This window comes from Pseudomonas izuensis (assembly GCF_009861505.1).
Taxonomy (GTDB): domain Bacteria; phylum Pseudomonadota; class Gammaproteobacteria; order Pseudomonadales; family Pseudomonadaceae; genus Aquipseudomonas; species Aquipseudomonas izuensis.
Map to the genome: position 1 here is coordinate 1 of NZ_WTFT01000010.1, position 57,671 is coordinate 57,671.

The 57,671-nt window shown below is 61.7% G+C and carries 42 protein-coding genes (1 of these 42 running past the window's edge); 18 read left to right on the plus strand and 24 right to left on the minus strand.

Annotated elements, in window-relative coordinates; all coding sequences use genetic code 11:
- Positions 1-90: 90 nt before the first annotated feature.
- On the minus strand, positions 91-594 hold the full coding sequence (locus tag GPL81_RS10220; RefSeq protein ID WP_096511153.1) for an MgtC/SapB family protein: 504 nt from the start codon (positions 592-594) through the stop codon (positions 91-93).
- Positions 595-713: 119 nt separating this feature from the next.
- Here GPL81_RS10220 and GPL81_RS10225 point away from each other — a divergent pair, with 119 nt between their 5' ends.
- From GPL81_RS10225 to mapR, 3 genes are all read left to right on the plus strand, one after another.
- Positions 714-947 (plus strand): DUF3203 family protein, encoded by a 234-nt coding sequence (locus tag GPL81_RS10225; RefSeq protein ID WP_160106631.1) that lies wholly within the window; start codon positions 714-716, stop codon positions 945-947.
- Between the two features lie 195 nt (positions 948-1,142).
- The gene (ccoG, locus tag GPL81_RS10230; protein WP_160106632.1) at positions 1,143-2,558 is read left to right on the plus strand and encodes a cytochrome c oxidase accessory protein CcoG; all 1,416 of its coding nucleotides are present in this window, start codon (positions 1,143-1,145) and stop codon (positions 2,556-2,558) included.
- A 153-nt stretch (positions 2,559-2,711) separates the two neighbouring features.
- On the plus strand, positions 2,712-4,121 hold the full coding sequence (gene mapR / locus GPL81_RS10235; RefSeq protein ID WP_160106633.1) for a GntR family transcriptional regulator MpaR: 1,410 nt from the start codon (positions 2,712-2,714) through the stop codon (positions 4,119-4,121).
- 123 nt (positions 4,122-4,244) lie between these two features.
- Here the strand turns inward: mapR and GPL81_RS10240 are convergent, their stop codons facing one another.
- The 8 genes from GPL81_RS10240 to GPL81_RS10275 form a co-directional block, all read right to left on the minus strand.
- On the minus strand, positions 4,245-4,991 hold the full coding sequence (locus GPL81_RS10240; RefSeq protein ID WP_160106634.1) for an SDR family oxidoreductase: 747 nt from the start codon (positions 4,989-4,991) through the stop codon (positions 4,245-4,247).
- Positions 4,992-5,213: 222 nt separating this feature from the next.
- The gene (locus GPL81_RS10245; RefSeq protein ID WP_160106635.1) at positions 5,214-7,295 is read right to left on the minus strand and encodes a putative bifunctional diguanylate cyclase/phosphodiesterase; all 2,082 of its coding nucleotides are present in this window, start codon (positions 7,293-7,295) and stop codon (positions 5,214-5,216) included.
- 269 nt (positions 7,296-7,564) lie between these two features.
- Positions 7,565-9,055, minus strand: a complete 1,491-nt coding sequence (locus GPL81_RS10250) for an efflux transporter outer membrane subunit (RefSeq protein WP_160106636.1) — start codon at positions 9,053-9,055, stop codon at positions 7,565-7,567.
- The gene (locus tag GPL81_RS10255; RefSeq protein ID WP_160106637.1) at positions 9,052-12,159 is read right to left on the minus strand and encodes an efflux RND transporter permease subunit; all 3,108 of its coding nucleotides are present in this window, start codon (positions 12,157-12,159) and stop codon (positions 9,052-9,054) included. Before GPL81_RS10255 ends, GPL81_RS10250 begins: the two co-directional genes overlap by 4 nt.
- 136 nt (positions 12,160-12,295) lie before the next feature.
- Complete coding sequence (locus tag GPL81_RS10260; RefSeq protein WP_160106638.1) at positions 12,296-15,391, minus strand: MdtB/MuxB family multidrug efflux RND transporter permease subunit; 3,096 nt, start codon at positions 15,389-15,391, stop codon at positions 12,296-12,298.
- Complete coding sequence (locus GPL81_RS10265) at positions 15,388-16,704, minus strand: MdtA/MuxA family multidrug efflux RND transporter periplasmic adaptor subunit (RefSeq protein WP_160106639.1); 1,317 nt, start codon at positions 16,702-16,704, stop codon at positions 15,388-15,390. The genes GPL81_RS10260 and GPL81_RS10265 overlap by 4 nt, the downstream gene beginning before the upstream one ends.
- 178 nt (positions 16,705-16,882) lie before the next feature.
- On the minus strand, positions 16,883-17,383 hold the full coding sequence (tpx, locus tag GPL81_RS10270) for a thiol peroxidase (RefSeq protein WP_160106640.1): 501 nt from the start codon (positions 17,381-17,383) through the stop codon (positions 16,883-16,885).
- A 216-nt stretch (positions 17,384-17,599) separates the two neighbouring features.
- On the minus strand, positions 17,600-18,043 hold the full coding sequence (locus GPL81_RS10275) for an SRPBCC family protein (RefSeq protein WP_160106641.1): 444 nt from the start codon (positions 18,041-18,043) through the stop codon (positions 17,600-17,602).
- Positions 18,044-18,282: 239 nt separating this feature from the next.
- On the opposite strand from GPL81_RS10275, the gene GPL81_RS10280 reads away from it, so the two are divergent.
- The 13 genes from GPL81_RS10280 to GPL81_RS10340 all read left to right on the plus strand — a co-directional run bounded on the left by GPL81_RS10280 (position 18,283) and on the right by GPL81_RS10340 (position 35,881).
- A complete protein-coding gene (locus GPL81_RS10280) occupies positions 18,283-18,702 on the plus strand; it encodes a YciI family protein (RefSeq protein ID WP_160106642.1) in 420 nt (139 codons plus the stop codon).
- A gap of 405 nt (positions 18,703-19,107) precedes the next feature.
- Positions 19,108-19,899, plus strand: a complete 792-nt coding sequence (locus GPL81_RS10285; RefSeq protein WP_160106643.1) for a hypothetical protein — start codon at positions 19,108-19,110, stop codon at positions 19,897-19,899.
- Between the two features lie 10 nt (positions 19,900-19,909).
- Positions 19,910-21,313: a DUF1254 domain-containing protein gene (locus GPL81_RS10290; protein ID WP_160106644.1), complete on the plus strand. Its 1,404-nt coding sequence runs from the start codon at positions 19,910-19,912 to the stop codon at positions 21,311-21,313.
- Positions 21,314-21,397: 84 nt separating this feature from the next.
- Positions 21,398-22,378 (plus strand): AAA family ATPase, encoded by a 981-nt coding sequence (locus GPL81_RS10295; protein WP_160106645.1) that lies wholly within the window; start codon positions 21,398-21,400, stop codon positions 22,376-22,378.
- Positions 22,378-23,322 (plus strand): DUF58 domain-containing protein, encoded by a 945-nt coding sequence (locus tag GPL81_RS10300; RefSeq protein WP_160106646.1) that lies wholly within the window; start codon positions 22,378-22,380, stop codon positions 23,320-23,322. Before GPL81_RS10295 ends, GPL81_RS10300 begins: the two co-directional genes overlap by 1 nt.
- Positions 23,319-23,900, plus strand: a complete 582-nt coding sequence (locus tag GPL81_RS10305; RefSeq protein ID WP_160106647.1) for a DUF4381 domain-containing protein — start codon at positions 23,319-23,321, stop codon at positions 23,898-23,900. The genes GPL81_RS10300 and GPL81_RS10305 overlap by 4 nt, the downstream gene beginning before the upstream one ends.
- Positions 23,887-24,879, plus strand: a complete 993-nt coding sequence (locus GPL81_RS10310) for a vWA domain-containing protein (protein ID WP_160106648.1) — start codon at positions 23,887-23,889, stop codon at positions 24,877-24,879. The genes GPL81_RS10305 and GPL81_RS10310 overlap by 14 nt, the downstream gene beginning before the upstream one ends.
- Before the next feature lies 1 nt (position 24,880).
- Positions 24,881-26,461, plus strand: a complete 1,581-nt coding sequence (locus GPL81_RS10315) for a VWA domain-containing protein (protein ID WP_160106649.1) — start codon at positions 24,881-24,883, stop codon at positions 26,459-26,461.
- Complete coding sequence (locus GPL81_RS10320) at positions 26,458-27,882, plus strand: BatD family protein (protein WP_160106650.1); 1,425 nt, start codon at positions 26,458-26,460, stop codon at positions 27,880-27,882. The genes GPL81_RS10315 and GPL81_RS10320 overlap by 4 nt, the downstream gene beginning before the upstream one ends.
- Entirely contained in the window at positions 27,879-28,907 is a 1,029-nt protein-coding gene (locus GPL81_RS10325; protein ID WP_160106651.1) for an HAD family hydrolase, read from the plus strand. The genes GPL81_RS10320 and GPL81_RS10325 overlap by 4 nt, the downstream gene beginning before the upstream one ends.
- 69 nt (positions 28,908-28,976) lie before the next feature.
- A complete protein-coding gene (locus tag GPL81_RS10330; protein WP_160106652.1) occupies positions 28,977-30,563 on the plus strand; it encodes an arylsulfatase in 1,587 nt (528 codons plus the stop codon).
- A 197-nt stretch (positions 30,564-30,760) separates the two neighbouring features.
- Positions 30,761-33,274: a fused MFS/spermidine synthase gene (locus GPL81_RS10335; protein ID WP_160106653.1), complete on the plus strand. Its 2,514-nt coding sequence runs from the start codon at positions 30,761-30,763 to the stop codon at positions 33,272-33,274.
- Between the two features lie 222 nt (positions 33,275-33,496).
- A complete protein-coding gene (locus tag GPL81_RS10340) occupies positions 33,497-35,881 on the plus strand; it encodes a tetratricopeptide repeat protein (protein ID WP_160106654.1) in 2,385 nt (794 codons plus the stop codon).
- A 136-nt stretch (positions 35,882-36,017) separates the two neighbouring features.
- On the opposite strand, the gene GPL81_RS10345 is transcribed toward GPL81_RS10340, so the two are convergent.
- The 3 genes from GPL81_RS10345 to GPL81_RS10355 all read right to left on the minus strand — a co-directional run bounded on the left by GPL81_RS10345 (position 36,018) and on the right by GPL81_RS10355 (position 38,533).
- Complete coding sequence (locus tag GPL81_RS10345; protein WP_160106655.1) at positions 36,018-36,497, minus strand: DUF934 domain-containing protein; 480 nt, start codon at positions 36,495-36,497, stop codon at positions 36,018-36,020.
- A complete protein-coding gene (locus GPL81_RS10350) occupies positions 36,494-38,167 on the minus strand; it encodes a nitrite/sulfite reductase (protein ID WP_160106656.1) in 1,674 nt (557 codons plus the stop codon). The genes GPL81_RS10345 and GPL81_RS10350 overlap by 4 nt, the downstream gene beginning before the upstream one ends.
- 204 nt (positions 38,168-38,371) lie before the next feature.
- The gene (locus GPL81_RS10355) at positions 38,372-38,533 is read right to left on the minus strand and encodes a hypothetical protein (protein WP_160106657.1); all 162 of its coding nucleotides are present in this window, start codon (positions 38,531-38,533) and stop codon (positions 38,372-38,374) included.
- Here GPL81_RS10355 and ccoN point away from each other — a divergent pair.
- The gene (gene ccoN, locus GPL81_RS10360; protein WP_160106658.1) at positions 38,532-39,959 is read left to right on the plus strand and encodes a cytochrome-c oxidase, cbb3-type subunit I; all 1,428 of its coding nucleotides are present in this window, start codon (positions 38,532-38,534) and stop codon (positions 39,957-39,959) included. The two genes, GPL81_RS10355 and ccoN, sit on opposite strands and share 2 nt — an antisense overlap.
- Positions 39,959-40,180 carry a cbb3-type cytochrome c oxidase subunit 3 gene (locus GPL81_RS10365; protein ID WP_160106659.1) on the plus strand — a complete coding sequence of 74 codons (222 nt, stop codon included), beginning with the start codon at positions 39,959-39,961 and terminating at the stop codon, positions 40,178-40,180. Before ccoN ends, GPL81_RS10365 begins: the two co-directional genes overlap by 1 nt.
- A 134-nt stretch (positions 40,181-40,314) precedes the next feature.
- Here GPL81_RS10365 and GPL81_RS10370 read toward each other — a convergent pair whose 3' ends face one another.
- From GPL81_RS10370 to GPL81_RS10425, 12 genes are all read right to left on the minus strand, one after another.
- Positions 40,315-40,809, minus strand: coding sequence for a hypothetical protein (locus GPL81_RS10370; protein WP_160106660.1), 495 nt, complete (start codon positions 40,807-40,809; stop codon positions 40,315-40,317).
- 70 nt (positions 40,810-40,879) lie between these two features.
- Complete coding sequence (locus tag GPL81_RS10375; RefSeq protein ID WP_160106661.1) at positions 40,880-41,413, minus strand: GNAT family N-acetyltransferase; 534 nt, start codon at positions 41,411-41,413, stop codon at positions 40,880-40,882.
- 179 nt (positions 41,414-41,592) lie between these two features.
- On the minus strand, positions 41,593-42,573 hold the full coding sequence (locus GPL81_RS10380) for a LysR family transcriptional regulator (protein ID WP_160106662.1): 981 nt from the start codon (positions 42,571-42,573) through the stop codon (positions 41,593-41,595).
- A gap of 154 nt (positions 42,574-42,727) precedes the next feature.
- Complete coding sequence (locus tag GPL81_RS10385; RefSeq protein ID WP_160106663.1) at positions 42,728-43,675, minus strand: peptidylprolyl isomerase; 948 nt, start codon at positions 43,673-43,675, stop codon at positions 42,728-42,730.
- Complete coding sequence (locus GPL81_RS10390) at positions 43,672-44,151, minus strand: YbjN domain-containing protein (protein WP_160106664.1); 480 nt, start codon at positions 44,149-44,151, stop codon at positions 43,672-43,674. The genes GPL81_RS10385 and GPL81_RS10390 overlap by 4 nt, the downstream gene beginning before the upstream one ends.
- Before the next feature lie 20 nt (positions 44,152-44,171).
- Positions 44,172-44,813, minus strand: a complete 642-nt coding sequence (locus tag GPL81_RS10395) for a DNA repair protein (RefSeq protein WP_160106665.1) — start codon at positions 44,811-44,813, stop codon at positions 44,172-44,174.
- Between the two features lie 17 nt (positions 44,814-44,830).
- Positions 44,831-46,540 carry a putative porin gene (locus GPL81_RS10400; protein WP_160106666.1) on the minus strand — a complete coding sequence of 570 codons (1,710 nt, stop codon included), beginning with the start codon at positions 46,538-46,540 and terminating at the stop codon, positions 44,831-44,833.
- A 38-nt stretch (positions 46,541-46,578) separates the two neighbouring features.
- Entirely contained in the window at positions 46,579-47,283 is a 705-nt protein-coding gene (locus tag GPL81_RS10405) for an energy transducer TonB family protein (RefSeq protein WP_160106667.1), read from the minus strand.
- 2 nt (positions 47,284-47,285) lie between these two features.
- Complete coding sequence (locus GPL81_RS10410; protein ID WP_160106668.1) at positions 47,286-47,711, minus strand: ExbD/TolR family protein; 426 nt, start codon at positions 47,709-47,711, stop codon at positions 47,286-47,288.
- A gap of 11 nt (positions 47,712-47,722) precedes the next feature.
- A complete protein-coding gene (locus GPL81_RS10415) occupies positions 47,723-49,522 on the minus strand; it encodes a DUF2341 domain-containing protein (protein ID WP_160106669.1) in 1,800 nt (599 codons plus the stop codon).
- 18 nt (positions 49,523-49,540) lie between these two features.
- Positions 49,541-51,139, minus strand: a complete 1,599-nt coding sequence (locus GPL81_RS10420) for a ShlB/FhaC/HecB family hemolysin secretion/activation protein (protein ID WP_160106670.1) — start codon at positions 51,137-51,139, stop codon at positions 49,541-49,543.
- Between the two features lie 340 nt (positions 51,140-51,479).
- A protein-coding gene (locus GPL81_RS10425) for a filamentous haemagglutinin family protein (RefSeq protein ID WP_425502555.1) crosses the window boundary here: on the minus strand, positions 51,480-57,671 show its 3' portion. 2,421 nt of this gene lie beyond the right edge of the window; only the last 6,192 of its 8,613 coding nucleotides appear in the window; its start codon lies off the right edge, out of view; it ends in the stop codon at positions 51,480-51,482.

Sequence of the window (57,671 nt, forward strand, 5' to 3'; positions counted from 1 at the left end):
AGCATGGCTTGCCCGCGATGGACGTCAACGATAACGCGCCCAGTCTGAATGACCGCGTTGTCCGAAGGTTTTTCGCTGGCAAGCCAGCTCCTACGAGGGGTCGTGGTCTTTTTCGAGCATTTTTACGATTTTTGGCATGACGCTGAAAATCGCCAACGCCAGAAACGTGCTGAACACCGCCGTCGCCTCCCTGCCCAACCCGGCCGAAACGCCGATGGCGGCGGTCATCCACAGGCCGGCGGCGGTGGTCAGGCCTTTGACGTGGCCTTCGTCGCCCTCGTGGTTTTTCAGTATGGTGCCGGCCCCGAGAAAACCGATCCCGGCGATCACGCCCTGCACCACCCGGCTCATGGCATCGGCCTGGGAGCCGGACATTTGTGGTACCAGCACAAACAGCGCTGCACCCAGCGCGACCAGCATGTGGGTACGAACCCCTGCTGCCTTGCCCTGGTGTTCGCGTTCGAAACCGAGAATGCCGCCCAGCACCGCCGCCATCAGCAGGCGCACGGTGATACGGGTCAGTTGCGAGGCATCGCCGATGTCGGCGAATTCGGCTTGCAGGGTCTCCCAGACTTCATGCCACCAGGCGTTCATGGTGCTGTCCTTGTGAAGGGCCATGGAGGATGGACCGCGCCGACCATTAATCGGTTGCACAGAACGATGGCCAGTGCTGCCCGCCTAATGTTTATCCCGTCGCAAAAAAGGCTCACGTCATGTCCGTACGCATCGAGAACCAGACATGCTTCTTTATCACCGAAAATGGCGAGGAAATTCGCCTGTGCCCCGATGTGACCATCATCACTGACGAGGCCAAGGCCATGTCAGCGGTAGACCTTAACGGCCAGCGCATCTACATCACCGAAGCAGAAGCGGACGCATTGACCGTAGCAGGCGCGGTGGACGGTCGCCGGCATTTGAAGGCCACGAGCAGTGATTCGGTGATTTGACTGATCCGGATCAACAACGCCCGCAAGCGCCTGAGATAGGCATTTGCGTCCCGCCGCGACAGGTGCTTCAACTTGTCGCATGCCGGGCTGCTACAACCATCTGATCCGGTTTTTATTGCAATACCTGAGTCTGTTATGCAATCAGATCGGCGCTCATAGTGCTCATGCCTGATGGAGGCTGATGAGCGAAAGACCATGAGCGAGAGAATCCCCGTCCGAACCGTAGAAACCTTTGAACCTTCACGCCCGAAGAAGATGAAGGTCAAAACCAGCGACAACCTGATCCACACCCGCAGCTTCACCGGCCTGTTTCGTACCCTGCGTATGAGCGGCGCCGGTTTCCTGTTCCTGCTGTTCTTCGGCACCGTATGGTTGAACTGGGGTGGCCGCCAGGCGGTGCTCTGGGACCTCTCCGAAAGCAAATTCCACATCTTTGGCGCGACCTTCTGGCCGCAGGATTTCATCCTGCTCTCAGCATTGCTGATCATTGCCGCCTTCGGTCTGTTTGCGATCACCGTGTTCGCGGGACGCGTGTGGTGCGGCTACACCTGCCCGCAGAGTTCCTGGACCTGGATCTTCATGTGGTGCGAGAAAATCACCGAAGGCGAACGCAACCAGCGCATCAAGTTGCAAGCCGCCCCCTGGGGCCTGAACAAGTTGATGCGCCGCTCGGCCAAGCACACCTTGTGGCTGGCGATCAGCCTGCTGACCGGCCTGACCTTCGTCGGTTACTTCACGCCGATCCGCCCACTGGCCCAAGAGCTGCTGACCTTGCAGATGAGCGGCATCAGCCTGTTCTGGGTGCTGTTCTTCACCGGCGCCACCTACATCAACGCCGGCTGGCTGCGCGAAGCGGTGTGCATGCACATGTGCCCCTATGCACGGTTCCAGAGCGTGATGTTCGACAAGGACACCCTGACCATTTCCTACGATGTAGCGCGGGGCGAAAACCGTGGCCCGCGCAAACGCGAGGTCAAACCGGCCGAGGCCGGGCTGGGTGATTGCATCGACTGCCAGTTGTGCGTGCAGGTCTGCCCCACCGGTATCGACATCCGCGACGGCCTGCAGATGGAATGCATCGGTTGTGCGGCGTGTATCGACGCCTGTGATTCGATCATGGACAAGATGGGCTACGAGCGCGGGTTGATCAGCTACACCTCGGAGCATCAGTTGCAGGGCGGCAAGACGCACCTGTTGCGGCCACGCCTGATCGGCTACACCGCCGTGCTGCTGGTGATGATCGCCGCGTTGGTGGTCGCGCTGATGGAACGGCCGATGGTGTCGCTGGACGTGAGCAAGGACCGTGGCCTGTTCCGCGAGAACAGTCAGGGACAGATCGAAAACATCTACAGCTTGAAGGTCATCAACAAAACCCAGCAACGCCAGGACTACCGCCTGACCCTGGTCGACGGCGACGGCTTCCAGTTGCAAGGCAGGACCGAGTTGAGCCTGGCGCCGGGCGAGATTGTCGATGTGCCGGTGTCGGTGGCGATGACCACGGATCGGCCAGCCAGTAGCTCACAGGGCATCAGCTTCAAGATCGTCGACAGCGATGAGGCCAGTGTTTTCAGCATCGCGAAGAGCCGGTTTGTTGCGCCGATGAATCGTTAAGCCATTAAGATGGCGAGCGCTTCGCGCTCAATCGCGAGCAAGCTTTGCTCCCACAAGTGCGCCTCGAACCTGTGTGAGCAAGCGGGCGGCGTTCCGACTTGCCCGCGATGAAGCCACCCGGTACTTCCAGAGTAAATTCAACTTGGGCACTCGATGAAACGCTACGAAAAATTCGCCGACGACATCGCTGAACTGATCCGCTCCGGCGTCCTCGGCCCCGGCCAGCGCGTGCCGTCGGTGCGCTACGCCAGCCAGACCTATGGGGTCAGCCCGTCCACGGTGTTCCAGGCCTATTACCTGCTTGAACGCCGTGGCCTGATCCGCGCCCGCCCGCGCTCCGGCTACTTCGTCAACGCCCATGCACCACGGCCGTTTTCCGAGCCGGTGATCAGCAGCCAGGTCAATGAATCGACCGAGGTCGACGTCAGCGAACTGGTGTTCTCCGTCCTCGACTCGATCAAGGACCCGAACACCGTGCCCTTCGGCTCGGCATTCCCCAGCCCTACCCTGTTTCCGCTGCAACGGCTGTCGCGCTCGCTGGCCAGCGCTAGCCGCGAAATGGACCCGCGCATGGTGGTCACCGACATGTCGCCGGGCAACCCGCAACTGCGCCGGCAAATCGCCCTGCGCTACATGGTCGGCGGGCTCATGCTGCCAATGGAAGAATTGCTGATCACCAACGGCGCCCTGGAAGCACTGAACCTGTGTTTGCAAGCCGTGACCCAACCCGGCGACCTGGTAGCCATCGAAGCCCCGGCGTTCTACGCCTGCCTGCAAATTCTGGAGCGGCTGAAACTCAAGGCCGTGGAAATCCCGGTGCACCCCCGTGACGGCATCGACCTCGGCGTCCTGGCGCAAACCCTTGAACGCCATCCGATCAAGGCCTGCTGGTGCATGACCAGCTTCCAGAACCCCATGGGTGCGATCATGCCCGAGGCCAAGAAGCAGGAGCTTGTCGAGCTGTTGCGCCGTCATCAGGTGCCGCTGATCGAGGACGATGTCTACGCCGAACTCTATTACGGTCAGCAGGCGCCGAAGCCGGCCAAGGCGTTCGATACCGAAGGGCTGGTGATGCACTGCGGCTCTTTCGCCAAGAGCCTGGCCCCCGGCTACCGCGTCGGCTGGGTCGCCGCCGGGCGCTATGCGCAGAAAATCGAACGCTTGAAGCTTATGACGTCGCTGTGCGCGTCCATGCCGGCCCAGGCCGCCATCGCCGATTACCTGCAACACGGCGGCTATGATCGGCATCTGCGCAAACTGCGCTATGCCCTGGAAGAACAGCAAAGTGCCATGCTGTCGGCCATTGCCCGTTATTTCCCGGCGGACACCCGCGTCAGCCAACCGGCCGGCGGTTACTTCCTGTGGCTGGAGTTGCCGGCACAGATGGATTCGTTGAAGTTGTTCCAGATGGCGCTGGCGCAAGGTATCAGCATCGCGCCCGGGCCGATTTTCTCGCCGACCCGGCGCTTCAGGAATTGCATCCGGTTGAACTACGGCAGCCCGTGGAACGAAGTGTCGGAAAAGGCGATGGAGACATTGGGGCGGATTGTGCGGTCGTTCTGATGATTTGATGTTGTTCGGAATACCGCTATCGCGAGCAGGCTCACTCCTACAGGGATCCGCGGTCACCTGTAGGAGTGAGCCTGCTCGCGATGGCGTCGGTTCAGGCAATGCAAATTCTGAAACCTAACGCCCACCACCCAAATCAACAAAAGTCCCGGTCGCATAGGACGCCTTGTCCGACAACAACCACACAATCGCCTCGGCCACTTCATCCGGTCGCCCGCCACGGGCCATCGGGATTGCCGACTCCAGCTTGCTGACCCGATCCGGATCGCCGCTCAGCGCATGGAAGTCGGTGTAGATGTAACCCGGACGCACCGCATTGACGCGAATCCCCTCGCCCGCCACTTCCTTGGACAAGCCAATGGTGAAGGTGTCGAGCGCGCCCTTGGAGGCGGCGTAGTCGACATACTCATTAGGCGAACCCAGGCGCGCGGCGACCGAGGACACGTTGACGATGCTGCCACCCTGCCCGCCGTGCTTGGGCGACATGCGCAGGATCGCGTGCTTGGCGCAGAGTACCGGCGCCAGCACGTTGGTCTTGAGGATTTTCAGAATGCGGAATTCGGACATTTCGTCGACCCGGGACTTGTGCCCCACGGTGCCGGCGTTGTTCACCAGCGCCGTGACCCGGCCCAGTTCGGTGTCCACCCGGTTGAACAGCGCGACCACCTCGTCTTCGATGCTGACATCGGCGCGCACTGCAATGGCTTGCGCACCCAGGGCGCGGACTTGTTCCAGCACGCGTTGCGCCGCCTCTTCATCAGACTGGTAGTTGATGCAGATCCGATAACCAAGTTCTGCGGCCAACAGGGCTGTGGCGGCACCGATGCCGCGACTGCCGCCGGTGATGACGATGACTTTTTCCATGCAGGCTTTCCCCGTTTCAAGCGTAAGCGGTCGGGGGGAAGGATAACCGGGCTTTGCGGTTTTTGCATGAAGCGGTGGTGACTTTGCCGACGCCTTCCCTGTAGGAGCGAGCTCGCTCGCGATGGACGTGAACGATAATGCGTAAAACCAGATGCCCAGCGGCGCCCTCGGGTTTTTCGCGAGCAAGCTCGCTCCTACAGTGATGAACGATAACGCGGTCGATCACGCGAGCGCCAACTGCTCCGAACGGTGTATTTCCACCATGAAACGGTCAGCCGGCAACGGATGCCCGAGCAGGTAGCCCTGCAACGAGTTGCAACCGAGCTGGGTCAGGAAGTCCTGCTGGACATCGGTTTCCACACCTTCGGCGACGATCCGCAGGCCAAGCGCCTGGCCCAGGGCGACAATGGCAGAAACGATGGCGGCGTCATCGCTATCACGCTCCAGGTCACGCACGAAGCCACGGTCGATTTTCAGTTCGTTGGCCGGCAGGCGCTTGAGGTACATCAGGCTCGAATAGCCGGTACCGAAGTCATCGATAGACAGGTCGACGCCCATTTCCGACAGCTCCTGCAGCACCGTCATGCTGGCATCGGCATCGCTCATGGCGGTGGTCTCGGTGATTTCCAGGGTCAGGCTGTTGGCCGGCAACTTGTGCGTGGCCAGCGCCTTGGCGACGCTCTGCACCAGACCGACATGGCAGAACTGCAACGCCGAAAGGTTCACCGCGATCCGCCAGTCGGTGTAGCCCAGCACGTACCATTCGCGCATCTGCCGGCAGGCTTCGTTGAGCACCCAGTCACCGATGGGAATGATCAGCCCGGACTTTTCCGCCAGCTCAATGAACTTGTCCGGCAGCAGCATGCCCTGGGTCGGGTGTTCCCAGCGCAACAAGGCTTCGGCGCCGACGGGTTGACCGTTGTTGGCGTCAAACTTGGGCTGGTAATACAGGCTGAACTGCTGTTGTTCAACGGCGTTGCGCAGGTCTTGCAACAATTGCAGCTGCTTGCGTGCGTTACCATTCATCGAGGCATCGAAGAAGCTGTAGCCGTTCTTTCCCCCGCCCTTGGCGTGATACATCGCGGCGTCGGCGTTCATCAGCAGTTCATGGGCGGTCTGGCCGTTTCCAGGGTAGAGCGCAATGCCGACACTGGCGGAGATTTGCAAATCGTGTTCGGCGACGCGGAACGAACGCGCAATCAACCCGACCTGCCGCGCCGCCAGGTTCATCGCGTCATTCTGCTCGCTCAGTTGCACCAGCAGCACGAACTCATCGCCGCCGATACGCGCCAGGGTGTCCTGGCTGCGCAGTTCCTCGCGCAGACGCAGGCTGACTTCGCGCAACAGCTGATCGCCCATATGGTGCCCGAACGCATCATTGACCGGCTTGAAGCCATCCAGATCGATGAACATCAACGCAAAACAACCGCCCTCGGCGTCCACTCTGGACATCGCCTGATCGATGCGGTCGGCCAGCAACACGCGATTGGGCAGGCCGGTCAGCGTGTCGTGCAAGGCCAGTTGGGTCAATTCGCGGTTGGCTTCGGTCAGTGACAAGGCCAGGCTGGCGGTGCGGGCTTCGAGTCGCGCATCGAGGATTGAGGTCAGCAAGGCGATGCTCAGCACGGCCAGGGTGGTGATCAACACCAGGTTGTCCAGGCCATTGCCGTTCAGACCATTGCTGGCCGCACCACAAAAACTGCCATCGGGAAAGCGTGCCGCCGCCATGCCGGTGTAGTGCATGCCGACGATGGCAATGCCCATGATCACCGCCGCGCCGCCGCGGATCAGCCGTACATGGGGCGTGTGCTGGCGCAGATGGAACGCGATCCACAACGCCGCGCCGGACGCGCCCACCGCTATGAGCAACGAAGCGCTGAAGAGCGTGGGGTCGTAATCGATACCGGGTTGCATGCGCATGGCTGCCATGCCGGTGTAGTGCATGGCACTGATTCCCGCGCCCATGGCCAGTGCCCCGAACGCCAGCTGCAAGGCCGGCAATTGCGGCTGGCTGACCAGCCACAGGGCGAAGCCGCAGGACAGGATACCGATCAACAGCGACAGCAGCGTAAGGGCGACGTCGTAGCCAAGGTCGATCGGCAGTTTGAATGCGAGCATGCCGATAAAATGCATCGACCATACGCCGACGCCCATGGCGAAAGCACCGCCCGCCGTCCATAGATGCACGGCACGCCCCTTGGCGGTGGCAATGCGCCCGGTCAGGTCGAGCGCGGTGTATGAAGCGAGTATCGCTACACACAGCGAGATGATTACCAGCGTGGGGGAATAACTACCGATGAGCATAAGACGTCTCGCCACCGCCCCCCGTACTGCTTCCTTTCTCGGTGGGGCAAATCGGGCGATTGTACTGATTCCGCCATTGAACGCACTGAAAAAGTAATCATTTAGCCATCAGGCCGATGAAACGCTTGTTTGATTGACCGTAAACGCTCTATCTCGGCACCTGACTCCAGTGGGAGCAAAGCTTGCTCGCGATGACGGACTGACATTCAACATTGATGCTGACTGTTATACCGCTATCGCGAGCAAGCTTTGCTCCTACGGGGTCGGGGTCAGTCGCTTTCGTGTTCGAGGTGGCCGTCCCAGCCGCCACCCAGCGCCGCAATCAACTGCACGCTGGCGATCAATCGGCTCTGCAACAGATCCAGCGCACTGCGCTCGTTGTTCAATGCCGCCGCTTGAACCACCACTACATCCAGATAGGCAATCACCCCGGCCTTGTACTGGTTCTGGGTCAGGCGCAACGATTCACGGGCCGCATCCAGTGCCTGTTGTCTCACGACAGCTTCGTTCTCCAGCACCTTGAGCTGCACCAGAAAGTTTTCCACTTCACGGAAACCGTCGAGCACAGTCTGGCGGTATTTGGCGACGGTTTCGTCATAGGCCGCTTCGCTGCGGTCAACCTCCGCCGAACGCTGTCCGCCGTCGAACACGGTCATGGCCAGTTGCGGGCCCACCGACCAGAAGCGGTTGGGCAAGCTGAACAGGTCCTTCGAGGTACTGCTGCTGTAACCGCCGTTCAGACTCAGGGTCAGGTCCGGGTAATAGGCGGCCTTGGCCACGCCGATGTTGGCATTGGCGGCGATCACCGAACGCTCCGCCGAGGCAATGTCCGGGCGCCGTTCCAGCAGTTGCGAAGGCAGGCTCAGCGGCACCTCCGGCAGCGGCGGGATTTCGTCGGTTTCAGCCAGTTTGAACTCGGCCGGCGCCAGACCGATCAGCACGGCGATGGCGTTTTCGAACTGGGCGCGTTGCCAGATCAGATCGACCAGGTCCGCCTCGGTGCTCTTGAGCTGAGTCTGCGCCTGAGCCACGGCATCCTTGCCGGAAACGCCGGCGCGGTACTGGTTTTCGGTCATTTTCAGCGAACGCTGGTAGGCCTCGACAGTCGCTTCCAGCAACCGCTTCTGCTCATCGATGACCCGCAATTGCAGGTAGTTCTGCACCAGCTCCGACTGCTGGCTCAGACGTATCGCCGCGAGATCGGCGTAGCTGGCCTCCGCATTAGCCGTGTCGGCTTCGAGGCCTCGGCGCAATTTGCCCCAGACATCAGCCTCCCAACTCACGCCAGCCTGCGCCGTGTAGGTGTTGCGGATGCCGCTCGAAGAACTGCTCAGGCTTGAACTGCTGCTGCCGGTGCCCTTACCGGAACGGGTTTTTCCGGCGGTCAGGTCCACCGTCGGGAAAAACGCGCCCCGGGCGCTCTTGACCAAGGCCTGGGCCTGGCGGTATTGCGCCTCGGTCTGGGCAACCGTCTGGTTGGAGCTGTTGAGCTTTTCGATCAGGTCATTGAGTTGCCGATCGCCGTACAGCTCCCACCAGGCACCGCGGGCCAGGGAATCGCTCGGATTGGCCTGGCGCCAGCCGGCCGCTTCCTTGTACTGCGCCGGCTCCGCGGTTTGCGGGCGCTGATAGTCCGGGCCGATGGCGCAGGCACTGAGCATCGCCGCGCACAGCGACAGGCTCAGCAACCGCGAACCTCGGGCCTTAATCAACGATGCGGCCAGCGGTGTAGCCAGGTTGAACAGCGAACGGTCAGTCATAGCGGAGTTTCCAGAGCAGCATCGGTACGCACCCCACGCCAGTGGTTGAAGCGATGGCGCAGTTTGTCGAGATAGAGGTAAACCACCGGGGTGGTGTAAAGGGTCAGCACCTGGCTGAAGATCAGCCCGCCAATGATGGTCAGGCCCAGCGGCTGGCGCATTTCCGCCCCTTCGGCGCGGCTCAGCAGCAGCGGCAAGGCACCGAGGATCGCCGCCAGGGTGGTCATCAGGATCGGCCGCAACCGTTGCAGGCAGGCGTTGCGGATCGATTCCAGCGGTGCCATGCCTTGCTGGCGTTCAAGCTGCAAGGCCAGGTCGATCATCAGGATGGCGTTCTTCTTCACCACGCCGATCAGCAGGAACAATCCCAGTAACGAAATCAGGCTGAACTCGCCACCCAGGACGTAAATCGACAGCAACGCGCCGACCCCCGCCGACGGCAAGGTCGAGAGAATGGTCAGCGGATGAATGTAACTTTCATAGAGCACGCCGAGCACCAGATAGACCGCCACCAACGCCCCCAGAATCATCCATGGCTGGCTTTTCTGGGTCGCGGCGAAGGCATCGGCGGTGCCGGCCATTTTCACGATGACGTCTTCGGGCATCCCGAGTTTGGCAATCGCTCGCTCGATGGCGGCCGTGCCCTGCTCCACCGTGACGCCTTCGGCCATGTCGAAGGAGATACTTTCGGAGGCGAACTGGCCTTCGTGGCTTACCCGATCGTCTTCCAGGCTGTTTTCGTAGTGAGCGATGGTCGACAGCGGAATCCGCGCGCCCGTGGCGGTAATCACCTGAACCTGCTTGAGGGTGATCGGGTCCTGGGCGTATTTCGGATTGACCTCCATCACCACCTGATACTGGTTGAGGCTGTCGTAAATGGTCGAAATCTGCCGCTGGCTGTAGGCGTTGTTCAGCACTGCCGTGACCATGTTCATGTCCACCCCCAGGCGCTTGGCCTGGTCACGATCGACAATCAACGTGACTTGTTGGGCGCCGCGGCCTTCACGGGCATCAATGGCCGTCAGCTCCGGCAAGGCCCTCAGCGCAACGACGACTTTCGGATACCACTCGCGCAGCTCGCCAAGATCGGCGCTTTGCAGGATGTAGGAATACTGCGACGTGGTCTGCTCGCGACCGCCGCCAAATTGCAGGTCCTGATCGGCCATCAGCATCAGCTGCGCACCCGCGACCTTGGGCATTTCCTTGCGCAGGCGTTCGATGACCTTTTGCGCGGAAATATTGCGTTCCTTGATCGGCTTGAGACGCACCAACATGAAAGCGTTATTGGTGCCGTTGGTGCCACCGATGAAGCCGGCAACGCTTTCCACCGCGTCATCCTTGAGCACGGCGCGGCGGAAGGTTTCCATTTTCGGCTGCATCACGCTGAACGACAGGCCGTCGTCGCCGCGCACGAAGCCGATCAGTTGCCCGGTATCCTGCTGCGGTAAAAATGTTTTGGGAACAACGACATACAGCGCAATATTCACGCCGACAGTCACGATCAGGCTCAACAAGGTCAGCCGCCGATGGCGTAGCACCCAGTCGAGGCTGGTCGCATATTTTCCGACCATCCACTCGTTGGCGCGCTGACTCCAGCGTTGCAGGCGGTTTTCCTCGCCTGGCGTGTGCGGCGTGAGCCAGCGGGCGCAGAGCATCGGGGTCAGTGTCAGCGACACCACCAGCGACACCACGATGGCCGCCGCGAGGGTAATGGAGAACTCGCGGAACAGACTTTCGATGATCCCGCCCATGAACAGGATCGACAGAAAGACCGCCACCAGCGACACGTTCATCGACAGCAAGGTGAAACCCACCTCCTGGGCACCGAGATAGGCCGCCTTCATCGGCTTGATGCCTTCGTCGATGTGCCGGGAGATGTTCTCCAGCACCACGATGGCGTCATCCACCACCAGCCCGGTGGCGAGGATCAACGCCATCAGCGACAGGTTGTTCAGCGAAAAGCCGTAGAGGTACATCACCGCAAAGGTGCCCACCAGCGACACCGGCACCGCCAGGGTCGGGATCAACGAGGCGCGGAAATTACCGAGGAACAGGAACACCACCAGGATCACCAGGGCCACGGCGATCAGCAGGGTCATTTCCGCTTCATGCAGCGTCGCCTTGATCACCGGCGAACGGTCCATGGCCAGGTTCAATTTGACGCTGGCCGGCAGCACCGCCTGCAACGCCGGCAACTGGGCCTTGATCTCGTTGACCGTCTCGATGATGTTGGCGCCGGCCTGCCGGTTGATCACCAACAGCACCGCCGAATCGTCGTTGAAAAAGCCGCTGTTGTAACGGTCCTCGACGCCATCGCTGACCTTGGCCACATCCTTCAGGCGCAGGGCTGCGCCATCCGCGTAGTGAATGATCAGCGACTCGTAATCCTTGGCCTTTTCCAGTTGATCGTTGGCCTGCACCTGCCACAGCCGCTGGCCATCTTCCACCGAGCCCTTGGGCCGGCGCACGTTGGCATTGGCGATGGTATTGCGCACATCGTCCAGCGCCACGCCGTACTGGTTGAGCGCCTGGGGTTCGAGCTCAATGCGCACCGCCGGCAATGAGCTGCCGCCGATCTGCACTTCACCCACGCCCTGCACTTGCGACAAGCTCTGGGACAGGATGGTCGAGGCCAGGTCATAGAGCTGGCCTTTTTCCAGCACATCCGATGTCAGCGACAGCACCATGATCGGCGCCTGGGACGGGTTGACCTTCTTGTAGGTCGGCATGCTGCGCATCCCGCTGGGCAGCAGGTTGCGCGAGGCATTGATCGCCGCCTGCACTTCCCGCGCCGCGCCATTGATGTCGCGGTCCAGGTCGAACTGCAGGATCACCCGGGTCGAGCCCTGGCTGGAGCGGCTGCTCATGGTGTTGACCCCGGCGATGGCGCCGAATGAACGTTCCAGCGGTGTCGCCACCGTGGAGGCCATCACTTCGGGACTCGCACCGGGCAGACTGGCCTGGACCACGATCACCGGGAAGTCCATTTGCGGCAGTGGCGACACCGGCAGCAGGCCGAAGCTCACCCCTCCGAGCAGCATGATCGCCAGGCTCAGCAGCATGGTTGCCACCGGGCGCTTGATGAAAGGACCGGAAAGGTTCATCGCCCCTTCCTCCCTGCATCAATCCCTGTAGGAGCGAGCCTGCTCGCGATGGGGCCTGCACATCCGACATGGATGCAGACTGATCCACCGCAATCGCGAGCATGCCCGCTCCCACAGTGTGTACGGTTCAACACTTTCACACCGCCACCTCTTCGGCCTTGGACTTGCCGAAACGCCGTCCCAGACGGTCGAAATACAGGTAGATCACGGGCGTGGTGAACAGCGTCAGAATCTGGCTGACCAGCAAGCCGCCGACCATCACCAGACCCAACGGCTGGCGCAGTTCCGCCCCGGAACCGGTGGCGAGCATCAGCGGCACCGCACCAAACAATGCGGCCAGGGTGGTCATCAGGATCGGCCGGAAGCGCAGCAAAGCGGCCTGATAGATCGCCGTTTGCGGGTCCATGCCCTGATTGCGCTCAGCGTCGAGGGCGAAGTCGATCATCATGATCGCGTTCTTCTTCACGATACCGATCAGCAGGATGATGCCGATGATCGCGATCATCCCCAGGTCATTGCCGCTGAGAATCAGCGCCAGCAAGGCGCCGACCGCCGCCGAGGGCAAGGTGGACAGAATGGTGATCGGGTGAATGTAGCTCTCGTATAGCACGCCCAGCACGATGTACATGGTCACCACCGCCGCCAGAATCAGCAGCAAGGTGCTCGACAGCGAGGCCTGGAAGGCCTGCGCCGCCCCCTGGAACTGGGTCTGCACGCCAATCGGCATGCCGATGTCCTTCTGCACCTGTTCGATGATCTGCACCGCATGCCCCAGCGCAACGCCGGGCGCCAGGTTGAAGGACATCATCACCGCCGGGAACTGGCCGATGTGGGTAATCGCCAGTTGCGCCTGGCGCTCTTCGATATGCGCCAGGCTGGACAACCGCACCTGCCCGCCATCGGTGGTCTTGACGTGAATCTGGTCCAGTGCCTGCGGGCCGATCTTCTCGCCAGACTGTGATTGCAGCACCACGCGGTACTGGCTGGCCTGGGTGTAGATGGTGGAGATCTGCCGCTGGCCAAAGGCGTCATACAGCGCATCGGTGATGTTCGACACCGACACCCCGACCCGGGATGCGGCATCGCGGTCGATCACCAGATAGACCTGCAAGCCCTTGTCCTGCAAGTCGCTGGCAACGTCGGTCAGTTCCGGGCGGTCCGCCAGGGCTTCGACCAGACGCCCGCTCCACAGGCTCAACAGTTCCGAATCCGGCGACGACATGCTGAACTGGTACTGCGTGCGGCTGACCCGGTCCTCGATGGTCAGGTCCTGCACCGGCTGCATGAACAGGCGAATGCCGACCAGCTTGTCCAGTTCCGGTTGCAGGCGGGCAATCACTTGCATTGCGCTCAGGTCGCGGTCGTGGTGCGACTTGAGGTTGATCAGCAACCGACCGCTGTTGAGGGTCGAGTTGTCGCCATCCACGCCAATGTAGGAGGACAGGCTCTCGACGGCAGGGTCGGCCAGAATCACCTTGGCGAGTTCTTGCTGGCGCTCGCTCATGGCGGCGAAGGAAATCGACTGTGGCGCTTCGGAAATACCCTGGATTACCCCGGTGTCCTGCACCGGAAAGAAGCCCTTGGGCACCACCATGTACAGGAATACCGTCAGCGCCAAAGTGCCAATGGCCACCATCAAGGTCAGCGGCTGGTGCTTGAGTACCCACTGCAATTTGCGCCCGTAAGCGGCAATCATCCAGTCAATGGCCGCACCGCTGGCGCGGTAGAAACGTCCCTGTTCGTCTTCCTTCGGTTCGCGCTTGAGCAGCCGCGCGCACATCATCGGTGTCAGGGTCAGGGAGACGACCAGGGAAATCAGGATCGCCACCGCCAGAGTGATGGCAAATTCACGGAACAACCGCCCGACCACGTCCGCCATGAACAGCAGCGGGATCAGTACCGCAATCAAAGACAACGTCAGGGAGATCAGGGTGAACCCGATCTGCTTGGCGCCTTTGAGCGCTGCATTCAGCGGGCTGTCGCCCTCTTCAATAAACCGGGAAATGTTCTCCAGCATCACGATGGCATCGTCCACCACGAAACCGGTGGCGATGGTCAGGGCCATCAGGGTCAGGTTGTTGACCGAGAAACCGGCGAGGTACATCACGCCGAAAGTACCGATCAGCGACAACGGCACGGCCACCGACGGAATGATCGTGGCACTGGCCCGACGCAGGAACAGGAACGTCACCATCACCACCAGGGCGATGGCGATCAGCAATTCATGCTGCACGTCCTTGACCGAGGCGCGGATGGTCTGGGTGCGGTCAGTCAGTACGACGACGTCGAGTCCGGCCGGCAGGTTGTCGGTGATGCTCGGCAGCAAGGCCTTGATCCGGTCCACCACTTCGATGACGTTGGCACCCGGCTGGCGCTGGATGTTCAGCAGCACCGCCTGATTTTCATTGGCCCAGGCCGCCAGTCGCTCGTTTTCGGCGCCATCGACGATCTCGGCGACATCCTTGAGCCGCAGCGGTGCGCCATTGGCGTAGGCCAGGATCAGGTTGGCGTAGTCCGCAGGAGAAGTCAGTTGATCGTTTGCGTCGAGCATCGAGACCCGGGTCGGGCCGTCGAAGTTGCCCTTGGGCTGGTTGACGTTGGATGCACCGATCAGGGTCCGCACGTCCGACAGGTTCAGGCCGTTGGCCGCCAGAGCCTCAGGGTTGACCTTGATCCGCACCGCCTGGCGCTGGCCGCCGGCAATGCTGACCATGCCGACGCCGCTGATCTGGGCGATTTTCTGCGCCATGCGTGTGTCGACCAGATCGTTGAGCTTGGGCAACAGCATGGTCTTGGAGGTGATGGCCAGCGTCAGCACCGGCGTATCGGCCGGGTTGACCTTGTTGTATACCGGTGGCGCCGGCAGGTCCTTGGGCAACAGGTTGGTCGCGGCGTTGATCGCGGCCTGCACCTGCTGCTCGGCGACATCCATGTTGATGTCGAGGCTGAAACGCAAGGTCAGCACCGAGGCACCGCCGGAACTGGTGGAAGCCATCTGGGTCAGGCCGGGCATCTGGCCGAACTGCCGCTCGAGCGGTGCGGTCACGGCACTGGTCATGACGTCCGGGCTGGCGCCGGGATACAGCGTCATGACCCGAATGGTCGGGTAATCGACTTGAGGCAATGCCGATACCGGCAGCAAGCGATAGGCGATCACGCCGGCCAGGATAATGGCCAGCATGCTCAGGGTGGTCGCCACCGGGCGAAGGATGAACAGCCGCGAGAGATTCATGCGCCGCCCTTTTTCGCCTTGTCGGCAGGCGCCGGCTCAGTGGAATTGGCCGCCGATTTGCCTTGCAGATGCCCGGCGGGGTTTGTCGGCACGTCCTGAGGGTTGTTGACCACTTCCACATCACTGCCGTCTTTCAGGCGGTCAGTGCCTTCCAGCACCACGCGATCACCGGCAGCAAGGCCTTCAGTGACCACCGTGTTGATGCCATCGCTGGCGCCGATTTTCAGCTGGCGAATCTTGACCTTCTTGTCGCCGTCCAGGGCATAGACGAACGTGCCGTTGGTGCCGAACTGGATGGCGGCGGACGGTGCGAGGACCACGTCCCTGAGGGTGTCGGCCAGCAGGCGCACGTTGACGAACTGGTTGGGGAACAGCGACTGGTCGCGGTTGTCGTAGCGCGCCTTGAATTTCAGGGTGCCGGTGGTGACGTCGATCTGGTTGTCCAGGCTCTGCAACACGCCAGTGGCTTGCAGCTTGGTGTCACCACGATCCCAGGCCTCGGCAGGCAATTTGGCGCCACTGCGATAACGCGCGAGCACCGTGTCGAGGCTGCTTTCCGGCAAGGTGAAGGCCACGCTGATCGGCTGGGTCTGGGTGATGATCGCCAGCGCCGTGGTGTCGTTGGCCGCGACCAGGTTGCCGACGTCGAGCTGGCGCAGGCCGACGCGCCCGGCAATCGGCGCACGGATCTTGGTGAATTCGAGATTGAGCTTGGCATCGTTGACCGCCGCCTGATTGGTCTTGACCGTGCCCTGGAATTGGCCGACCAGCGCGATGGCGGTGTCCAGGGTCTGTTTGGCGATGCTGTCTTCTTTGTAGAGCCCGGTATATCGCTCTACATCCACCTGGGCGTTCTTCAACTGCGCCTGATTTTGCAGCAAGGTGCCTTCAGCCTGGAGCAAGGCGTTCTGGTACGGACGCGGGTCGATTTCAGCCAGCAGATCACCGGCCTTGACCATCTGCCCTTCTTCGAAATAGATCTTCACCAGTTCACCGCCGACGCGGCTGCGCACATTGATGGTATTCAACGCAGTGACCGTGCCCAGCGCTTTGTAGTACAGCGGGAAATCACCCTTGACCGCCGGCGCTACCCGCACTGGAACCGGCCCCGTTGCACCGCCGAACCCCGGACGCATCGCGCCTGACCTGCCAGTGTGCCCGGCCACGGCCTTGGGCTGCGCGCCTTCTTTCGGCGCAGCACCACCGGGCCAGAATTTCCAGCACAAGGCAGCGATGACCAACAGGACAAGCAGGCCAAACAGCCAGCGACGGGGACTACGGGAAGCGGAGGATTGCATTGAGTGATCAACCATTGGGCGCGAGGGCTTCTTTTACATAAGACAGAACGATAAGCACTGGCGGGGTTTAAGCAAAGCGCCTTTACCGGCAATTTACCTTTGGCTTACGTAACAGGAGATTTATCCAAGATACTGAAACACAAATGAAAACGGCCTGGACAGGGCCAGGCCGTTAACAATTGTAAAACTCTACTTATTTCAGGACAGCGAGTGCAGCTTCGTAGTTCGGCTCGTCAGCGATTTCCTTGACCAGCTCGCTGTGCAGCACATTGTCGTTCTCATCCAGAACAACCACGGCACGGGCGGTCAGGCCTTTGAGCGGGCCGTCAGCAATGGCAACGCCATAATTCTGGATGAACTCGGCACCGCGCAGGGTCGACAGGTTCTGTACGTTTTCCAGGCCTTCGGCACCGCAGAAGCGAGCCTGGGCGAACGGCAGGTCAGCGGAGATGCACAGCACCACGGTGTTGGCGATGTCATTGGCCTGGGCGTTGAATTTGCGCACCGAAGTGGCACAGGTCGGGGTGTCGATGCTTGGGAAGATGTTCAGTACTTTGCGCTTGCCGGCGAAGTCCTTCAGGGTAACGTCGGACAGATTGCCGGCGACCAGGGAAAAGGCTGGCGCCTTGGAACCGGCTTGAGGCAGTTGACCGTTGACTTGAACCGGGTTGCCTTTAAGAGTGACTTGAGCCATGAACGGAGTCCTTCTGTACGTTGTTGTGGAGAATTTTGAAGAGGCCGAAGTTAACCACGAAATTGATCGGCGACCTATACCGGATATACACATCTGCAAATCCGACACAAATCCCTGTGGGAGCGGGCTTGGCCCCGATGAGGGCGGCAGTTTCAACCTATCAGTGACTGACAGATTGCAATCGCGGGCAAGCCCGCTCCCACAGGAATGGTGGTGTTATCTGAGTAACCGCAACATATTGCGATGCCGCGCCGCGAAAATCCGCCGCATATAGCCATTCACCAGCAGTGCCTCGCTCAACGCACCGCCAATCGCCGAATACGTCACCCGATCGGTATACAGCGTACCCCCCTCTCCCGCAGCCACCCGGTGTTCATGACGAAAGGCACGCATCGGCCCCTTGAGCATTTCATCCACGAAATGAACATCGCCGACCTCGCGGATCACCACCGTCCAATTCGAAGGAATGAAGTTGAACATCCAGTGCCGAAAGCGGAACCGGCGGCCGGCTTCGATGCGCAGATCATTCAGGTCGACATCGCCCAGCGGTGTGATGCGTTCGGGGAAGATCTTCGGGAAGTTCACGCCCTCCAGACAGAATTCGAGGACTTCCCTGGGCGTGCGATGGGGAATAAGCGTGGTGAGTTCCAGAACGGGCATGAATGATGGCATTCCATTGGCCAAGGGGCTCACAGACTACCACCCGATGTAGGAGCTGGCTTACCAGCGAAGGCGGTGTGTCAGTCGGACCGCGTTGCGGCATTCGCCAGCAAGCCGGCTCCTACAGGGTTTTTGGGGGTATCACGTAATTTGTTACGACTTTCCATGACTGCATTGTCGATTCAGCCGCTGATCATTCGACTATAAGTGAGTCATTCAAATCCAATGGAGAAAACACCATGCGCTTCATGATCATCATCAAAGCCAGCCAGGACTCCGAAGCCGGCATCATGCCCAGCACCGAACTGCTGACCGCCATGGGCAACTACAACGAAGAACTGGCCAAGGCCGGCATCCTCCTCGCCGGCGAAGGCCTGCAACCCAGCAGCAAAGGCGCCCGTGTGCGCTTCTCCGGCGACAAGCGCACGGTGATCGACGGGCCGTTCGCCGAAACCAAGGAGCTGATCGCCGGCTATTGGTTGTGGCAGGTGAAATCGAAGGAAGAAGCCATCGAATGGGTCAAACGCTGCCCGAACCCGATGCCGGGCACTGAGCCTGAGATCGAGATTCGCCAGGTGTTCGAGTTATCGGACTTTGGCGCGGAGCTCACACCGGAACTGCGGGAGCAGGAAGAGCGGGCGTTTGGCAAGAAGTGTTGAGTATCGAATGAATGGGGCTGGCGATGCATGCAGTCAGCATCACCGTGTCATCGTTCTTCGTCGGAACGCCGCCCGGAGCAAGCCTGCTCCCACATTTTGATCACCGTCGTACACAGGTTGTGTGTTCGCTGAAGACTCAGTGTGGGAGCGGGCTTGCTCGCGATTGCTTTACATCAGGCGATATCACATTCGAGTGCACAGCAGATATCGCATCCAACCCAATGATCGGTATTAACTTTTCAGTACATACAAAAACCAAAGAATTAACCCCTTCGACTGGCTAACCCCTCGTTAGCTGCTAGCTTCAAGAGACGTGTCCTACAGCCTTGAAAGCAAAGAGATTACGTCGTAACGGCCGCCAAGTGCCGAGTTGTCCAAAATGAGCCACCAGGGAATCGGGGAATCATGTTGAACAAAATGGGGATGCACGCCTGTCTTCTGGCGACTTCATTCGCGCCTTTCATCAGTGCCTGTGCGGACAACGCCGAGACCGCCAACAAGAGCAACAACCCGCTGAATTTCGATCCGGGGATGAATCTGCAGGATTACTACACCCCGAAGTACCACAACTCCAATATCCATTCCAACGACCTGTTTGTGCGCGCCACGCTGCCGATTGCGCCGAATGACTTCATCGGTGTGCCGCAGCTGCTGCGCGCCACCGCGCCGATCAGCACTCGCCCCGATCCCAACGGCGGCTACAGCACCGGTGAAGGTGATCTGAACCTGTTCGATATTTTCCTGCTCAAGACCGAAGGCGTGCAGCTGGGCATCGGCCCGCAGATCACTGTGCCGTTTGCCGACAAGGACGAACTCGGCACGGGCAAGTGGCAGGCCGGATTCGCCGCCGTGGCCATAGACACCTCGCCTCGCGGGCTGCTGGGCGCACTGGTGCAATACCAGCGTTCGTTCGCTGGCGACAGCGACCGCGAACAGGTCGAAACCGCCACGTTGCAACCTTTCATCATTCACAACCTGGACCACGGCTGGTACGTGCGATCAACCGGCACCTGGACCTATGACCTGAAAAACGACACCCACTACATCCCACTCGGTTTGGGTGGCGGCAAAGTCTGGAAAGACGGGCCTAATATCCTCAATGCCTTTATCGAGCCGCAATGGACTGTCGACCACAAAGGCAAAGGCTTGCCGAAATTCACGCTGTTCGCTGGCCTCAACGTCACCTTTGGAAAATAAGGACACCGCCATGCACATCGCAGTTCGCACCGCTGGCTTCGGCCTGATGACCATGTTTGTCAGTTGCGGCGTGGGGGCCGACTTCACCGCCACCCCGGAAGAAGCCCGGAGCATCGCCAAGGAGGCCTACCTCTATGGCTTCCCCGTGGTGGAGATGTACAAAACCCTCTACGCACAGGCCGTGGACAAGAAAGGCCCGAATTTCAAGGCGCCGTTCAACCAGATCGGCAACACCGCCAAGGCCTTCACCGCCAGGGATACGGCGTTCGTCACGCCCAACGCGGACACGCCTTACTCCTTCGTCTGGATGGACCTGCGTGCCCAGCCACTGGTCCTCACGTTGCCGCCCATCGAGGAACACCGTTATTACTCGGTGCAATTGATCGACGCCTACACGCAAAACTTCGCTTACCTGGGGACCCGCAGCACCGGCAACAATGGCGGTCATTTCATGATCGCAGGTCCCCACTGGCAAGGTCAGCAACCCCAGAACATCGACCGGCTGCTGCGCAGTGAAACCGACATCGCCTATGCGCTTTACCGCACACAACTGTTCGATGACAAGGACCTGGCCAAGGTCAAGCAGATCCAGAAAGGCTACAAGGTCGAAACCCTGAGCCACTTCGACAAGCACAAGGCGCCACCGGCCGCCGCGAAAATCGACTGGCCCAAACCCGAACCGAACATGAGTGACACCCCGGATCTGTTCCGCTACCTGAATTTCATGCTGGCGTTCGCACCGGCCCAGGACGTGGAAAAGGATCTGCTCGCCCGTTTCAAGACCATCGGTATCGAAGCCGGCAAACCGTTCAACCTCACCAAGCTGAGCGCCGATCAGCGCAAGGCCCTCGAAGACGGCATCAGCGACGCCAAGGCTGAATTCGCCGAGTTCAAGAAAACCAGGGTTGATACCCATGAAGTCACCAGCGGCGATTTTTTCGGCACCCGCGATCATCTCAAGGGCAATTACCTGTACCGCTACGCCGGCGCCGACATGGGCATCTTTGGCAACTCGGCCGAGGAAGCGAATTACATCGGTTACTTCGTCGACAAGGACAGTCAACCTCTCGACGCCTCGAAGCATGATTACACCCTGCATTTCGACAAGGATGCCCTGCCCCCGGCCGAGGCGTTCTGGTCGCTGACCATGTACAACGCCAAGAACAAACTGCTGGTGGCCAACCCGCTCAACCGCTACCTGATCAACTCCTCCATGCTGCCCGACCTCAAGCTCGACGCCGACGGCGGCCTGACCCTCTACCTGCAGAGCAAGGCCCCGGCCAAGGATTTGCAAAGCAACTGGTTGCCGGCACCCAACGGGCCGTTCTACGGCGTACTGCGCCTGTATCTGCCTAAACCGGAAGTCGCCAGCGGCCAATGGAACATGCCGCTTCTGACCCCTGTAACCCCGTAAACCAACAGACGGATTCAGCCATGGCCAGGTCCGAGAGCAACGGTTTCAGCGCCGCCCCGACGTTGGCGTTTACCTGGAGACAGCATGACCGCACTCAATGACCTCAACGCCCTGCAAGCCAGCATCGCCGAAACCGTGCTCGGCCAGGACCAGGTGATTCGGCAAATCCTCCTCGGCCTGCTGGCCAACGGGCACTTGCTGCTGGAGAGCCTGCCGGGGCTGGCCAAGACCCGCACCGTGAAGGCGCTCGCCAAACATCTGGACGCGAAGATGAGCCGCATCCAGTTCACCCCTGATTTGTTGCCGTCCGACATCACCGGCGCCGAAGTGCTGCATCAGGTCGACGGCAAACACGAGATCCGGTTCCAGCCAGGCCCCTTGTTCGGCAACCTGATCCTGGCCGATGAAATCAACCGCGCCCCGGCCAAGGTCCAGGCGGCGTTGCTCGAAGCCATGGAAGAACGCCAGATCACCGTGGCCGGCAACAGCCATGCATTGCCGGAGCTGTTCATCGTGGTCGCCACCCAGAACCCCATTGAACAGGAAGGCACCTACCCGTTGCCGGAAGCGCAAATGGACCGTTTCCTGATGAAAGTGCTGCTCGATTACCCAAGCGCCGAAAACGAAAGCCAGGTTCTGCGACTGTTGCGTGAAGAGGAGCAGGCCCTGGGTGCCAAGGCTGCTGCGGTACAGGGCTTTGCACTGGTCCAGGACGTGATTTTCGCCGCGCGCCGGGAAGTCAGCGTGGTGCACGTGTCGACGGCCATCGACCGCTACCTGATCGATCTGATCAATGCCACGCGGCACCCGGCCGATTACGACGCCGACCTCGCTCGCTGGATTGCCATCGGCGCCAGCCCGCGCGGCGGTATCGGCCTGGACCGCTGCGCCCGGGCCGATGCGTGGTTGCAGGGCCAGGATTTCGTTTCGCCGGACAACGTGCGCGCCGTGGTGCACCCGGTGCTGCGCCATCGCCTGCAACTGAGCTACGACGCGGTGGCCGACGGCGTGAGCGCCGATCAGGTGCTCGACCGTTTGCTCGATAAAGTCGCGATTCCCGCCTGATGGTTATGAAGAGTGCGGACGGTCTGGTCTATGTCTCACTGGCGCAATTAATGGCCCTGGCGTTCAAGGCCCATGACCTGAGTTTTGTCGCGCGTCAGCCCCAGGGCAGCATCCTCGCCGGCAACCATGCCTCGCGCCTGCGTGGCCGTGGCTTGAACTTCGATGAGTTGCGCCGCTATCAACCCGGCGACGATTTGCGTCACCTCGATTGGCGCGCGTCGCTGCGCACCGGCAAACCGGTGGTGCGTACCTTCACCGAAGAGCGCGACCGCCCGGCATTGATTGTGGTCGACCAGCGCATGAGCATGTTCTTCGGCTCGCAACGCAGCTTCAAATCCGCCGTCGCCGCCGAACTGGGTGCCCTGGCGGCGTGGATGGTGTTCAACGCCGGGGATCGGGTCGGCGGGCTGGTGTTCAACGACCGGCGCATCGACAGCATCGCGCCGCTGCGCAGCCGCAAGCGCATCGAAGCGCTGTGCAGCCGCATCGTCCAGCAGAACCAGGCATTGGACGCCAGCAACCCGGATGCCGAAGGCCAGGACCAGCTCGACAAAGTGTTGCAGCACTGCCTGGCCCTGGCGGGACACGATCATTTGATCTGTATCGTCAGCGACTTTGCCGGTGCCGGTGAGCGCACCTTGCAGTTGATGCGGCAGTTGGCGGCGCACAACGATGTGATCGCCATGCAGGTCTACGACCCGTTGGCGCTGAACCTGCCGAAAAATGGTCGCTTGTTGATCACCCAAGGCCAATTGCAGGTGGAACTGGCGGTGGAGCGTCGGCAAGTTCACCAGCCGTTGGGCGACTTTCTAAGTGGTCGGCTCAAGGACGTTGCCACGCTACTGCGACGCAGCCAGGTGCCGCTGATGATGTTCAGCACCGCCACCGAGGCGCACGAACAGTTGCGTGCCGAATTGGGCAAGATGGCTGGGGCGCGGCGATGAATCCCAACATTCCGGGCATCGAGCAACTCAAGGAAATCGCACTGCCCGCACCGGTCAGTTATGCGCCGCAGACCTGGGGTTGGTGGGTGTTGCTCGGTTTGCTGATGATGACCGTGGTGATTATCGCCGCCCGGCGATATTGGCAATGGCGCCGTGATCGATATCGGCGTGCGGCGCTGGTGCGCCTGGCACAGTTGAAGCAGCGCAGTGATGACCTGAATGCATTGCGCGAGCTTCCAGAGCTGCTAAAGCGCACCGCCCTCTCCATGCCCAACCCCGTACCTGTGGGAGCAAGGCTTGCCCGCGATGCAGACGGTGCGGTCCTTCAAGTAAACCGCGTTATCGTTCATCGCGGGCAAGCCTTGCTCCCACAGGGTCCTGCTGCGCTCGGGAAAGAGGATTGGCAGACCTTCCTGCAGCAACACTGCAAGCAACCCTTACCCACCGATTTCAGCCTACAACTCGCCCAACTGGCCTACGCCCCGGACGCCACCCTCCGCGCCCTGCCGGCCAAACAACGCCAACACCTGTTCGACACCTGCAAACACTGGATAGAGCACCATCATGTGGCAGCTTGATTACCCCTGGTTGTTACTGCTGCTGCCGTTGCCGTGGTTCGGCTATCGCTACCTGCCTGACTACCGCGAGGCACGCAGCGCGGTGCGGGTGCCGTTTTTTGCGGCCATGAGCCGCGCGGTCGGCCAGGCGCCGAGTCAGGCGGGCGCACGCAACAACCGTTGGCAGTTGCTGCTGAACCTGCTGGTCTGGGTGCTGTTGCTGCTGGCAGCGGCCCGGCCGGTGTACCTGGAAAAGCCCATCGAGCGCCAACAACCGGTGCGCGACCTAATGCTGGCCATCGACCTGTCCCAGTCCATGGAAACCACCGATTTCACCGACACCAATGGCCGGAAAATCAATCGTCTGGCCGCCGTGAAGGCCGTGGTACACGGCTTTATCGACAAACGCAAAGAGGACCGCCTCGGCTTGATCGTGTTCGGCAGTGGCGCGTATCCGCAGGCGCCGCTGACCCTCGATCACGCCAGCCTGTCACTGTTGCTGGACGATACCGGTATCGGCATGGCCGGTCCCAACACCGCCATCGGCGATGCCATCGGCTTGAGCCTCAAACTGCTGGAGCAGGCCCGTGAACAGGAAAAGGTCCTGATCCTGCTCACCGATGGCAATGACACCAGCAGCGCCATCACCCCGGATCATGCAGCGGCCATGGCGGCCGCCAAGGGCGTGGTGATTCACACCATCGGCATTGGCGATCCCAATGCCGCCGGTGAAGCCAAGGTCAACCTGACGAGCCTGCAACAAATCGCCGAGGTGACCGGTGGCAAGTTCTTCCGCGCCGAAGACCGCACCGCGCTGGATCAGGTCTATAGCACCCTCGACACACTCACCCCTCATCAGGTGAAAACCCTCAGCCATCAACCGAAAAAGGATCTGTTCTGGTGGCCGCTGGGGGCGGCGATTGCGCTGCTCGCGCTCTATCACCTGGGTGCCTTGCTGCGTCCGCGCCTGTCCATGGCCCGTCAGCGGCAGGAGGCCTGAGATGGACATCAATCCCGGCGACTTCCACTTCCTGCGCCCGCTGTGGCTGTTGCTGCTGCCCTTCGCGGTGTTACTGCCACTGCTCTGGCGCCGCAGCCGCGACCTGCAACGCCGCCTGCGCAGCAATATAGCCGGGCACTTGCTGCCGCACTTGCTGATGACCCCACGGGACCGGCACTGGCTGCGCCCGGTGCACCTGGTCTGCACATTGCTGGTACTGGGCGCGCTGGCCGCCGCGGGACTGACCTGGGAGCAGGATCGACCGGACTTTCTGGAAAACCGTGCGCCGCTAATCATCGCCATTGACCTGTCGCCGTCCATGGACGCCACCGATGTGCAACCGACGCGCCTGGAAGCAGCCAAGCACAAGCTGCATGACCTGATCCAGCGTCGCGCCGGCGCGCGCACCGCCCTGATCGCCTACGCCGGCAGCGCACACCTGGTACTTCCGGCCACCGACGATCCGGCATTGCTCGACACCTTTATCCAGGCCCTGAGCACCGACCTGATCGGCAAACCGGGGAAAAATGTCGGCGCGGTCATCGATCAGGCCAAACGCCTGCTGGCCGCCGAAAAATCCCCAGGTACTCTTCTGCTGATGACCGACGGTGCCGACACTTCGGCACTGGACGGCCTCGATAAACAACTGGACGACAGCGCCCTTCAAGTGCTGATCCTCGCCGTCGGCAACGAGGACGGTGCGATCATCCACGACACCAATGGTCAGCCGCGCACCGATAGCAACGGTCGCCCGGCGCTGGGCAGATTCGATCAGACCGCGCTCAAGAATCTGGCCTCCGCGCTGGACGCACCGCTGGGCAGCCTGACGCTCGACAACGACGATCTGGAGTGGGTCGAGTTGCACGCCCAGGCGCATTTTCAGAGCGCCAGCGACGAACAGCGCGAACTCCACTGGAAGGACGCCGGCTACTGGTTGTGCTGGCCATTGTTGCTGATCGCCTTTTTCAGTGTCCGCAAGGGTTGGAGCCTGAACTGGATGGCCGGATGGTTCCTGGCATTGGGCCTTGGCCTGCAACCGGCACCCGCACACGCCAACCCGTTGACCGATGCCTTTTTCACCCCCGACCAGCAAGGGCGCTGGGCCTTCGAACATGAGCACTTCCCTCAGGCCGCCGCGCATTTCGTCGACCCTTACTGGAAAGGCATTGCCGCCTACAACGCCGCCGATTTCGATCTGGCACTGGCCAGCTTCGCGCGCCTGCAAACGCCCCAGGCGTATTTCTATCTGGGCAACATCTACGTGCGGCGCTTCAAGTTCGACGAAGCCATCGCCGCCTACACCCAGGCGTTGAAGTTGCAGCCGCAATTCCCCGAAGCCACCGCCAACCTGGCCCTGGCCATCGCTTTGCAAAAAGACACCGAAAGCGCCGAACAGAACGCTCCCAAGGTCAAACCAGACGAAATCAAAATGGACAAGGCACCGGGCAAGGGCCAGAGCAAACCGGTGCAGACCCAACAGGCGGCCTCGGATGAACAGTGGTTGCAGAACCTCAGCACCTCGCCGGCGAAGTTCCTGAAGCAGAAATTCAGCTTGCAGGATCAGGTGGGGGCCAACCCATGATCTTCCTGAAAGACCGCGTCGTGGCCATCGCTGGCAAGCCAGCTCCCACAGGTTCTGCGTTGCTCACAAAATACTGTGGGAGCTGGCTTGCCAGCGATGGCGTGAGCCCAATCACCGCCAGACTCGGCACCTTGCTCCTTTGCCTGATCTCCACCTGCACCCTCGCCGCCGAACCCGAACTGCGCGTCCAGGCAACCCTGCACCTCACCACCCCACCCATGGTCGGCAGCCTGGTCGAACTGCAACTCGATGTCCTCACCGACAGCTGGTTCACCGATGCCCCCACCCTGCCCGACCTGAAACTGCCGGGCGCGCTGGTCATGCCACCGGACGGCCATGCCGAACACCTGAACCAGACGCTCGACAACAAATCCTTCAACGGCATGCGCTACACCTACCGGATCACACCCAATGTGGCCCAGGGTTTCGACATCCCCGCCCTGACCGTGCGCGCCGCGCCCGGCCAGGCGAGTACCGAGCTCAGCGCGCAGAGCCCGCCGCTGCACTTTGTCGCGACACAACCGCCGGGGTTCAACCCCGGTGAGCCGGTACTGGTCGCACAGGGGCTGCGTTTCACCCAGGGCATCATCCAACCGGCCACGCCATTGCACGTCGGTGACAGCCTGACCCGGCAATTGACCCTGCAAGCCGACGGCGCCCTGGCCATGTCGTTGCCGACACCGATGCTGGGCGACGTCGACGGCCTCAGTCGCTACCCGAAAAACCCGCAAGTCAGCACCCTGGACGATGGTCGCGGCCACTTCACCGGCGGCCAGCGCATCGACAGCGTGACCTACCGGATCGACCGCGAAGGCCATCACAGCCTGCCCCCCATCGCATTGAAATGGTGGGACGCCAGCCGCCAACAATCCCGGACCGCTGAAGTCCCCGCCGTGGACTTTGACGCGGTGGCCAATGACGCCTATCGGCCGGTGTTTTCGATCACCGAAGACCTGAAAAAACTCGGCCGGCAAAACCACCTGCACTTCTCGGCATTGGCCTTTGGCCTGCTCGCGCTGCTGGTGGGCGTGGCGCTACTGGTGTGGTTTACGCGCCCGTTCATTCATCGCGCCTACCTCGCCTGGCAGGCCCGGCGCCGCGCCCGTCACGCTGCCTGGCTTGAATCCGCCGACTACGCCTGGCGACAGATCCCGCCACAGCTCGACGGCAAGCCGCCGCAGTTGAGTGCCCTTTACCTGTGGACGCGCCGCCGTCGCAAAGGCCTGAAATTGACCGCTTTCGGCCCGCGCCTGCAGGCACTGTTACGCGCCTGTTACGGCCGCGAGCCGATCAAAGATCAAGCGTTGCTCCAATTGAGGCAATCCTTGACTACGCTACAGAGTCGGACCGAACACAACAAAGAATCAGTCGCTGCCGCACTGCGACCACTGAACCCCGTTTACGAGAAGGACTTTCCATGACGAGTTCGATATCGATCCGCCAGCATCACGGCTTCAAATTCCTGCTGAGCCTGGCCTTGAGCCTGCCATTGCTGGTCCAGGCAGCCGAGCCACTGCCCTCGTGGAACGACGGCCCGGCGAAAAAGAACATCATCGAATTCGTCCAGGCCGTGACCGATCAGAGCGGCAAGGATTTCGTCAAACCCGAGGACCGTATCGCCGTGTTCGACAACGACGGCACACTGTGGAGCGAGCAGCCGATGTACTTCGAATTGCTGTTTGCCCTGGATGAGGTCAAGCGTAACGAAGCGCAGCACCCGGAATGGAAAGCCACGCAGCCGTTCAAGGCCGTGCTGGAGAACGATCATGAGGCGCTGGCCGCCACCGGTATGGACGGCATCATGAAGATCTTCGGTGCCACCCACACCGGCATGACCACCGAAGCCTTCGACGACTACGCCAAGACCTGGCTGAGCCAGGCCCGTCATCCAAAAACCGGCAGGCCCTACACCGAAATGATCTTCCAGCCGATGCTGGAGATGCTCGACTACCTGCGCAGGCAGGACTTCAAGACCTACATCGTCTCCGGTGGCGACACCGGGTTCATGCGTGCCTTTGCCGAAAAGGTCTACGGCATCCCACCGGAACAGGTCATCGGCACGACATTCGTCACGGCCTTTTCGTACCAGGACGGCAAGGCGTCGATCCTGCGCACACCGAAGCTGGCCCACAACGACGATGGGCCAGGCAAACCGGAAAGCATCGACGCCGTGATCGGCCGTCGGCCGATCCTGGCTTTCGGCAACTCCGACGGCGACCTGCAAATGCTGCAGTGGACTGCAGCCGGGCCGGGCAAACGCTTCATGGGCCTGGTGCATCACACCGACGCCAAACGCGAATGGGCGTACGACCGCCAATCGAAGATCGGTCGCCTGGACAAGGCCCTGGACGAAGCAAACTCACGTGGCTGGACCGTCGTGGACATGGCCGCCGAATGGCGCCGGATCTACCCCTTCGATGCCGCCGCTACCGGGCAAGTGCAATAAAAAACATAACGCAGGATCGCATTGAACGGTTGTCGCACCGAGCGACGCAAAGCAAAAGGAGCAAGTCAGATGACGCGCATACGCAAATGGTTACCGAAGCTGGCCCTGGCGGCGACTTCGGTGATGGCGATCTCGGCCACTGCCGGGGCCGCCGATAAACCCAACATCCTCGTTATCTTCGGCGACGACATCGGCCAGACCAACATCAGTGCCTATTCCATGGGCGTGGTCGGCTACAAGACGCCGAACATCGACCGCATCGCCAAGGAAGGCATGATGTTCACCGATTACTACGCGGAGAACAGCTGCACCGCCGGACGCTCTTCGTTCATCACCGGTCAGACGCCGTTACGCACGGGTCTGTCGAAAGTCGGTGCACCGGGCGCTACCGTGGGCCTGCAAAAACGCGATATCACCATTGCCCAGGCGCTCAAATCACAAGGGTATGCCACCGGTCAGTTCGGCAAGAACCACCTCGGCGACCGCGACGAATACCTGCCGACCAACCACGGTTTCGACGAATTCTTCGGCAACCTGTACCACCTCAACGCCGAAGAGGAACCCGAGCGCCCTTACTGGCCCAAGGATGACCCTGCGTTCCTCAAGTCGTATGCCCCGCGAGGCGTAATCCACAGCTTCGCCGACGGCAAGATCGAAGACACCGGTGCGTTGACCACCAAGCGCATGGAAACCATCGACGACGAAACCACTGCCGCTGCGCAGGCGTTCATCGAGAAACAGGCCAAGGCGGATAAACCGTTCTTCGTCTGGATGAACACCACCCGCATGCACTTGTTCACCCACGTACGCGACTCGATGAAGGGCCAGAGCGGCATGCCCGGCAACGAGTATGCCGACGGCATGCTGGAACATGACGGTGACGTCGGCAAACTGCTGAAAACCCTCGATGACCTGAAAATCGCCGACAACACCATCGTCGTCTACACCACTGACAACGGCCCGAACCAGTTCTCCTGGCCGGATGCGGCGACCACACCGTTCCGTAACGAGAAAAACTCCAACTGGGAAGGCGCCTACCGGGTGCCGGCCATTGTTCGCTGGCCGGGCAAAATCAAGGCCGGCGAAGTCTCCAACGAGATGTTCTCGGGCCTGGACTGGTTCCCGACCCTGCTCGCGGCGGCGGGTGATGCCGATGTGAAAGACAAACTGCTCAAAGGCTGGGCACCGACTTCCGGCGGCAACAACTTCAAGGTGCACCTGGACGGCTACAACCAGTTGCCCTACCTGACCGGCCAGCAGCCTAAAGGCGAACGCAAGGAGTTCTACTACTTCAACGACGACGGCGTGTTGGTGTCGATGCGCTTCGATAACTGGAAAGCGGTGTTCTGCGAACAGCGTGCGCCGGGCGGCTTCAAAGTCTGGAGCGAACCCTTCGTGTGCCTGCGGGTACCGAAAATCTTCAACCTGCGGATGGACCCGTATGAACGCGCCGACGTGGTTTCCGACCAGTATTACGATTGGCAGACCAAAAACGTCTATCTGGCGGCCCAGGCTACCGGCAAGGCAGCGGTGTTCCTCCAGACCTTTATCCAATACCCGCCAAGCCAGAAACCGGCCAGCTTCAGTGTTGACCAGGTGCGTGCGGCGGTGGACGCAAAAATCGCTGAAGAAATGAAAAAACAACCTGCACAGTAAGACCGCTCGACCGCCGCTCGCCCTCATCGGCGAGCGGCCTTATTCCAGGATGCAAACACAACACCTTGTAGAGCTGGCTTGCCAGCGAAGGCGAACCCCAGTCAATAAATAGGTTGTCTGATGTACCGCTTTCGCTGGCAAGCCAGCTCCTACAAGGTTCTGTGTTGAATTTGAATTTTGCACAAGGCAATAAACCCATGTCCTCACGTGTCGCCAGCAAGTCGTCGGCCATACCCGCCCCTCACGTCACCTCCCCGGCGCTGTTGATCCCCGCCCTGCTGCTGTTCGTTTCCGGCGCCGCGGCGCTGGTGTATCAGGTGCTGTGGATCAAGCAGCTGTCACTGGTGGTGGGCGTCGAGGTGTACGCCATCACCACCGGGATCAGCGCATTTTTTGCCGGCCTGGCCTTGGGCGGCTTGCTCTTCGGGCGCTGGGCCGACCGTTTGCAGCAACCGGTCCTGTTGTATGCCGGGCTGGAAGTGCTGGTGGCGGCGCTCGGTGTCGGCGCGACCTTTGCCATGAGCCTGGCGGCTCAGCCGTTTGCCTGGCTTGAACAACAGATCGGGCTACTGGCCTGGATATTGCCGTTCGCCCTGGTCGGCCTGCCGGCACTCCTGATGGGCGGCACCCTGCCGGTGCTGGTGCGCTCGCTGGCCAGCGATCCACTCAAGCTGGGCAAGGCTGGCGGCCATCTCTATGCCGCAAACACCGCCGGCGCCATCGCTGGCACCCTGCTCGCCGCGTTCGTGCTGATTGCCACACTGGGCGTACGCGGCAGTGCCTTGGCCGCGGCAATGCTCAACCTTCTGGCCGCCGCCGGTGCCTTGTGGTTCCAGCGCCAGCGTCCGCTGCCCGGCAACGCACCGGTCAGGCACCACGCCGACAAGGCGCCGGATCGCCTGGCGCTGTGGCTGTATTCGATTGCCGGTGGCGTGGCCCTGGGTTACGAAGTGGTGTGGTCGCAGTCGATCGTGCAGTTCATGAGCACCCGCACCTATGCCTTCGCCGTGGTGTTGGCGACGTACCTCACCGGGTTGTTTCTTGGCAGCGCCCTGCTCGCCCGTCGGGTCGATCGCCTGCGCGATCCCTGGGGCGTGTTCGGGTTATTGATTGCCGGTGCCGGGCTGATTGCGCTGCTGGAAATCGCCATGCTCGGACGCTGGCTGGTTATCGCGCAAAGCGTGGTCGAAGCCTGGGTGCTGTCGCTGGGTGCCAATGAGCTGGCCGGCATGAGCGCACGCTTTGCGGTGGCGGCCGTGAGCATTGTGTTCGTGCCGACCGTGCTGCTGGGCGCAGCGTTCCCGGTGGCCCTGCGCTTGAGCGTCGGCCGCGAGCATGTAGGGCGTCATGTCGGTGAGGTGGTGGCGTTCAATACCCTGGGCGGGATCATCGGCGTGATGCTCTGCGGGTTTGTACTGATCCCGCTGCTGGGACTGGTGCGCACGCTGGGACTGCTGGCGATCATCGCTGCCGGGATTGGCTACTTCGCGGTGCGCAAGGGGCATGGGGTCAAGAAAGGCCGGCGTCAGGGCGTGATCGCCGTCGGCCTGCTGTCGGTAGCCTTGGCGCTGCTGACCCCGGTGAACAAACTGGCCAGCCTGCTGCCCGGCGCGCGCAACGCCACCCTGGCCTTTTACGAAGAAGGACGCGGTGGCACAGTCGCCGTGGTCAGCCAGGGCAAAGGGCAAAAGGCCTTCCAGCGTTTATACATTCAGGGCGTTTCGAACACCGGCGATGCCATGCCATCCCTGCGCTACATGCGCATTCAGGCGCTGTTGCCGCTGCTGATCCACAACGCCGAGCCGCGCTCGGCGCTGGTGATCGGGTTTGGCACCGGCATCACCGCCGGTGCCCTGACGCGCTATCCAGGGTTGGAACACCGCGTCGTCGCTGAACTGCTGCCGTCGGTGGTCAAGGCGGCACCGTTGTTCAAGGGCAACTTCAATGCCGCCGCCGACCCGAGTGTCGATCTGCGCCTGCGCGACGGTCGCCAGGAACTGCTGCGCAATCCGCAACGCTACGACCTGATCACCCTCGAACCACCACCGCCCTCGGCGGCCGGTGTGGTCAACCTGTATTCCCGGGACTTCTACCAACTGGCCGCCAGCCGCTTGCAGAAACAGGGCCTGGTCGCCCAGTGGCTGCCGTTGCCGACGCAGAACATCGACGACTCGCGCTCACTGGTGCGCAGTTTCCTCGATGTCTTTCCCTACGCCACCCTGTGGACCAGCGAATTCCACGAGATGCTGCTGGTGGGCTCGCTGGAACCGATCGAGCTGGATGCAACGAAAATCAGCCAACGTTTCCAGCAGGACAGCGTACGCGGCACCTTGCAGGACGTGGGCATCGGTTCGGCCGCTGCATTGCTCGCAACCTGGGTGACCGATCGCGCCGGCCTTGAACGCTTCGCCGCTGACGCGCCGCCGGTGACCGACGATCAACCGCGCATCGAATACGCACCGTGGGTGCGGGCCAAGGAGATCACCCGGGTGCTGCCGGCGCTGCTGGACCTGCACACAGCCCCGCCGCTGGTGAATGCCGACGCGAGTTTCAATGAGCGCATGAACGCGCACCGGCAACGCCTGATGCAGTTCTATCGGGCGAGCCTGCATGCCTACGATGGAGATCGCGATGCCTGGGGCCGGGATATTCGCGAGGTGATGGCTGGGGATGGGGGGAATCCGTATTACCGGTGGTTTGTCGGGGAGTGATTGGGCGCCTGTAAGGCCGTCTTCGCTGGCAAGCCAGCTCCCACAGGGTTTTGTGTCGTACGTTAATGTTGTAAACGACACAGGATCCTGTGGGAGCTGGCTTGCCAGCGAAGAGGCCATCAGCCTCACCGCATCATTTGACAGACGCCGGTCATCCGGCAAAGCTGCATCGAGCCTCAACGCGCGCCTGACGGCACACGCACCTGGACCACGGAAGTCGTAATGCCGAACCATAAAAATAAAGCAGTCGCTGCAAAACCTGATTCGCAACCGACCCTGATTAACCGTTATCTGTTTCCCGTCACCATCGGCGCCCTGCTCCTGGCTGTCGCGGGCATCGGCTGGTTTCTGTTCGCCAGCAAACCGACGCCCGTGACCTATACACCGGTCAGCACGCCTGTCGCTCAACCCGCCAAACCGCAACCGGTGGCCGCACTGCCGGCCGTAGCGCCGGCAACCATGGTCGACGAGCAGCAATGCCAGGGCTGCCACAGCGCCCAGGTCAAGGACTGGCAAGGCTCCCATCACCAATTGGCGATGCAGGAGGCGAACGCCGAAACGATGCTCGGCGATTTCAACAACGTCAGCTTCAAGGCGGAAAACGAAACCACCCGGTTCTCGCGCAAGGACGACGGATTCTGGATCAATACCCCCGGTATCGACGGCAAGAACGCCGACTTCAAGGTCGCCTACACCTTCGGCATCGCGCCCTTGCAGCAATACCTGATAGCCGTCGGCGACGGTCGCTTGCAAGCCTTGGGCGTGGCCTGGGATACCGAGAAACACCGCTGGTTTCATCTCTATCCGGGCCAGGGCGTGACCTTCAAGGACCCGTTGCACTGGAGCAAACCGAGCCAGAACGCCAACTTCATGTGCGTCGAGTGCCACACCACCGGCTTCAAGCGCAATTTCGACGCGGCAAAAAACAGCTTCGACAGCCAGTGGAACAGCCTCGGCGTCGGCTGTCAGGCTTGCCATGGCCCGGCCTCCAATCACCTGGAATGGACGGCGAAAAAAACCGATCTCGTCCACGCCGGGTTTGCCGTCGATCTCAAGGACAAGAACGCCACGGTCGAAATCGAAACCTGCGCCCGCTGCCACGCCCGCCGCGCGCCGCTGGGTGATGGTTACACGGTCGGCAAGCGCCTGATGGACGATTACCTGCCGAGCACCCTCACCCGCGAGTTGTACGCCCTGGACGGCAAGATCAAGGATGAGGTGTTCGAACACGGCTCCTTCGCCCAGAGCAAGATGTTCGACAAGGGCGTGCGTTGCAGCAATTGCCACAACCCCCACAGCACCCAACTCAAGGCGCCGGGCAACGGCGTCTGCCTGCAATGCCACAACACCGCGGGCAAGACGTCGGTGGAAGGCGTCGATGGCAAGGGACTGCAAGCGAAAAACTACGATTCCATCGAACACACCCGTCACGCCATGGGCCAGCCGGGTTCGCAGTGCGTGGAGTGCCACATGCCCGGCAAGTTCTACATGGGTAACGACTTCAGGCATGACCACAGTTTCAGCATCCCCAATCCGGAGCGCGCGCAAAGACTCGGTACGCCGGACGCCTGCCTGACCTGCCACCAGGGCAAGGCCGGCGACGCTGCCGGTAAAAAAGTCACCGAGCAGTTCAAGCTGTGGAACACCGTCAATGCCGGTACGCAGCAAGCACCCCGTTACGACGAAAGCCTGTGGCTGATTCGCAACGGTCAGCCCGGCGCGGCGCAAGCCTTGTTCGAACAGTTGCAACGCAGCAACCTGCCGGCGATTCAACGGGCGACCCTGCTCACCGAGTTGCCGGCGTACCCCAGTGAACAGGCGCTGAAGCTCGCCACCAAGGATTTGAGCCACCCGGCACCGCAGGTGCGTGAAAGCGCGGTGCATGCAGTCAGCGCGTTCCTGCCGCCACCGGAACGTGCGCCACTGCTCACACCGTTGCTGAGCGATCCGGTGAAAGCGGTACGCATTGCGGTGGCGCGAGACCTGCTCGGCGTGGCGCGCGACGGTCTGGGCAATGCTCAGGACAGCTGGAACAAGGCCATCGCCGAATACGAGGCGGTCCAGAACAGCCTGGCCGAACGCGCCGAAGCCAACCTCAATCTGGCGATGCTGTATCAGGCCGACGGTCGCAGCGGCGAGGTCGAAAGCCTGCTGCGTACCTCGCTCCAGCGTGATCCGGATTTCCACCCGGCACGGGTAACGCTGGTGCAATGGCTGGAAGCCAATGGACGCAGCGAGGAAGCCCAGGCGATCCTCGCCCAAAGCCTGAAGGAATACCCGGACGCCGCCCTGTTGCAACACACCCAGGGCTTGTCGCTGGTGCGGGCGGGCAAATCGGAGCAGGCCATGCCGTTCCTGCGCAAAGCCGCACAACTGGAACCGCAGACCGCGCAATACGGCTACGTGCTGGCGGTGGCGCTGCATGACAGCGGCAAGGTGGAGTCGGCGTGCGCGGAGCTGGAACGGTTGTTGAAGGTGCAGCCGACCAACCGCAATGCGCGCCTGGCGCTGATCCAGTATTACCTGGATAACGGGCAGGAACCCAAGGCCCAAGTGCTGTTGCAGGGCTGGAAGAAGATGAACATGGGTGATCCGGCGTTGAAATGATTTGTAGGAGCGATTTTTGTGGCGAGGGGATTTATCCCCGTTGGACTGCGCAGCAGTCCTTTTTTTAGGGCCGCTTCGCGACCCAACGGGGCGGTGCGACGTTTCGCTAAATCCCCTCGCCACAGGATTCGCTACATCACCGTCGCCGAAACAACGGCCGCGGCTCGATCACCGATCGCCCGTACAACACGCTCATCCCCGCCAACCCCTTCAACGCGTCCTCGGCGGATTTGTCTTCACGCACGGCGAAGCTGTCGAAACCGCACTGCCGCATGTGGCTGAGCTGATCGCGCAGCACATCGCCAATTGCACGCAACTCACCACTCCAGCCCAGTCGGGTGCGCAGCAGATACGCCTGACTGTACGCACGCCCGTCGCGGAAACTCGGAAAATCCAGGGCAATCAACGGCAACTGGGCAAACCACGGCTTCAGGGTTTCCACTTCATCGTCCGGCCCCAGCCACACGCCATTTTGTCCCGGGTTATCCAGCCAGCGTGCCAGCGGCAGAATGACCTCACCCGCAGGCAGCTCGGTTTCAGCGTCCCTGACCAGGGTCCATGGATCATCCGCGACAATCCGTGCCACGCCCTCCTCCAGTCGCAACAAGTTATTCATGCCGACATCTCCGGCACTTTTGGATAAACCGACTCCTTGAACGGCTCCAGGCCAATTCTCGCAAGGGTGTCGACGAACAGTTCCTCGCTCTCGCGATACCGCACGAACGTCTCGATGATGCGCTCGATGACACCGGGCACCTCGACGGCGCTGAAGGACGGGCCGATGACCTTGCCCAGCGCGCTGTTCTTGCCCTGGGCGCCACCGAGGGTGATCTGGTACCACTCGCTGCCGTTCTTATCGACACCCAGGATGCCGATGTTGCCGATGTGGTGGTGACCGCAGGCGTTCATGCAACCGGAGATGTTAAGGCTGATGTCACCCAGGTCGTACAGGTAGTCGAGGTCCTCGAAACGCGCCTGAATAGCCTGGGCAATCGGGATCGACTTGGCGTTGGCCAGCGCACAGAAGTCGCCACCGGGGCAGGCGATGATGTCGGTCAGCAAACCGACATTGGCGCTGCCCAGGTTGTGTTCGCAGGCCAGGCGCCACAGCGCGAACAGGTCGGCCTTGGGGACGTCGGGCAGGACGATGTTTTGTTCATGGGCGATGCGGATTTCGCCGAAGCCAAAACGTTCGGACCATTGGGCCACCGCCTCCATCTGCGTGTCCGTGACATCGCCCGGCGGCGCGGCGAGGCCGGGTTTGGTCGATAGCACCACACTGGCGTAACCCGGTACTTTGTGCGGCTGCACGTTACGCATCACCCAGCGCGCGAACACCGGATCGTCGGCCAGATGCGTGCCGAAATCAAGGCTGGTACCTGCCAGTTCACGATAACCCGGTGTAACGAAGGCACCGGCCACGCGCTCGAACTCATCGAAGGTCAGTTGCGCCGGGCCGTCCTTGAGGTACTGCCACTCTTCCTCCACTTCCCGGGCAAACGCGTCGATGCCCAGGGCCTTGACCAGAATCTTGATCCGCGCCTTGTACTTGTTGTCCCGCCGGCCATGACGGTTGTACACGCGCAACACCGCCTCGACGTAGGAGAGCAGGTGCTGCCACGGCAAGCCTTCGCGGATCTGCAAACCGAGGATCGGCGTGCGTCCCAACCCACCGCCGACCATCACCCGCAACAACATTTGCCCGTCGCTGCCGGGGTAAAGATAGAGGCCGATGTCATGCATCATGATCGCCGCGCGGTCCTGCTCGGCCGAGCAGATGGCGATCTTGAACTTGCGCGGCAGGAACAGGAACTCCGGGTTGATGGTCGACCACTGCCGCAGAATCTCCGCCAGCGGACGCGGGTCGATCATTTCATCGGCGGCGACCCCGGCGAAGGCTTCGGTGGTGATATTGCGCACGCAGTTGCCGGAGGTCTGGATCGCATGCATTTCCACCTCGGCCAGGCGTTCGAGGATGTCTGGCACCTCGGCCAGTTCGATCCAGTTGAACTGCATGTTCTGCCGGGTGGTGAAGTGGCCGTAACCGCGATCGTAGTCTCGGGCGATGCTCGCCAGTGTGCGCATCTGCCGGGCACTGAGTGTGCCGTAGGGAATCGCCACCCGCAGCATATAGGCGTGTTTTTGCATGTACAGGCCGTTCTGCAGGCGCAACGGCAGGAACTCTTCCTCACTCAGCTCACCGGCCATGAAGCGCTCTACCTGATCGCGAAACTGCGCAACCCGCTCAAACACCAGCGCCCGGTCATAGTCGTCGTACTGATACATCTGGCTACCTCATCAGGATTAGGCACAGAACCCTGTAGGAGCGAGCTCTGCTCGCGATGGAGTCCCAGGCGACGCGTTCATCCAGGAAAGTCGCGTTTTCGTTGACGTCCATCGCGAGCAGGCTCGCTCCTACAGGGATTGCGCCAGGAGTCGGGCTCTGCGGCTCGTTTCGAGATAACGACTATGAGCGTTCGGCGCAGTACGTTACAGATTCACTTGATAGCTAAAAAACCATATCAGAACGCGGCGGATCGCCGCAGGCATGCCCCCTATCTGATCCGCACAAATGAACTTTTCCTGAGCCTGTTTTGTTTTCAGCGGTGTTTTTACAGTGCGCGGCATTGCAACCGTGGAAGCATTGAGCATGAGCACAACAACGATCGGACAGGCCTATAACTACAAGGTGGTGCGGCAATTCGTGGTGGCGACGGTTTTCTGGGGCGTCGTGGGGATGGCGATGGGCGTGTGGATCGCCTCGCAGCTGGTGTGGCCGCAGATGAACCTCGACCTGCCGTGGACCAGTTTCGGCCGCTTGCGTCCGCTGCACACCAGCCTGGTGATTTTCGGCTTCGCCGGAAGCGCGCAATTTGCCGCCAGCTATTACGCGGTGCAGCGTACCTGCCAGGTGCGGCTGTTCTCGGACAAACTCGCCGCGTTCACCTTCTGGGGCTGGCAGTCGGTGATCGTGGTGATGCTGATCAGCCTGCCACTGGGCTACACCACCACCAAGGAATACGCCGAGATCGAATTCTCCGGCGCCGTGTGGATGACCGTGGTCTGGGTGGCCTACGCCATCGTATTTTTCACCACCGTGGTGCAGCGCAAGACCAAACACATTTACGTCGGCAACTGGTTCTTCGGTGCGTTCATCGTCGTCATCGCCATGCTGCACGTGGTCAACCATCTGTCGATCCCGGTGGGCTGGTTCAAGTCCTATCCGGTGTACTCAGGGGCCACGGACGCCATGGTGCAGTGGTGGTACGGGCACAACGCCGTGGGCTTTTTCCTGACCACCGGTTTCCTCGGCATGATGTACTACTTCGTGCCCAAGCAAGTCGGGCGCCCGGTGTACTCCTACCGTTTATCCATCGTGCACTTCTGGGCGCTGATCACCCTGTACATCTGGGCCGGTCCCCACCACCTGCACTACACCGCCCTGCCGGACTGGGCGCAGTCGCTGGGCATGGCCATGTCGCTGATCCTGCTGGCGCCGAGCTGGGGCGGGATGATCAACGGCATGATGACGCTCTCGGGCGCCTGGCATAAGTTGCGCACCGACCCGATCCTGCGCTTCCTCGTACTGTCATTGGCGTTCTACGGCATGTCGACCTTCGAAGGGCCGATGATGGCGATCAAGACGGTCAACGCCCTCTCCCACTACACCGACTGGACCATCGGCCACGTGCATGCCGGGGCTCTGGGCTGGGTAGCGATGATCACCTTTGGCGCGACCTATCACATGGTGCCGAAAGTCTTCGGCCGTGCGCAGATGCACAGCACGCCGCTGATCAACCTGCACTTCTGGCTGGCGACCATCGGCACGGTGCTGTACATCGCCTCGATGTGGGTCAACGGCATCACCCAGGGCCTGATGTGGCGGGCGATCAACGACGACGGCACGCTGACCTATTCTTTCGTCGAAGCCTTGCAGGCCAGCCATCCGGGGTTCGTGGTGCGCTTTGCCGGCGGCGTTTTGTTCCTCACCGGCATGCTGGTGATGGCTTACAACGTCTGGCGGACGGTGCGGGTATCGGACGTGAGAATGGCAGAGCTTGAGGCGCAGATAGCCTGATGATCGAGATCGCGCTGAATGTGTTGGGTGTCGTGGGTCTTTGGCTGGCGGTGGAGTATTGCCTGAGGCATCAGACTGCGCAGAGTCTTGATGAGGCGAGTTTGATTCCGTTTGCCGATGATCCGGAGGTGGCGCGGCGGGTGGAACTGGCGACGGGGAAAACCGTGAAGGCAGTTGCACCGGAAGAAGCGAATCCGGATTGGGGCAACCTGGAAGTTTGACGCCTGATTTTGACACGCAATGAACTCTGTAGGAGCAATGCTTGCTCGCGATAGCGGTCTGACAGCGAATATAAATATCGACTGTTGTGACGTCATCGCGAGCAAGCTTTGCTCCTACAGGTGAATCTGTCAGCTCAGCTGCGTTCGCGGGGGATCAGGCTTTGCAGTTGCTGAGCGAGGAAGTTCGCATCGAACGCAAAGACATCCGGGTCTTTCAAACCATTGGTCTTGCGCCACTGCCAATCAGTGGACGGTGGCAGGCATACCAGCGAAACGCTGCCATAACGCGCAGCCGTAAAACCCATCACCGCCAGGGAAATCTGGCCACCCACACCCATCACATCCGGCACGAACTCCACCGGTTTGCCGGCAATCAGGATGGACAACTTCTCGGTCTTGAACGTCGATGTCTCGACCGGAACGCTCGGCCCGAACGCGACGTACGGCTCGCGGCTCACCTCCAGCAGATTCGGTGCCTTGACCGGTTCCAGCCATTGCTGGATCTGATCGAACAGTTCACCGATACGCGTCGCCCACACGGCTGACTGCGACTCGAACACTTGCTTCTTGTGCGCTTCGCTTTCTGCGTAGTGGCGAAGCATCTCGCCCAGTTGCTGTACGTCGTCCATTGCGGTGTTCCCTTGGTTGAAACGGTGCTGCGGACATTCAGCATGGCAGAAGCGCGCCAGTCGCGTACGATTAAACGCCGGGAGGTATTTGGCCGGGCATGCGACGCAGGCGCGCCATGCTCAGGACGTCGACCCATTGGCCGTCACGCACCGCATAATCGCGTAACAGTCCTTCGGTTTCGAAACCGAATTTGCGGTACAGGCCGATGGCGGATTCGTTGTCGGCATAAACAGTCAATTCGATGCGATGCAGGTTCATCCAGTTGTCGGCGATGTCGAGCACAGTCGCCAGCAGTTTCGAACCCACGCCCTTGCCCTGCCACGCCAGTGCAACGCCAATGCCGAAACTGGCGGCATGGCTGCGCCGGATCCGCGAGAACTGCTCCAGGCTGATGTGACCGATGACAGTCCCCTGATGCAGCGCCACCAGTTGCACCATCCGTTCGTTGTCCGGCTCCAGGCGCTTGCGCCAGCGTTCGGTGGCAGGAAACGGCAATTGCGTGGTTTGGCGGGATACGGCCGGTTCGTGATACAGCGCGGTGAGGCTTTCGATGTGGGATTCGTTGAGGCGTTCGAGGGTGATAACCGAATCGGTGGCGGGCATGGGTGATTCATCCTTGAAGACATGGCTGGCCACTCTACAACGCATTTCTGCAACATGGCGAGACCCCTTGTAGGAGCGAGCCTGCTCGCGAAAAACGTCCAGGCAACCCGATCATTCAGACGGGGCGCGTTATCGTTGACGTCCATCGCGAGCAGGCTCGCTCCTACAGGGGATCCGGGTCAGCTTTGGAACCACTCCTGGCGTTCGTTGAAGGTGTTTTGGATCAACTCCACCAGCATCTGCACCTGCGACTCCCCTTCGGACCCTGCATTCACCGCCATCCACACCTGGCGTTGCATCGGTTGGCCGAATAGCTGCGGCAAGCCGATCAAGCCACGATCGAAGCGGCCCATGTAGCCGGGCAACAGGCCGATGCACGCGCTGCAGCGGATCATCTCCAGCATCAGTTCATAGGAATGCAACTGCACGACCCCGGCCAGTCGCTGGTCCACCAGTTGGTTCCACGGCCGGAAGCTCTCGATCTGCCGGTCATGTTGCCATTGCACCAACAGGAAGTCGGCCAGGTCATCGAGGCTGTCGGGGCGCGAGGCGACCCGTGAGTAACGCTTGGCAATGTGCGGTAGATAGTCCAGCTGGGCCAGACGCCGAGGTTCGCTGATGGCAAAACTCGGACCGGGCAAAGGCGTATCGGAACTGGCCAGCCACACCACCACATCGGCGCTGACCGCTTGCAGGGACAATTCGCTGTCCAGCGAAATGATGTCCAGGCGCACGCTGGCATTGCGGCGCAGCAGCGCAATCAGATCCCGGCCGAGGATGTCGTGCAGGATCGTTTCGGCCACGGCCAGACGAATCAGCGGCCGCTCGATGACCGGCAACTGGCGCTCGTGGGCCAGGGCCATCAGTTGAGCCTGCAGATGCTTGCCGTCACGGCTGAGTGTCAGCTCACTGCCCTGAAATTTGAAAAGTGTACGTTGCAGTTGCTCTTCCAACTGAGCCAGATGCTTGCGCAGCAGCGCAGGCCTGACGTCAAGGCTGCGGGCAGCCTGCATGAAGCAGCCACAGCGGGCGCTGACCATGAAGCATTGCGCGACCTCGGTCTCGATCCTCGCCGCCTGCGCCAGCCAGGATTCGGACTTTGCGGCGCAAGCGCGGTAATCGGCCGCATCATGGCGCCCTGCCGTCTCTGAAAATGACATCGATGACTCCCTGTCGATTGTGTTGTCTTGCCTCCACATCTGCTCTGTGGGAGCAAAGCTTGCTCGCGATGGCGGTGTGTCAGGCGCCATAAATGTTGATTGATACGCCGCCATCGCGAGCAAGCTTTGCTCCTACAGGGTTGGTGTCGATGCGTTAGCGTTTCTCCTCCAGCACCTTGCTCAACTCGGCCCCGTCGATACTCAGCATTGCCGTGTTGAGCATGCCTTCCAGATACGCCTTGGCGATCGCCTCCTGACGCTGGGCACGCAGCGCCTGGGTCAGTCGGTCGCGCAGCTCGTCCAGGGTAGCCACCCGAGCCGGTTGCAGTTCAGTGAGTCTGATCACGTGAAACCCGGCCGGACTCTGCACGGGATCGGACACTGCCCCGACCTTCAGCCGCGACACCGTGCCACGGACTTCAGGCACCAACTGCTGCAAGGGTTGCAGACCGGCATCGCCACCGCGCCCGGCACTGTCGCGATCCTGCGAGTACTGGCTGGCCAGCGCGGCAAATTCCGCCGGGGCCGCCTGGGCTTTGCGGCTCAGCTCCTGCGCTTGCTTGCGTACGGTTTCCAGGCTTTGTGAATCGCTCACCCCAAGGAAAATCTGACTGACCCGGTACAGGGGCGGCATCATCCATTCGGACTTGCCCGCCTCATAGGCTTTTTGCAACTCGGCGTCGCTGGGGTAATCCGCCGGCACCTGGCTGACTGACTGCAAATAGTCGCGAAACACGATCTGCTCGGTAGCAGCCCGGGTTTGCCGCTCGACGTCCGGACGTTGCCGCCAGCCCTGAGCGTCGGCCTGTTCGAGCACCGCTTTCTCGGCCAGGCGCGAACGTATCCAGCTTTCCAGCGTGGCGCGATCTGTGCGCAGTTGTTCTCGCGACTCCGGTGGTAACGTCACGAGCAACGCCTTGAGTTCCTCGGTCGCCACTTGCTGATTGCCCAACCGCGCAACCGCCGGCTCGCCCGCTGCAATGATCGTGGTCACAGGTTGCGGCGCTGCGACCGGATCGTTGCCCGGCCGCAAGCCCAGGGCCACGGCAACCACCAATACGGCCAGTGCTCCAGCGCTGGCCACCACTGTGCGCTTTTTCACAGGGCTGCAACCTCTTGCTCCGAGGCATCGACGGTTTCAACCTGAGTCTGCAACTGTGCAGCGTTCTGGCTGTAATCGCGCAGGTAGACGATGAATTCCTGCAACAAGCGATCCCACAACTCCAGGTTGCCGCGCAGATAATCGGCGCTGACGCCGGCAGCCACCACCACGTCCATTTCCATCACCAGAAACTCGCCCTGCACCGACAACCGGGCAAACCGGCGCGAAGCGTTCCACAATTGCGCCAGCCCCGCCGGCAACTCACCCTGCACCCGCAAGGCGCAACTGAAGGTGAAATCGACATAGCTGCCCTGCTCAGCCGCCGGGTTGCCGAAACGCACGGCGTAGCCGATGCCCTGGCTGGCGCTGAGCAATTGCACGATGCCGTTCTGTTCAGTCTGGTTGACCCGATAGCCTGCCGCTTGCAGTGCTTGGGTTAGCGATTGTGGCGATACGTGAGCGATCAATTGAGTCATGTGAAGTTCTTCCCTGTTTTTCAGTGAGTGATCGCAGCCTGAGGCGCGTCGAATTGGGTCTTGTAGAGTTCGTCGCCGAAGCCCTGGGCCAGTTCTTCGAACTTGACCCGCGCGCTGCCGGCGAAGGGTTGGCGAATGTTCATGACCTCGGCGACATCGATTTTTTCGTAGGCCGCGAGGATCTCCTTGGCCACGCCATACATCTGTTGATTCTTGACCGAACATTGCTGCATTTGTGTGTCACGTTCGGCCAGTTGTGCCTCAAGCCGTGCCCGTTCGGCTTCCTTGCCCCGGGCCATGACCAGCAGCTCGTCGTAAGCCTGCTTGAACTTGCCGATCTGTTCGCGGCTGGCTGCCACCTGGGCCTGGGCCTGGCTCTGCAAGCTGTCGTGCTGGCCTGCCAGTTGCTCGGCCATCCCTCTGGCCTTGGCCAGCTCCGCCGTCAACTGCTTGATCTGCGCCTGGGCGGCCTTGGCCTCCGCCTGCGCCGCCACCTGCGCGGCACTGGCCTGGGCCTGCTGGCTTTGCAGGGCCTGCAATTGTTGGGTGGTGCTGCGCAACTGCGTACGCAGGCGCTCTTCCATGCCCTCGGCGCTGGCCCCCTGGGCGACCATCAGTGCTATCGCCATCAGCCAGAATCTGGCCGGGATTCGTGTGTTCATGCCGCTCTCCCTGCGCCTTAGAAGCGCGTGTTGATTTCCAGCTGCAAGACGTCGATATCGAACGGCGCGCCGTACACCGCTTCTGAGCTCAACCAGCGTCCGGTGGCGTAGACATTCTTGGCCAGGCCGTAGTTGCCGCCCAGGAAGTAGCCCTTGGCATTGGTGCCGCCCAGGTGGAAGGAGGAATCGTTGAAGCCGTCAGGCAAGGCATCCGGCTGGATGTACTTGTAGCCGGCGAAGAGGTTCCAGTCGCCCTGCTTCCTGAGGTCCAGGGCGTTGCCAAGGGTGAACTGGACCATCCAGGCATTGGCGCCGCTCTCGATGTTGCCGTCGCTGTCGAGGTTGTTGACGATCTGCCCGGCCGAACGCTTGCGCATGTCGCCTTCGTCGTAGCCCAGGTTGTGCACATAGTTGGCCTGGCTGCGCAGTTTGAAGTCCTGCGGCAGATCGCTGTCGAGCACGAAATTCACGTCCAGCAGGTTGAACTCCGAGGCCAGGCCGACGAATTGCGGCTGCGGTGTGGTGGCTGGGTTGAGCGGGTTCGGCGTGATGTCGCGCAGCAGGAACACGGTGTTGCCCTTTTGCATGAACGCTGCGCGTGTGCCATCGCTGTCGCAACCCGGTGCGCCGGCCCAGGGCTCGCAAGGGCTGGAGCGTTGGCCCTCGATATCGTCAAAACGGTAGTAGGCCAACGCGCCCTTGAGACGGTTGCCGGAATTGATCGCCCAGTTGGCGCCGATCTGCGCGCCATACAGCCATTTGTTATCGCTCTCTTCCTTGTCGAAGCCGTTGCTGGAGGTGGTGTCGTTGGTGTACTCGATCGGGAATGCACCGACGGTGCCGAACACGCCCCAGTCACGGTTGAACTTGTGATCGAAAATCGCCGCGATACCGTCGAAGTTCAGCTCGTTGGAATAGAGCATGTCGGTGGAGAAGAATGGGTTAGTGAAGCGGCCTCCCGTCAGGGTCAAGTCGTTCGTTGCTTTCCAGGTCAAGTAACCCTGATCGAGCCAGATGTCTTTCTTGCCGAAGCCACCACCGAGGGTCTGGGTAGTCGACACTGGGCTATTGTCCGAACCGGTGCCGATGCGAATGCCGGCGGTCCAGTCCGGCGCGATCACCGCTTTCATGCCCAGGCGCGCCCGCAGGCGCAGCAGGTTGTCGCGGTCTTCGCGGGTGTTGAGCAGTGGCGGCAAGCTGGTGCTGCTGTTGGGGTTCACGTCGAACGGGCCGTTGTTGTTGAGCTTGGCGAAGTCGACAATCTGATTGCTGTTGGTGTCCGAGTAATAGCGCGACTCGTCCCGCAGGCGAATGTCGCCGTCGAAGCTGATACGCGATACCCAGTCGGGAAACGTGTTGGGCTGGGCCCAGTTTTCCTGTTTGGCGGTGGCCATGACTTCGGCCTTGACCTGATCGCGGATCTGGTCGCGCACGGCGGCGGGCACATATTGCACCCGCACATCGCCTGGCGCCGCGGCCGGGCCGCTGGCGACAACGGCAGGCGTAGTCGCGGCGGTCGCGGTCTTGCGGGCCTGATCCGCTTCACTCTGGGCCTGGGCAATCAACTTGTCGGCCTTGTCCTGTTTCAACACGCCTTGCTCCACCAGCAAGCGGATCAGATTGATCGTGGCGTTCTCCGAGGGCGCAGGCGCCGCTGCGGCCTGACCGACCAGGGTCGCAACGACCATGCCGACCGCCAGGGACAATCGATTCACATTGGAAATCATTTGCACACAACTCCTTTTGGCAAAGCTGGAAATTTTGATTAGCCCGGACGCCGTCCTTGCAAGGACAGGCGCACAGGCAAAGTGATCGAGGCCGGTGGCCGTTCGCTTAACGCAGGCGCGTTGCGCAGTGCCGCGAGCACCTGGGTGTCAATCCCGGGGTTGCCGCTGGACTTGATCAGCTCGACCCGGGTGATTTCGCCGACGCTGCTCAGCCAGACATCGGCCTGAAGGGAAAAGGCCAGGTTGCGCAGGTCCGGGTTCTCGCGCAGCAAGCGCTGGAAGGTGAACGCCAGGAACTGGCTGTAGGTGCCGTTGCCCAAGCGTCCGCCGCCGGCGCCGGCCATGCCGCCGCCCTTGCCCGCGCCGATATTGAAAGCGTCGTTGCCGGCCTGTGCGTCACCGTCCATTTGCATCGGATTGGCCAGGTCATCCGCCGGGGACGGCGGTGCTTCTTCCTCGGGTTTCACCTCTTCAGGCTCCGGCGTCGGCTCGGGCTCGACCATTTTTTCTTCCACGGGGGTTGGCGGCTCCGGTGGTTTTTCCGGCGGTGGCGGCGGCGGTGGCGGCAACGGGATGATGGTCGGCACTTTCGGTGCTTCACGGCGCACACCGCTCATGTCGTTGGCCCACTGCCAGAGCAACCACGCGGCCACGCCGGCGATCAGCAAACCGGCGCCCCACTGCACGAACCGCAGGGGCGACTGCTTGACCGGAGACGGAGGAATCGGAAGTTGAGCAGTCATGGTCAGCCCTGCGCCGGTTTGCCGGTCACCAGACCGACCTGTGACAGTTCAAGACGGCGCAGCAGGTCCAGCACCTCGATGACTTTCTGGTACTGCACCGTGGCATCGCCGCGCACGATCACCGGGAAGTCGGGGTTGCCGGCCTTTTCAATGCGCAGGCGATCCTCCAGCTCGGTCAGGGTCACCGGGTAGGCATCGAGGAACACCTGGCCGCCGTCATTGACCGAAATCGCCTTGGTCTTGGCTTCGGACAGCGATACCGAAGCGCTGGCCTTGGGCAGGTTGATCTGGATGCCCGAGACCTGGGCGGTGGCGGTGAGGATGAACATCACCAGCACCACCATCAGCACGTCCACCAGGGGTGTGATGTTGATGCTGTCTACCGCTGCATCATCGTCATCGTCGTGGGAGGCATTTACAGAAGCCATGGCAATGCTCCTCAGGCCGATACGGATGCGTTGGTATGGTTGCCACGGCGGTGCGCCGCTTCACTGAACTGGCTTTCGCCGTGCATCTCCGCCAGGCGAGTGATGAACTCGTCGACGAACACGCGCATGTCGGCGCTGACTTCCTTGTTGCGGGTGATCAGGCGGTTGTAGCCAAACAGCGCCGGGATCGCGACGAACAGGCCCATGGCCGTGGCCAGCAACGCGGCCGCCATGCCGGGTGCAATGGCATTGATGTTGACGTCGCCGGCCATGGCCGTGCCGAGGAACACCACCATGATCCCCAGCACCGTGCCGAGCAGGCCGATGTAGGGCCCACCGGCGATGGCGTTGGACAAGGTCGAGAGCTTTGAACTGAGCGCCTGGTTCTCCCGGGTGCGCACACCGTCCATGGAGCAGCGGATGGCTTCAATGGTGGCTGCCGATACCGAAGAGGTGTCGGCGCCCTGCTCGCGGCGGGTACGGATTTCCTTGACCGCCACCTGATACAGGCGCCACAGCGATGAGTGCTGCAAACGCTGGGCGAGGTCCCGATCATCGGCGAACATTTCCAGGCGCGTGCCGACCTTGGCGAATTGCTCGCGGAAGGCTTCGTTGGCGGCGCTGACGCGGCTGACCATGCGGTTCTTGCGGATCATGATGAACCACGACTGGAACATCATCAGTACCAGCACCGCGATGATCACCCAGGCATCCATCGGCACCGCATTGAGCAGGAAACCGAGGCTGCCAAAGCCGTAGCCCGACTGCTCTTCATCCACCCCATAAGCCACCAGTTTCGACTCGGCGCCCTGGGCGCTGGCGTCGGCAAGCAATTGCGCGGCGGGCCGGACGACCTTCGACAGGCGCAGTTCATCGATGGCGCCGGCAAACGGCAGATAGGCACTGGCGGACAGGTCGGCACCGATGGCCATGACCGAGTTGAACGCAGGCATCGCCAGCGCCAGGCTCGCGGTTTCGCGACCATTGACGTACAGCGAAACTTTGCTGCCCTCGGCGGTCAGCGCCAGGTGCTGCCACTGGCCGGGGTTCAGCGCCTGCGTCGAATTGGCGCGCTGACCGTCGATTTCCACGAAGGGCATGCCCTGGTTCAAACCGACCAGCAAGCTTTGCTCACCCTCGCGCCTCACAAGCACAAGCTGTTCGCCATTGGCTTGCTCAAGCTTCAGCCAGGCACTGAAGGTGAAGGCACTACCGGCGTTGTGCTGCAACGATGGGCTGGCGGGTAACAACAGTGGTTGCCCACTCATTTGAAGGGCGCGACCGATCACGCCGTCGATGCTCGCACCGGTAGCGCTTTGCGCGGTGTTGCCATAAGCCGTAGTGTCCTTGGCCGGCAGGCCATTGGCACCTTCAAAGTGATAGAGCGCGGTGTAATTCGGATCGAACGTCAGCTGACCGTTGCCGGTGGCCGGGGCCTTCTGGTTGCCGTAGTACATCCAGAGGTCCTGGCGTTGACCGCCTTCAACCTTCGGCACATCAACCCACACCAGCGCCATGCCCATCAGTGCGTCGAAGCTCTCGATCTGGTGGTTGAGCACGGTCTTGTCATCGGCGGCGACAAAGCGCAGGTCCGAACCGTCTTCCTTGACGCCATCGAAGGTGAAGTTGCCGGTGTGCAGGCGCACCAGCAGCGGTGTCCGGCCCAAAGCGTCGTTGATTGCCGCGCCCTGGGGCGTGGTGTCGACGGAGATCTGTTTGCGGTAATGCCAGTCGTCCTGCCACCAGGCATGGGCAGTGGCCGGGAGCACAAAGCCCAGGCACGTCAGAAAAGCGATCAATAAGCGCTGCATGAAAAAATCTCCGTAGGTTCAGAAGGTCGCTTGCAGGTTGAAATGCAGGCGCGATTCCTGTTTCGAGGTGTTGGGCCCTTCGAGCAGCGGGTAGCCCCAATCCAGGCTGCCGGACAGCCATTTGCTCAAGCTTGCGCGGGTGCCCAGGCCAACACTGGCCAAGGCGTAGTCCGCGTCCTGATCGGGCAGCTCGTCGCGCAGGTATAACTGCGCGCCCTCGGCAAAGGCGTAGAAGCGCCATTCCTGGACGTAGCTGCCCAGGTACTTGGCCAGGGAAGGCGTGCGCAGTTCCTGGCTCAAGAGGTAACCGTCATCGCCGGTGCGCTCGGCGGCCAGATAGCCGCGCACCGAAGTGGCACCGCCGGCAGAGAATTGTTCGTTGGACACCAACGGCCCGGAAGCCAGTTGGAACGCGGCTTTGGACGCGCTCTGCCAGTCGCTGGCAAAGGTCCAGGTGTAACTGGTATCGCCCTTGAGCACGGCAAAGCTTGGGCTGGCGCGATAGCGTTTGTAGTCGAAGTCTTCGTCAGAACTGCCGTAACCGAGGAAGCTGCGTGTGCCGGCCACCAGGCTTAGGCCCAGGCTCAACTGAGAACTTTCAGAGTAACGAAAGCCGTTGTAGGCGAAGGTGAACGGCGCGTACTTGAGCGGCACCTTGTCGGTGTCCCCGGCAAAGTCCAGTTGCTCGTCGAAGTCCTTGAAATCGATGCCCGCCGACAATGAGTTGGACCAGTTGCCGCTGGACGGCAGCGTGTAGATCGCCGACACCCCGTAGGAATGACCCTTGCCCAGCACGTTGCTGCCGCCGATGGTCGCCACGTTGCTGTCGGACTGGTAGCCGGAGACCTGCACACTCCAGCGCTCATCGAGCGGCGCGGTGTAGGACCCGGACCATACCTTGGCGTTGGAGGTGTCTTGCGGCGCGGTAAAAAACGTCAGCGAAACGCTGTGCCCCAGTTGCCACAGGTTGTTGTAGCCGAGGCTGGCGACGCTGCGCAGCTTCTCGGTGTCGGCGCTGTAATCGTTGTTCAACCCGAGACTGGCCTGCCATGGATTCTGGTCTTCGACCTGCAGGTCTACGTCCATGGTCCCCGGTCGCTGTCCCTCGCGCACCAGTGGCATTACCTGACGGCCCGGGGTCTTGTTGAGCTGCGCCAATTCGCTCTGGACCTGAGCGAAATCCGGCACCTGGCCTTCTTTCAGCGCCGGTACGTCTTCGCGGATTTCCACGGGCGAGTAGTGTTTGGCACCGACCACCCGCACCCGCCCGACCTTGGTCTCGCTGACTTGCAGATAGACAATGCCGTCCTCGACTTGCTGCTGTGGCAATTCGACGAACACCGATTGATAACCGTGCGCCTGATAGACCTTCTGCAAGGCATCGCGGGCGCCTTCGATGTCGGCAAGTGCCTTCTGCGGGCCGAGAAACGGGTAGACCGCTTCTTCGATCACCCTTGCATCAAGCACGGTATTGCCGCGCACAAAGTATTCGTTGACGTCCACCAATTTGACCGGTGCCGCTGCTTCGGCGCTCACATCCGCCCACGCCGGCTGCGTGCCGGCCGCCAGCAGCAGCCAGCCCCACAGCGCCGTCCGTGACTTGAAAAAATGCTCCACACCACCCCCTGAATTCGAAGTACCGGCTTGCCGCCAACAGCCAGAAAACTGGCCGTGCGGCCCCCTCAAGCACGTCACATAGGCATGACCGGGCTGGCGTTGTGCTACCGAACTTTTGTCATGAAAGCTTCATTTCAAAATTCGCTGGTCCGGGCGTTCGTACGCATCGCCCCTGTAGGCGCTGGCTTGCCAGCGAAAGCGGATTGTCAGTCAGGGATCGATGTCGGTTGTGCCACCGTCTTCGCTGCGGTGCGGCGATCCGACAAGCCAGCTCCTACAGGTCCAGGCGCCCCAAAAAAAAGGCGACCCGAAGGCCGCCCTCAAGCCTGACGAAGCAGTCTTACAACGTCAGACTCCCCCGCTCTTCCTCCGTCAATTGCCCCCGCGCCCGCTCATCCAGCACACCCGCCCCCAGCACCTGCACCGGGCTATCGGGGTTGTACACCGGTGCTGGCACAAGGTTCGCGCCATCGCGATTCGGTGCCAGTTGCTCGGAGCCAAAACTCAACACTTGCACGGTAAACACCGAGGCCTGGTTCTTGCGCGACGCGGCCTGTTGCTGGCGTGACATGTCTTCGGCCGCTTGGGTGGCGGAGGTGGCGGCGGAGCTGGCCGAGGTGATCGCCCCGGTGTTCACGGCCGCCGTCACCGGAACCCCCGACGACTTGCCCTGCACCTGGATGTTCGCCGCGTTGACCACCTTCAAGGCGATGATGTTGAGGTTGCCCGACACCCGGATCCCCGCCTCGCCGGCATCGATGGTGCCCAGCGGCGCGATCAGGTCGATGTTCCCCGGCGGCACTTCGGCGATCGGATTGAGCGTGGCGATACCGGCGCCGGTGCTCGGCACCGTTGGCGACAGGGTCACGTTGCCCCAGGGGTCGTAGACGCGCTTGGGCGGCGTGAACACCACGGTGGTTTTCGAACCCCGGCCGGCGTTGATGTCGCCTTCGGCCGACCAGCCGAGAATGCCGCCACCGAAGGTGGTCATGATCCGGCTCTGGCCCAGCAGGATGCTGCCTTGGGAATAGAGCTGGATGTTGCCCGTGCCCTGGGTGACGATCCCCGCCGTGGACGGCGGTGCAGCGCCTTCGATGCCGAATACCTGAGTGCCGCCGGGGGTGAGCATCTGGATGTCACCACCGAACAGGGTCTTGATGCCCGCGCCTCCGTACAAGGTGATGTCGCCGTCGTAGCGGATCGGATTGCCCGCCACATCCGTGGTCGGGAACAGCGCGGCAATCGCATTGCGACCGCGCAGGTAGCTACCCTGGCGCGGGCCGGTCTCGTCGCTGTATTCCAGGCCACCGGCACGCAGTTCCGCGAAGTACACCTGACGGGCGAAGATCGCCTGTTCGCTGCCGGGCAATGCCGCGTAGAAGGCACGCGCCCGCTCGTCGTTGCCGCTGAAGCCGTAGCCCAGGGTCAGCCAGGACACCAGTTCCTCGTCGTAGGTCCGGACCACCTTGCCCGGCTGCTCGCTCAGTGGCGTGCCGCTGACGGCCTGGTTTTTCGGGTCCAGATAATGGGCAATGAAGCGTCCGTAATCCGGGCCTTGCGCCCCTGCGCCGGCCTGCAACACCACGCTTGCCCCCGCACGTTTGTCCCCCGGCGCCACCGGCCCGATGCTGGTGATGCTCGCCCGGTTCTCCATCAGGATATTGCGCCCGGCGTTGATTTCCAGGGTGCCGGGGCCACCGATGTCGAAGCTGCTGTAGAGAATGTCGCGACCCGCGGAAACACGCGAGACGTCGTTCGGGTTGTTGTGGATGAACAGGTTGCCGGTCGACGTAATGGTGTCCAGACTGTTGCCGATCCCTTCCTTTGGCACCTGCACCGGACTGCCCAACGTCGTACCCGACGCGACAATATCGCGCCCCGCCACCATCCATACCGGCCCCGCGGCTTCGTACCAGACACGTTTCGAGTTGCTGAAATTGAGGGTTTCGCCACTGCGAACGCCCACCAGGTCGCCGGTCAAGGCATAGAACCGCGCAGGCGCCTGAGTACCGCTCAACCCTGAATAGCTGTCGGCGCCGAAGGCAAACAATGGGTAACGCGAATTGTTGGTGGAGGCCTGGACACCATCAATGCCACGGTTGCTCATCAGCAAGTCCACCCGATTGAAGGGCCCTGCGGAATAACCGTTGAAGGCCGGCGCAAAGGGTGTGCTGATGGACAGCGGACTGGCCCCCGACTGATTGATCGCGTAGCCGCCGGCATAAATGGAGTTGCCCGCCAGCAGCTCCAGTTGCCCCGCATTCGACGGCGCCAGCAGCAAGGAGTAAGCAGCCCCGTTGAATTCACTGCCCCCGCCATTATAGGCAGCGGAAGGCCCGGCATAGATCGAGCCCTGAGCGGCCACCGCCCGCAGGATCGACGGTATGACGAAACGGTTATCGGTCGGTGAGGTATTACTGCCCAGGACAACCTGCTGATTGCGGGTGTCCGCCAACTGCGTGTTCGGGGTGAGATTACCCCCCGCCGAGAACAGATCGATGGCGGTGTGATCGGTCCATAACGAGAACCCGGTCAAGCCGCCTCCCGCATGCAGCACCCCATCGGGCGTGGTGAACGCCGTGGAGTTTTGCAACTGCACCCGGCCCGGGTCCACGGTGCCACCCAACACCAGGTCGCCCCTCGTGTTGAGGCGCATGCCCGAGTCGCCGGGGATCAACACCAGGCCGCCGGTGGCGCTACTGGTGGTCGAGGTGAACGCATCGTAGCCACGGCTTTCGCGCTGGTCCTGATACCCGGAAAACGAGCCATAACGCAGGTTGACCGCACCCATCGCAGAGGCCGTCAATTGTGCCGCACCACGCAGGTTGATCAGCGCCCCCTGCAAATCATGACGCGGTACTCCGATGCCGGATTGGCCGGCACGGGCCTCCAGGGACGGGTTGACCGTGCCACCGATGCGGATGTCCATGTCACCGCCACCGGTCAGTTGCAGGCTGCCGTCGTCGCCCACCCGGCCGGTGCTGCCTACCGCCACGATCAGACCCTGGCTTCGCGAGAACGAGTCTTTTGTAAAAGCATCCCCCAAAGGTCTGAGCAGACCACCATCGGTCCCTGCGCGAAGGCTGATATTGCCGCCACCCAAGGTGCCGAAGCCAGTGAAGCCCACCAGGTAGGGCGCAGGATCGGCATCCGTCGACTTCAACGGCTGTGTGGCATAGCTGCCGAAGTTGATCCACCAGGCCGTGGGAATTTCGCCGTTGCCCGTACCCTGGCGCCATAACCAGTTACCCACGGCAACGCTGTTTTTTTGCTCACGCGTTCCCGCAGAAGCCCCCCTCCTTTGTCCAACCACATCGCCAGAGACCGAACCACCGGCATTGATCGTCAGGTTTCCGCCCATCTGCGGGAACCAGGCCTGATAGAGGCTATCGCTGCCGCCATTGACCCATTTTTCATAGTCCGTGCCGGAGCTGCCCAGCACGGACCCGTCGTCCGACAGTCGACCACGGGGCTGGTTGAAACGCGGATCGACATCGCTCGATTGCGTACCAGCGGTGTACACACCGAAGGGTGAGTCCATGCTCAGGTTGCCCGCCGCCATCACGTCCAGATCCCCCGTACCGGTGCGCAGCACGCTGAACATCTGGCTGTGGGCCTTGTAACCCGGCTTGCTCTCTACGCATACCTCCGGGTAAATGAGGCATAACTCGATCAGGTCGTCAGTGACGGGCGCGTAGTCCGGCATGCCCACCCAGTTGCCCGGGGCCCAGGTCCATTGGGCCATGGGCTCGCAGGCGGCAGGGTCGTCCGTACAAATCGACAGGTCGCCGTCGGACACAGGCGAGTAGGCAGGCCTGCCGTGGGTATTGTTCTCGCTCCATACCAGGCCACCCGCCCCGGTGGTTTTCAAACCGTAATGAGAATCCGCAAGCCGCAGATTACCTTGCGCTGTCAGCGGTTTGATCTGGCGGTTGTCCGCCGCGTCCAGATCGGCACCCGCGACCACACGCATCGACCACGACGCACTGCCTGACGGCAACATGCTTGCCAGGGCCCAGTTGGCACCCTGCCGGGTACCGTCAAGCGGCCGAAGCTCAATGGCCGTGGTGCCATCGGCCAAAACCACGTTGGTCATGGACGGAATCAGCGAGCCACGCAGCAACGCCAGCGAGCCCTGCACAAACATGCCATTGACGGTGCGCAGGTCCGGGTCGTAACTGCCTGGCAATGGCACACCTTTGGGCCAGATCATGCCTTGCAACGCCGTGGCTTTATTCAAGCGGATGCCGGCGCCCAGGCGACTGCCCGCCGGCAAGACGATGCTGTCGCCAAGCAAGGTCCCGGCGCTGTACAGCAGATTGCCCGCCGCGTCGTGCACCGCCCCCGCCAGAACAGTGCCGGCGCCGAGCGTGTAGGGTTCGGCGAGAATGGCCTGGGTCGGTAACAACGTGCCGTTGGCGAAGTTGGCCGCCTGGATCGGCAAGTCGTAATTCAAGGCAACACCCACCGGGAACTGCGTCCCCTCGGCCAGCGTCACGCCCGCGACTGGCACGATCAGGTCACCACCGAACGGCTGCACCCCCGGCAGCAATTTCCAGCCAGCGTCATCCACGGTTGGCGGTGGCGGCGCAAAGCCGTCGTTGATGCTGCCGTAGATATCGAGGTTGCCGCCGGCACGGATCACCAGGCTGCCCGCCTCACCCGAGCCATAGACCGAGGTTTTCTGCGTGTGCGGGTTGAGGCTGGCATAGCGGTAGCCGGACAGGTCCAGATCGCCTTGCACCACCAGATCGCCATCGGCGGTTTTACTGGCGATTTCCACGCCCGGACGCAAATGGAACGCATCGGCGTAGGTGGCATTGTTCAGGCCCGCGAGTTTGCGTTGCAGCAAATCGCTATTGGTCAGAGCGGCATTGATAAACCCCGTGCTATCGCGATGAATATTATCCAGATACGCCTGATCGAGGATCTGGTACGGGCGGCCGCTGACGGTCGGGTCGACGCCGTCGTCAGCATCAATGTAACGTCGGGTGCCATTGAGCCCGATGGAGCGCGCACCCAGGATGTTCAGGGCACCGCTGGCATCAATCGCAATATCCCCGGCGCCCAGGCGCGGCGCATTCAACTCCAGGGTGCCACGCAGCAGGCCGTCGTACTGACCCGCGAGGCTGCCAGGTACGGCATCGGTGCCGTGGCGCAGGTCGATGCGCGCCCCCGAGGCCAGGGTCAGTTGTCCATCCCCCGAATCGAGCTCGACCATGGCGCGGTTCGGCGCGTCGATGACTTTGCCATAGCTGTCGACCCGCAACATTCGGCCATGGGCATCGAGCACGGCGCTGCCTGTCAGCGTCAGGCCGTGCCTGGCGGACAGGCGAATACTGCCGACACGCTCGCCGCTGGCGTCGATCAACCCGGCAACCGTCAGGCTGCCGTTGTCCACCGAGACATTGACCTCACCGGCCTTGAGCCCGTCACCGATCAACAGGTTGCCTTGCTTGAGCTGGAAACTTCGACTGCCATACACCTGGCCGGCGTTCAGGCGCTGGTTGAGGGCCGCGAACGCTTGATTGAGATCCCCGTCGCTGCCCAGTTGTCGGGCACGAATGTCTACACCCGCGGCGTTGTACGGCACCCATGTGCCCCCCGCGTCGTAGTAACCGCTGGCGCTGCCGAGAACCTCGCCCTGTAGATCGACCACACCCGCGCCAGTGGCCAACGCCACCGCGCTGAGATGACCGGCCTGGTTGTTGACCGCCGACAGATCGATGCGTGAACCGGCCTGTTGGCGGATATTGCCCTTGTCGCTGTAGAGCGACACGTCGCCGCCCCAGCTGTATTTGTTCACATCATTGAACGGCAAGGTGCGCCCGGCCAGGTCCAGGTAAGCACCAGTGCTCAGCGTCACGTCATCGTCGGCCTTGACCGACAGTTTGCCGCTGGCCAGAGCAATGCGGCTGTCGAGCAGCACGCTGCGTGCCTGCAGGTTCAATTCGGCGCCCAGGGCATCCGCAACGGCCGGCGTGCCGGCACCATTGGGCGAGGTCAACGTCAGGTTGTTGCCTGCCTTGAGCAGGTTGACCGACCCGGCTTCACCCGTCAGCAATGGCGTTCGCAGGTTCAGATTGCCGCCGCTGTAGGCATAGCCGTTGACCGGGTCGTAAGCGCCCTGCTGCTCGTGCACCGCCAGGCTGCCCTTGTGGTTGGCGGTGATGCGCTCACTGGCATTGAGGTTGACGTTGGCAAAGCCCAACGCCAGCCGGTCGTTCTGGTCCAGACCACTGGGTTGCGGGTTCGGGCCGTAACCGAACTCGATACGTTGCGCCTGGATGTCCAGCGTGCCGTGACCGGTGCCGGCCCCGTCCTTGATCACGGTGCCGGGGTTTTGCGTCGCACCGTTCCAGATCAGGTTGGCCGTACGGATGGTCGCCACATCATTGGCATCGCCCAAGCCATAGACCGCCGGAGTGACCAGCACCAGGTTGGCCAGTCGGCTCTTGCCGGTCTGCGGGTCCAGGGTATCGAGGGTGACGCTGCCGAAGAAGTTGAACGAATCGCGAGTGGTCAGGCTCAG

Excerpts from the sequence above, each read along its gene's own strand:
- GPL81_RS10265 (WP_160106639.1), bottom strand. The coding sequence starts at position 16,704 with ATGGTTGATCACTCAATGCAATCCTCCGCTTCCCGTAGTCCCCGTCGC.
- GPL81_RS10335 (WP_160106653.1), top strand. The coding sequence starts at position 30,761 with ATGTCCTCACGTGTCGCCAGCAAGTCGTCGGCCATACCCGCCCCTCAC.
- GPL81_RS10240 (WP_160106634.1), bottom strand. The coding sequence starts at position 4,991 with ATGGAAAAAGTCATCGTCATCACCGGCGGCAGTCGCGGCATCGGTGCC.
- GPL81_RS10350 (WP_160106656.1), bottom strand. The coding sequence starts at position 38,167 with ATGTATCAGTACGACGACTATGACCGGGCGCTGGTGTTTGAGCGGGTT.
- GPL81_RS10340 (WP_160106654.1), top strand. The coding sequence starts at position 33,497 with ATGCCGAACCATAAAAATAAAGCAGTCGCTGCAAAACCTGATTCGCAA.
- GPL81_RS10220 (WP_096511153.1), bottom strand. The coding sequence starts at position 594 with ATGAACGCCTGGTGGCATGAAGTCTGGGAGACCCTGCAAGCCGAATTC.
- GPL81_RS10355 (WP_160106657.1), bottom strand. The coding sequence starts at position 38,533 with ATGCTCAATGCTTCCACGGTTGCAATGCCGCGCACTGTAAAAACACCG.
- GPL81_RS10370 (WP_160106660.1), bottom strand. The coding sequence starts at position 40,809 with ATGGACGACGTACAGCAACTGGGCGAGATGCTTCGCCACTACGCAGAA.
- tpx (WP_160106640.1), bottom strand. The coding sequence starts at position 17,383 with ATGGCTCAAGTCACTCTTAAAGGCAACCCGGTTCAAGTCAACGGTCAA.
- ccoG (WP_160106632.1), top strand. The coding sequence starts at position 1,143 with ATGAGCGAGAGAATCCCCGTCCGAACCGTAGAAACCTTTGAACCTTCA.
- GPL81_RS10275 (WP_160106641.1), bottom strand. The coding sequence starts at position 18,043 with ATGCCCGTTCTGGAACTCACCACGCTTATTCCCCATCGCACGCCCAGG.
- GPL81_RS10245 (WP_160106635.1), bottom strand. The coding sequence starts at position 7,295 with ATGCTCATCGGTAGTTATTCCCCCACGCTGGTAATCATCTCGCTGTGT.
- mapR (WP_160106633.1), top strand. The coding sequence starts at position 2,712 with ATGAAACGCTACGAAAAATTCGCCGACGACATCGCTGAACTGATCCGC.
- GPL81_RS10255 (WP_160106637.1), bottom strand. The coding sequence starts at position 12,159 with ATGAACCTTTCCGGTCCTTTCATCAAGCGCCCGGTGGCAACCATGCTG.
- GPL81_RS10225 (WP_160106631.1), top strand. The coding sequence starts at position 714 with ATGTCCGTACGCATCGAGAACCAGACATGCTTCTTTATCACCGAAAAT.
- GPL81_RS10390 (WP_160106664.1), bottom strand. The coding sequence starts at position 44,151 with ATGACTCAATTGATCGCTCACGTATCGCCACAATCGCTAACCCAAGCA.
- GPL81_RS10315 (WP_160106649.1), top strand. The coding sequence starts at position 24,881 with ATGGACATCAATCCCGGCGACTTCCACTTCCTGCGCCCGCTGTGGCTG.
- GPL81_RS10285 (WP_160106643.1), top strand. The coding sequence starts at position 19,108 with ATGTTGAACAAAATGGGGATGCACGCCTGTCTTCTGGCGACTTCATTC.
- GPL81_RS10415 (WP_160106669.1), bottom strand. The coding sequence starts at position 49,522 with ATGCAGCGCTTATTGATCGCTTTTCTGACGTGCCTGGGCTTTGTGCTC.
- GPL81_RS10325 (WP_160106651.1), top strand. The coding sequence starts at position 27,879 with ATGACGAGTTCGATATCGATCCGCCAGCATCACGGCTTCAAATTCCTG.
- GPL81_RS10365 (WP_160106659.1), top strand. The coding sequence starts at position 39,959 with ATGATCGAGATCGCGCTGAATGTGTTGGGTGTCGTGGGTCTTTGGCTG.
- GPL81_RS10290 (WP_160106644.1), top strand. The coding sequence starts at position 19,910 with ATGCACATCGCAGTTCGCACCGCTGGCTTCGGCCTGATGACCATGTTT.
- GPL81_RS10295 (WP_160106645.1), top strand. The coding sequence starts at position 21,398 with ATGACCGCACTCAATGACCTCAACGCCCTGCAAGCCAGCATCGCCGAA.
- GPL81_RS10395 (WP_160106665.1), bottom strand. The coding sequence starts at position 44,813 with ATGAACACACGAATCCCGGCCAGATTCTGGCTGATGGCGATAGCACTG.
- GPL81_RS10250 (WP_160106636.1), bottom strand. The coding sequence starts at position 9,055 with ATGACTGACCGTTCGCTGTTCAACCTGGCTACACCGCTGGCCGCATCG.
- GPL81_RS10320 (WP_160106650.1), top strand. The coding sequence starts at position 26,458 with ATGATCTTCCTGAAAGACCGCGTCGTGGCCATCGCTGGCAAGCCAGCT.
- GPL81_RS10260 (WP_160106638.1), bottom strand. The coding sequence starts at position 15,391 with ATGAATCTCTCGCGGCTGTTCATCCTTCGCCCGGTGGCGACCACCCTG.
- GPL81_RS10345 (WP_160106655.1), bottom strand. The coding sequence starts at position 36,497 with ATGAATAACTTGTTGCGACTGGAGGAGGGCGTGGCACGGATTGTCGCG.
- GPL81_RS10410 (WP_160106668.1), bottom strand. The coding sequence starts at position 47,711 with ATGGCTTCTGTAAATGCCTCCCACGACGATGACGATGATGCAGCGGTA.
- GPL81_RS10305 (WP_160106647.1), top strand. The coding sequence starts at position 23,319 with ATGAATCCCAACATTCCGGGCATCGAGCAACTCAAGGAAATCGCACTG.
- GPL81_RS10380 (WP_160106662.1), bottom strand. The coding sequence starts at position 42,573 with ATGTCATTTTCAGAGACGGCAGGGCGCCATGATGCGGCCGATTACCGC.
- GPL81_RS10375 (WP_160106661.1), bottom strand. The coding sequence starts at position 41,413 with ATGCCCGCCACCGATTCGGTTATCACCCTCGAACGCCTCAACGAATCC.
- GPL81_RS10400 (WP_160106666.1), bottom strand. The coding sequence starts at position 46,540 with ATGATTTCCAATGTGAATCGATTGTCCCTGGCGGTCGGCATGGTCGTT.
- GPL81_RS10310 (WP_160106648.1), top strand. The coding sequence starts at position 23,887 with ATGTGGCAGCTTGATTACCCCTGGTTGTTACTGCTGCTGCCGTTGCCG.
- ccoN (WP_160106658.1), top strand. The coding sequence starts at position 38,532 with ATGAGCACAACAACGATCGGACAGGCCTATAACTACAAGGTGGTGCGG.
- GPL81_RS10300 (WP_160106646.1), top strand. The coding sequence starts at position 22,378 with ATGGTTATGAAGAGTGCGGACGGTCTGGTCTATGTCTCACTGGCGCAA.
- GPL81_RS10405 (WP_160106667.1), bottom strand. The coding sequence starts at position 47,283 with ATGACTGCTCAACTTCCGATTCCTCCGTCTCCGGTCAAGCAGTCGCCC.
- GPL81_RS10280 (WP_160106642.1), top strand. The coding sequence starts at position 18,283 with ATGCGCTTCATGATCATCATCAAAGCCAGCCAGGACTCCGAAGCCGGC.
- GPL81_RS10330 (WP_160106652.1), top strand. The coding sequence starts at position 28,977 with ATGACGCGCATACGCAAATGGTTACCGAAGCTGGCCCTGGCGGCGACT.